51 protein-coding genes and 1 pseudogene (1 of these 52 only partly in view) are annotated in these 56,742 nt (G+C 61.1%); 32 read left to right on the forward strand and 20 right to left on the reverse strand.

From position 1 onward, the window contains the following. Window positions 1-123: 123 nt before the first annotated feature. The 3 genes and pseudogenes from FIV35_RS24360 to FIV35_RS24370 form a co-directional block, all read right to left on the reverse strand. Window positions 124-891 (reverse strand): annotated as a pseudogene (locus FIV35_RS24360) (TonB-dependent receptor plug domain-containing protein); the annotation flags it as partial. A gap of 105 nt (window positions 892-996) precedes the next feature. After that, window positions 997-1,947, reverse strand: a complete 951-nt coding sequence (locus FIV35_RS24365) for a FecR domain-containing protein (RefSeq protein WP_034137686.1) — start codon at window positions 1,945-1,947, stop codon at window positions 997-999. Continuing rightward, entirely contained in the window at window positions 1,934-2,449 is a 516-nt protein-coding gene (locus tag FIV35_RS24370) for a sigma-70 family RNA polymerase sigma factor (RefSeq protein ID WP_034137687.1), read from the reverse strand. Before FIV35_RS24370 ends, FIV35_RS24365 begins: the two co-directional genes overlap by 14 nt. Before the next feature lie 178 nt (window positions 2,450-2,627). Between FIV35_RS24370 and FIV35_RS24375 the strand changes: the two genes are divergently transcribed. Further along, a complete protein-coding gene (locus FIV35_RS24375) occupies window positions 2,628-3,257 on the forward strand; it encodes a LysE family translocator (RefSeq protein WP_034137688.1) in 630 nt (209 codons plus the stop codon). A gap of 8 nt (window positions 3,258-3,265) precedes the next feature. On the opposite strand, the gene inhA is transcribed toward FIV35_RS24375, so the two are convergent. Then, window positions 3,266-3,946: an isonitrile hydratase gene (gene inhA / locus FIV35_RS24380; RefSeq protein WP_034137689.1), complete on the reverse strand. Its 681-nt coding sequence runs from the start codon at window positions 3,944-3,946 to the stop codon at window positions 3,266-3,268. Window positions 3,947-4,036: 90 nt separating this feature from the next. Here inhA and FIV35_RS24385 point away from each other — a divergent pair, with 90 nt between their 5' ends. After that, window positions 4,037-5,005, forward strand: a complete 969-nt coding sequence (locus FIV35_RS24385) for a GlxA family transcriptional regulator (protein ID WP_034112839.1) — start codon at window positions 4,037-4,039, stop codon at window positions 5,003-5,005. Here the strand turns inward: FIV35_RS24385 and FIV35_RS24390 are convergent. From FIV35_RS24390 to FIV35_RS24400, 3 genes are read right to left on the reverse strand one after another with little or no spacing between them, the layout of a single operon-like run. Further along, window positions 5,002-5,901 (reverse strand): alpha/beta fold hydrolase, encoded by a 900-nt coding sequence (locus tag FIV35_RS24390; protein WP_034137690.1) that lies wholly within the window; start codon window positions 5,899-5,901, stop codon window positions 5,002-5,004. The genes FIV35_RS24385 and FIV35_RS24390 overlap by 4 nt on opposite strands. Before the next feature lie 28 nt (window positions 5,902-5,929). Next, window positions 5,930-7,756 carry a glycoside hydrolase family 15 protein gene (locus tag FIV35_RS24395; RefSeq protein ID WP_034137691.1) on the reverse strand — a complete coding sequence of 609 codons (1,827 nt, stop codon included), beginning with the start codon at window positions 7,754-7,756 and terminating at the stop codon, window positions 5,930-5,932. After that, complete coding sequence (locus FIV35_RS24400; protein WP_034137692.1) at window positions 7,749-8,549, reverse strand: glucose 1-dehydrogenase; 801 nt, start codon at window positions 8,547-8,549, stop codon at window positions 7,749-7,751. The genes FIV35_RS24395 and FIV35_RS24400 overlap by 8 nt, the downstream gene beginning before the upstream one ends. Window positions 8,550-9,249: 700 nt before the next feature. Here FIV35_RS24400 and FIV35_RS24405 point away from each other — a divergent pair. From FIV35_RS24405 to FIV35_RS24465, 13 genes are all read left to right on the forward strand, one after another. After that, window positions 9,250-10,326, forward strand: coding sequence for a transaldolase family protein (locus FIV35_RS24405; protein ID WP_231980924.1), 1,077 nt, complete (start codon window positions 9,250-9,252; stop codon window positions 10,324-10,326). Continuing rightward, window positions 10,323-11,051, forward strand: coding sequence for a sulfotransferase-like domain-containing protein (locus FIV35_RS24410; RefSeq protein WP_034137694.1), 729 nt, complete (start codon window positions 10,323-10,325; stop codon window positions 11,049-11,051). The genes FIV35_RS24405 and FIV35_RS24410 overlap by 4 nt, the downstream gene beginning before the upstream one ends. 10 nt (window positions 11,052-11,061) lie before the next feature. Then, entirely contained in the window at window positions 11,062-11,787 is a 726-nt protein-coding gene (locus tag FIV35_RS24415) for an SDR family NAD(P)-dependent oxidoreductase (RefSeq protein WP_034137695.1), read from the forward strand. Then, window positions 11,784-12,929, forward strand: a complete 1,146-nt coding sequence (locus FIV35_RS24420) for an SDR family oxidoreductase (RefSeq protein WP_034137696.1) — start codon at window positions 11,784-11,786, stop codon at window positions 12,927-12,929. The genes FIV35_RS24415 and FIV35_RS24420 overlap by 4 nt, the downstream gene beginning before the upstream one ends. Continuing rightward, entirely contained in the window at window positions 12,929-13,711 is a 783-nt protein-coding gene (locus tag FIV35_RS24425) for a class I SAM-dependent methyltransferase (RefSeq protein WP_034137697.1), read from the forward strand. Before FIV35_RS24420 ends, FIV35_RS24425 begins: the two co-directional genes overlap by 1 nt. Next, window positions 13,708-14,910, forward strand: a complete 1,203-nt coding sequence (locus FIV35_RS24430) for an MFS transporter (protein ID WP_034137698.1) — start codon at window positions 13,708-13,710, stop codon at window positions 14,908-14,910. Before FIV35_RS24425 ends, FIV35_RS24430 begins: the two co-directional genes overlap by 4 nt. Before the next feature lie 72 nt (window positions 14,911-14,982). Continuing rightward, window positions 14,983-15,624, forward strand: coding sequence for a CGNR zinc finger domain-containing protein (locus tag FIV35_RS24435; RefSeq protein WP_034137699.1), 642 nt, complete (start codon window positions 14,983-14,985; stop codon window positions 15,622-15,624). A gap of 89 nt (window positions 15,625-15,713) precedes the next feature. After that, window positions 15,714-16,214, forward strand: coding sequence for a sigma-70 family RNA polymerase sigma factor (locus tag FIV35_RS24440; RefSeq protein ID WP_034137700.1), 501 nt, complete (start codon window positions 15,714-15,716; stop codon window positions 16,212-16,214). A gap of 26 nt (window positions 16,215-16,240) precedes the next feature. Continuing rightward, a complete protein-coding gene (locus tag FIV35_RS24445) occupies window positions 16,241-17,191 on the forward strand; it encodes a FecR family protein (protein ID WP_034137701.1) in 951 nt (316 codons plus the stop codon). 97 nt (window positions 17,192-17,288) lie between these two features. Beyond that, the gene (locus tag FIV35_RS24450) at window positions 17,289-19,685 is read left to right on the forward strand and encodes a TonB-dependent siderophore receptor (RefSeq protein WP_034137702.1); all 2,397 of its coding nucleotides are present in this window, start codon (window positions 17,289-17,291) and stop codon (window positions 19,683-19,685) included. Window positions 19,686-19,886: 201 nt separating this feature from the next. Next, a complete protein-coding gene (locus FIV35_RS29685) occupies window positions 19,887-20,885 on the forward strand; it encodes a chromosomal replication initiator protein DnaA (protein ID WP_034137703.1) in 999 nt (332 codons plus the stop codon). A gap of 258 nt (window positions 20,886-21,143) precedes the next feature. Next, complete coding sequence (locus tag FIV35_RS24460) at window positions 21,144-21,344, forward strand: type III secretion effector protein (protein ID WP_231980922.1); 201 nt, start codon at window positions 21,144-21,146, stop codon at window positions 21,342-21,344. 190 nt (window positions 21,345-21,534) lie between these two features. Beyond that, window positions 21,535-22,443 carry a hypothetical protein gene (locus FIV35_RS24465; RefSeq protein ID WP_231980921.1) on the forward strand — a complete coding sequence of 303 codons (909 nt, stop codon included), beginning with the start codon at window positions 21,535-21,537 and terminating at the stop codon, window positions 22,441-22,443. A 52-nt stretch (window positions 22,444-22,495) separates the two neighbouring features. Here FIV35_RS24465 and FIV35_RS24470 read toward each other — a convergent pair whose 3' ends face one another. Next, window positions 22,496-23,647, reverse strand: coding sequence for an MFS transporter (locus tag FIV35_RS24470; protein WP_034137704.1), 1,152 nt, complete (start codon window positions 23,645-23,647; stop codon window positions 22,496-22,498). A gap of 347 nt (window positions 23,648-23,994) precedes the next feature. Between FIV35_RS24470 and FIV35_RS24475 the strand changes: the two genes are divergently transcribed. From FIV35_RS24475 to FIV35_RS24495, 5 genes are all read left to right on the forward strand, one after another. Further along, window positions 23,995-24,981: a DeoR family transcriptional regulator gene (locus FIV35_RS24475; protein WP_034137705.1), complete on the forward strand. Its 987-nt coding sequence runs from the start codon at window positions 23,995-23,997 to the stop codon at window positions 24,979-24,981. 315 nt (window positions 24,982-25,296) lie between these two features. Beyond that, entirely contained in the window at window positions 25,297-27,345 is a 2,049-nt protein-coding gene (locus FIV35_RS24480) for a type VI secretion system Vgr family protein (RefSeq protein WP_034137706.1), read from the forward strand. Then, window positions 27,345-28,181, forward strand: a complete 837-nt coding sequence (locus FIV35_RS24485) for a DUF4123 domain-containing protein (protein WP_034137707.1) — start codon at window positions 27,345-27,347, stop codon at window positions 28,179-28,181. The genes FIV35_RS24480 and FIV35_RS24485 overlap by 1 nt, the downstream gene beginning before the upstream one ends. After that, window positions 28,174-28,953 carry a hypothetical protein gene (locus FIV35_RS24490; RefSeq protein ID WP_034137708.1) on the forward strand — a complete coding sequence of 260 codons (780 nt, stop codon included), beginning with the start codon at window positions 28,174-28,176 and terminating at the stop codon, window positions 28,951-28,953. Before FIV35_RS24485 ends, FIV35_RS24490 begins: the two co-directional genes overlap by 8 nt. Window positions 28,954-28,967: 14 nt before the next feature. Further along, window positions 28,968-31,127 (forward strand): lipase family protein, encoded by a 2,160-nt coding sequence (locus FIV35_RS24495; RefSeq protein ID WP_083377887.1) that lies wholly within the window; start codon window positions 28,968-28,970, stop codon window positions 31,125-31,127. Window positions 31,128-31,136: 9 nt separating this feature from the next. Here FIV35_RS24495 and codA read toward each other — a convergent pair whose 3' ends face one another. From codA to FIV35_RS24525, 6 genes are all read right to left on the reverse strand, one after another. Continuing rightward, window positions 31,137-32,372 (reverse strand): cytosine deaminase, encoded by a 1,236-nt coding sequence (codA, locus tag FIV35_RS24500; RefSeq protein ID WP_034137710.1) that lies wholly within the window; start codon window positions 32,370-32,372, stop codon window positions 31,137-31,139. 27 nt (window positions 32,373-32,399) lie between these two features. Continuing rightward, window positions 32,400-33,605: a PucR family transcriptional regulator gene (locus tag FIV35_RS24505; protein WP_034137711.1), complete on the reverse strand. Its 1,206-nt coding sequence runs from the start codon at window positions 33,603-33,605 to the stop codon at window positions 32,400-32,402. Beyond that, complete coding sequence (gene codB / locus FIV35_RS24510; RefSeq protein ID WP_034137712.1) at window positions 33,602-34,870, reverse strand: cytosine permease; 1,269 nt, start codon at window positions 34,868-34,870, stop codon at window positions 33,602-33,604. The genes FIV35_RS24505 and codB overlap by 4 nt, the downstream gene beginning before the upstream one ends. 191 nt (window positions 34,871-35,061) lie before the next feature. Continuing rightward, window positions 35,062-35,685, reverse strand: a complete 624-nt coding sequence (locus FIV35_RS24515; protein ID WP_034137713.1) for an NUDIX hydrolase — start codon at window positions 35,683-35,685, stop codon at window positions 35,062-35,064. Between the two features lie 97 nt (window positions 35,686-35,782). After that, complete coding sequence (queD, locus tag FIV35_RS24520; RefSeq protein WP_003173033.1) at window positions 35,783-36,139, reverse strand: 6-carboxytetrahydropterin synthase QueD; 357 nt, start codon at window positions 36,137-36,139, stop codon at window positions 35,783-35,785. A gap of 75 nt (window positions 36,140-36,214) precedes the next feature. Next, window positions 36,215-37,294, reverse strand: coding sequence for a patatin-like phospholipase domain-containing protein (locus tag FIV35_RS24525; RefSeq protein WP_034137714.1), 1,080 nt, complete (start codon window positions 37,292-37,294; stop codon window positions 36,215-36,217). Window positions 37,295-37,487: 193 nt separating this feature from the next. Between FIV35_RS24525 and FIV35_RS24530 the strand changes: the two genes are divergently transcribed. The 4 genes from FIV35_RS24530 to FIV35_RS24545 are packed head-to-tail and all read left to right on the forward strand — an operon-like array spanning window position 37,488 to window position 40,085. After that, window positions 37,488-37,790, forward strand: coding sequence for a PepSY domain-containing protein (locus FIV35_RS24530; protein ID WP_034137715.1), 303 nt, complete (start codon window positions 37,488-37,490; stop codon window positions 37,788-37,790). Further along, window positions 37,790-38,101 carry a PepSY domain-containing protein gene (locus FIV35_RS24535; protein ID WP_034096846.1) on the forward strand — a complete coding sequence of 104 codons (312 nt, stop codon included), beginning with the start codon at window positions 37,790-37,792 and terminating at the stop codon, window positions 38,099-38,101. The genes FIV35_RS24530 and FIV35_RS24535 overlap by 1 nt, the downstream gene beginning before the upstream one ends. Then, window positions 38,101-38,769: a response regulator transcription factor gene (locus FIV35_RS24540; protein ID WP_034096847.1), complete on the forward strand. Its 669-nt coding sequence runs from the start codon at window positions 38,101-38,103 to the stop codon at window positions 38,767-38,769. Before FIV35_RS24535 ends, FIV35_RS24540 begins: the two co-directional genes overlap by 1 nt. Continuing rightward, window positions 38,766-40,085: a sensor histidine kinase gene (locus FIV35_RS24545; RefSeq protein WP_034096848.1), complete on the forward strand. Its 1,320-nt coding sequence runs from the start codon at window positions 38,766-38,768 to the stop codon at window positions 40,083-40,085. The genes FIV35_RS24540 and FIV35_RS24545 overlap by 4 nt, the downstream gene beginning before the upstream one ends. 51 nt (window positions 40,086-40,136) lie before the next feature. Here FIV35_RS24545 and FIV35_RS24550 read toward each other — a convergent pair whose 3' ends face one another. Continuing rightward, a complete protein-coding gene (locus FIV35_RS24550; RefSeq protein WP_034137716.1) occupies window positions 40,137-42,284 on the reverse strand; it encodes a methyl-accepting chemotaxis protein in 2,148 nt (715 codons plus the stop codon). 251 nt (window positions 42,285-42,535) lie between these two features. Here FIV35_RS24550 and FIV35_RS24555 point away from each other — a divergent pair, with 251 nt between their 5' ends. Together FIV35_RS24555 and FIV35_RS30465 are read left to right on the forward strand one after the other, a co-directional pair. Next, window positions 42,536-43,855, forward strand: coding sequence for a Na+/H+ antiporter family protein (locus FIV35_RS24555; protein WP_162276719.1), 1,320 nt, complete (start codon window positions 42,536-42,538; stop codon window positions 43,853-43,855). Between the two features lie 93 nt (window positions 43,856-43,948). Further along, entirely contained in the window at window positions 43,949-45,628 is a 1,680-nt protein-coding gene (locus FIV35_RS30465; protein ID WP_034137717.1) for a methyl-accepting chemotaxis protein, read from the forward strand. On the opposite strand, the gene trhP is transcribed toward FIV35_RS30465, so the two are convergent. Then, window positions 45,629-46,948, reverse strand: a complete 1,320-nt coding sequence (gene trhP, locus FIV35_RS24565; protein WP_034137739.1) for a prephenate-dependent tRNA uridine(34) hydroxylase TrhP — start codon at window positions 46,946-46,948, stop codon at window positions 45,629-45,631. A gap of 209 nt (window positions 46,949-47,157) precedes the next feature. Between trhP and FIV35_RS24570 the strand changes: the two genes are divergently transcribed. From FIV35_RS24570 to FIV35_RS24580, 3 genes are all read left to right on the forward strand, one after another. Beyond that, entirely contained in the window at window positions 47,158-47,421 is a 264-nt protein-coding gene (locus tag FIV35_RS24570; protein ID WP_034137718.1) for a DUF2790 domain-containing protein, read from the forward strand. Window positions 47,422-47,451: 30 nt separating this feature from the next. After that, on the forward strand, window positions 47,452-48,669 hold the full coding sequence (locus FIV35_RS24575) for a cytochrome c biogenesis protein DipZ (protein ID WP_034137719.1): 1,218 nt from the start codon (window positions 47,452-47,454) through the stop codon (window positions 48,667-48,669). A gap of 107 nt (window positions 48,670-48,776) precedes the next feature. Further along, complete coding sequence (locus tag FIV35_RS24580) at window positions 48,777-49,844, forward strand: AI-2E family transporter (protein ID WP_034137720.1); 1,068 nt, start codon at window positions 48,777-48,779, stop codon at window positions 49,842-49,844. 10 nt (window positions 49,845-49,854) lie between these two features. Here FIV35_RS24580 and FIV35_RS24585 read toward each other — a convergent pair whose 3' ends face one another. From FIV35_RS24585 to FIV35_RS24595, 3 genes are all read right to left on the reverse strand, one after another. After that, the gene (locus tag FIV35_RS24585) at window positions 49,855-50,034 is read right to left on the reverse strand and encodes a hypothetical protein (RefSeq protein WP_034096853.1); all 180 of its coding nucleotides are present in this window, start codon (window positions 50,032-50,034) and stop codon (window positions 49,855-49,857) included. 91 nt (window positions 50,035-50,125) lie between these two features. Next, window positions 50,126-50,320, reverse strand: a complete 195-nt coding sequence (locus FIV35_RS24590; RefSeq protein WP_034137721.1) for a hypothetical protein — start codon at window positions 50,318-50,320, stop codon at window positions 50,126-50,128. 226 nt (window positions 50,321-50,546) lie between these two features. After that, window positions 50,547-50,900, reverse strand: a complete 354-nt coding sequence (locus FIV35_RS24595; protein WP_034096854.1) for a hypothetical protein — start codon at window positions 50,898-50,900, stop codon at window positions 50,547-50,549. Window positions 50,901-51,056: 156 nt separating this feature from the next. On the opposite strand from FIV35_RS24595, the gene FIV35_RS24600 reads away from it, so the two are divergent. Then, entirely contained in the window at window positions 51,057-51,875 is an 819-nt protein-coding gene (locus FIV35_RS24600; protein ID WP_034137722.1) for a shikimate 5-dehydrogenase, read from the forward strand. 742 nt (window positions 51,876-52,617) lie between these two features. On the opposite strand, the gene FIV35_RS24605 is transcribed toward FIV35_RS24600, so the two are convergent. Then, on the reverse strand, window positions 52,618-53,268 hold the full coding sequence (locus FIV35_RS24605) for a YceH family protein (RefSeq protein ID WP_034137723.1): 651 nt from the start codon (window positions 53,266-53,268) through the stop codon (window positions 52,618-52,620). A gap of 117 nt (window positions 53,269-53,385) precedes the next feature. Between FIV35_RS24605 and FIV35_RS24610 the strand changes: the two genes are divergently transcribed. Then, window positions 53,386-53,895, forward strand: coding sequence for a DUF1993 domain-containing protein (locus tag FIV35_RS24610; RefSeq protein ID WP_034137724.1), 510 nt, complete (start codon window positions 53,386-53,388; stop codon window positions 53,893-53,895). Between the two features lie 198 nt (window positions 53,896-54,093). Beyond that, window positions 54,094-56,742, forward strand: partial view of a hypothetical protein gene (locus FIV35_RS24615; RefSeq protein ID WP_052198942.1) — the 5' portion only. The gene runs 138 nt beyond the window's last position; only the first 2,649 of its 2,787 coding nucleotides appear in the window; its start codon is at window positions 54,094-54,096; the stop codon falls past the right edge of the window.

Below are 56,742 nucleotides of genomic sequence, written 5' to 3' on the forward strand. Positions count from 1 at the left end.
CTTGCGGGTTTGCTTGCGCTTGCCAGCGTACTCGGCGTCGGCGAAGGTCATCTGCTTCATCGGGAAACTCGGTGGGTGGGGTCGCGGTATTTTGCCAAATCAGAAAGTCTTTTTCAGAGTTTCCTTAAGCATTCCGCTGGCGCCCTTGAGCACTTCGACCCGATCGTAGATCGCCATATTGGCGCTGAAGCTGTCGGCTTGTACGTAGTCCTTGCCCATGTCCAGCGGCACGCCGTCGTACTGGTATTGGCCGAGCATCTTGAAGCCTCGGGAGTAGAAATACTTGCCGCCCATAGGGGACTCATAGGTGGTGATCCCCGGTGTGCGTTCCATCACATCGTCGATGGTGGTGAGGTTCTGGTCGTCCATCAGCTGGCGCGTGAGCACGCTCACCGATTGCGGTGTTTCCCGCAGGCTATGTTCCCCTTTGCCGATGGTGACCGCACCGGTGGAGTAGGAACCGGTGCCGTCGGTAGCGGCGCCTAGGCGATGACCGGTGACCATCGTGGCGCCGAGGTTTAGCGCGCCGGTGTCGGCCGCCTGCGGCAACAGCAACCAGGTGCTGTCACCTTGGGGCTCGGCATGCAACCCTTGGCCGAGCAGTAGCTGGCCGAGCGCTTGCTGACGGTCGAAGTTGCCGCTCAGGCCCGGACTGGATTTGCCAGCCACGCTGTTGGCGTCGTACGACAGGCTGATGCCGGCCTGGCGGGCGAATTGGTCCAGCGCGCGGTCGAGGGGGCCGGCGGCGATGTTCCATTCACGGGCTTGCGTGCCGCCAGCGGCAGGGGCGGCCAGTGCGATGGACGGCAGCGCACCGCCGAGGCAGACACCGAGCAGAGCGGCCTGGACCGCGAGTTTGAGGGGGGAACGTTGAAGTGGGGACGCTTGCATGACCGCGAAGTGCTCCTGAAGGAAGTGAACAGAGACGGCCTGTTGATCGGCCTTTCCTTACAGGTCGAGCGGCAATGCGAATTCACCTCATTTATTTTTGAAGTTTCAAACCCGGGGTGAGAGGGTCACCCAGTACCGACTGCGGTAAGTGACATCGACCTTGAGCGATTGCGCCACCAGGTTCAGCACCTGGTCGGTGTCGTCCAACTGATACGTACCCGATACACGCAGGTCCGCCACTGCTTCACTGCAACGCACCAGACCGTTTCTATAACGGGCCAACTCGGCGAGGAAGTCGTCCAGGCGCATGTTGCGGGCGCTGATCACACCGTCGCTCCAGGCCCAAGGGTCCAAGCCGTTGGGGGTCGCAGGGCGAATGCCGTGGCGGTTGAACACCACTTGTTCCCCGGGTTTGATCAACTGTCGCGCGCGAGGGGCATCGCGCTCGGCAAATACGGCCACTGTGCCCCGCTGCACGGCGAGCCAAGTGCCTTGGGGCGCTTCACGCACCAGCAAGCGGCTGTCGACGGTGCGCAGGTAGCCGTCGCGCGTCATCACCCAGAACGGCCTGCTGTCGGCGCCCGTCGTCACTTGGATTTCACCTTGGCGCAGTTGCACCTGACGTTGCTGGGAATTGAACGAAGTATCGATCGCGCTGGCGCTGTTGAGTTGGACTTGGCTGCCGTCGCTCAAGCCCACCCAGCGGCGTTCGCCGGTGGCGGTGCGGTAATCGGCGACCAGGGCCGGCAAAGGCATATAGTCGCGGCCCAGCCATGCCAGCCCCGCCGCGCCAGCAACCAGCCCCAGCAGTTTAAGGCTTTCGCGACGGCTTACACGTTGGCGCGCGCCACTCAGTGCATGACGGCCTAGCTGCGCCGGCACTTGGTTGAAATCGTCATTCATGGCCGACACCCGCTCCCATACCTGTCGGTGTTCGGCACTGGTGTGCAGCCATCGCTCGAACGCAGCGGTATGGGCATCGTCGGCGACATTGAAGCGCAGGGTGATCATCCACTGGATAGCCTGGTCGACCAGGCGTGGGTCACAGTTCGGCATAGCGCAACCGATAGCAGGCGTGGAGCGCCTTGGACAGATCGCGCTCCACGGTGGCTTTGGACACGTCCAGGCGCAGGGCGATCTGCGCGCACGTCAAACCGTCCAGTTGCGCCAACAGGAAGGCTTCGCGCATGCGTGGCTTGAGCTGATCGAGCAGACGGTCGATTCGCTCCAGGCTGTCGAGAATCAGCAGCCGGGTTTCTTCCGACGGTGCCTCCAACTGAGGAAAATGCGCGAGGCTTTCGAGGTAGGCGCGTTCCAGTTCACGGCGTCGATAGTGGTCGATCATCAGGCTGCGCGCGATGCTGCTCAAGTACGCCCGTGGCTGCAGCAGGGGCTTTTGCTGGCGCGCCTTAAGCAGGCGGACGAAGGTTTCCTGAGCCAGGTCGGCGGCATGTTCGTGGCAGCCGGTGCGCCGGCTCAACCAGCCGCGCAGCCAGGCGTGATGGGCGTGGTACAGCTGGCCGATGATTGCAGAGTCCAGTGGGTGATCGCTCGACATGGGCATCCTGGCGTCGATGTCTTAATTGATAATGTTTCGCATTCTAGTCCTTGTGCATGGCGATGGGCAATCGACGTTCTTAGCGCCGACCGGCCTTTCAAAGCGTATCCAGATCAATTTTTTGTGTGGGTCGGGCGCGCTGACTAATCTACGGGCTTTCACCCAGGACGACTCGGGCATGATCGATTTTGCAACCTTGGCGGTTTTTTCCGGCGCAGTGCTGTTGTTGCTCCTGTCACCGGGGCCGAACATGGCGTTCGTAATCAGTCATGGCATCTCCCATGGCTGGCGCGGTGGCCTGGCCGCGAGCCTGGGGATCGGTGTGGCCGACATGGTGTTGACGGTGCTGACCGCCACCGGTGTCACCGCAGTGGTCGCCGGTTGGCCGCCGTCGTTCGACCTGATTCGCTATGCCGGCGTGGGCTACCTGCTGTGGCTGGCGTTCAAAACCGTGCAAAAACGCTCCGGCAAAGCGGTCGCTGCCGTCGAGCCCGTGGCGCTCAAGCGTGTATTCCTGCACGCCATGCTCAACAGTCTGCTCAATCCCAAGGCGTTGCTGTTTTTTGTCGTGTTCCTGCCGCAGTTCGTACGACCCGAGGCGGGGGCGATTGCCGGGCAACTGTCGCTGCTTGGGGGAATTCTGACGCTGATCGCTGCGATATTTCATGGCGTGCTGGGGATCAGCGGCGGCGCCATCCGCCGTTGTTTCAGTGGCCGCCCGGGCAGCGCCATGCTGCAAAGATGGGGGCTGGCCACTGTGTTGACGGCGTTGGCAGTGCGCCTGGCGCTGATGTCCCGGCCCGCTTGATGCCGCCTTTAGCCCAGGCGTGCGGCCGCGCGCGCGGTGATCTCGCCACGGGTCTTGCGCGATTCGACGGTGCGCTTGTTGGCTTCATCCAGCACCGCCTGCGGAGCGGTGTCCGGGCGGCCGGCGTTGAAGGGCGGGGCCGGCGCGTATTCAAGCTGCAACTGCACCAATTGCGCGGCCTCCGGGCTGTACAGCTCGGCGGCCAGGGTCAGGGCGAAATCGATCCCGGCCGTAATGCCCCCACCGGTCAATAGGTTAGCGTCGCGCACCACGCGGTCTTGCACCGGGATGGCGCCGAGCGGGGCGAGCATATCGTGGTAGGCCCAATGCGTGGTGGCCTTGCGACCGCGCAGCAGGCCTGCCGCGCCGAGCACCAGCGAACCGGTGCACACCGAGGTCACGTAACGCGCGGTATCGGCCTGGGCCTTGAGGAAGTCCAGGGTCACCGGGTCTTCCATCAGCGCGCCGACGCCCGAACCGCCGGGCACGCAGATCACGTCCAGGGCGGGGCAATCGGCGTAGGTCATGGTCGGGGTGAACACCAGGCCGGTACTGGAGGTGACCGGCGCCAGGTCCTTCCACACCAAGTGCAGCTTGACGTCCGGCAGCGAGCCCAGCACGTCATAGGGGCCGGTAAGGTCCAGTTGCTGGATGCCGGGAAACAAAACAAAACCGATATGCAGGGTCATCAAGAACGCTCCGAGATAGGGGTGGACGGCCTCACTGTAGAGGCCTAGGCTTTGGCGAATACGCCATTGAGCCCACAAATCACGCCAATCATGACCCGAACCGTCCACGTCCTCGCGTTCCCCAATGCCCAAGTGCTCGACGTCACCGGGCCGTTGCAAGTGTTCGCCTCCAGCAATGACCTGGCGCGCCAGCGCGGTCTGCCGCTGCCTTATGCCGTGTCAGTGATTGCCGCCCAGACGGAACCGGTGATGACCTCTGCCGGCCTGGCGCTGGTGGCCGAGCCGCTGCCCGCCGTCGATGCGCCGTGCGACACCTTGGTGATCGCCGGCGGCTGGGGGGTGTACAACGCCGCCGATGACCCGTCGCTGGTGGCGTGGGTGCGCGATAAGGCCCGGCATACCCGGCGCATGACCTCGGTGTGCACCGGCGCGTTCCTGCTGGCTGCCAGCGGTCTGCTCGACGGTTGCCGCGTGGCGACCCACTGGACGCGTTGCGAGGAGCTGGCCAAGCGCTTCCCGTCGCTGACGGTGGAGGCCAATCCGATTTTCATCCAGCAGGGTTCGGTGTGGACTTCCGCCGGCGTCACCGCTGGCATCGACTTGTGCCTGGCCTTGGTGGAGGAGGACCTGGGGCGCGCCGTGGCGTTGGAAGTCGCGCGCCATCTGGTGGTATTTCTCAAGCGCCCGGGTGGGCAATCGCAATTCAGCGCGACCCTGGCCCTGCAAGAGGGCGGCAGCCGTTTCGCCGAACTGCATGCGTGGATCGCAGAACACCTCACCCTCGATTTGAACATCGCCACTCTGGCCAGCCAGGCTGGCATGAGCGAGCGCAGCTTTGTGCGCCACTACCGCGCCGAAACCGGCCAGACTCCTGCACGCGCCGTGGAGCTGATCCGTGTCGAAACCGCGCGCCGGCAATTGGCCGACAGCAGTGCCTCGATCAAGCGTATCGCCGTGCAGTGCGGTTTTGGCAGCGAGGAAACCCTGCGCCGCAGCTTCCTGCGCGCCCTCGACGTGACGCCCCAGGCCTATCGCGAACGCTTCAGCGCGCCGGCCTAGGCGAGCAACTCCAGCAGCGCATCCAGGGTCGCCTGCGGTGCCTCCTGAGGGATGTTATGGCCCACGCCGGGCAGCACGCGGCGCTGATAAACGCCGCTGAAGTGCACCGCGTCTTCATCTTCCTCAGAGGGCGGCCCCACGCCGTCGTCGGCGCCGCATAGGGAAATGCTGGGCACCGTGATCGCCGGTTGTTGCGCGAGGGCCTGTTCGATCGATTCCAGTGCGGGATCGCCGGGCGCATACATGAAACGGTGGCGATACGAGTGAATCACCACCTCGACAAAATCCGGGTTATCGAACGAAGGCGCCGTCTGCTCGTACAGGCTCGGGCCTGCGGACCAGGTCGGCGACCACAGTGACCACAACAGTTCACACAATTCACGGCGGTTGGCGGTCAAGCCGTCGACGCCGCGCTGTGTGTGGAAGTAGTACTGGTACCACAAGCGATGCTCGGTTTCGGGCTGGCGTGGCGCGGTGGACTGGGCAATGTCCTGAATGTTGTAGCCATCCCCGCTGACCAGCGCGCGCACCCGTTGCGGCCACAGTGCGGCGACGATGCACGCGGCGCGCCCACCCCAGTCGTAGCCTGCCAGGGTGGCGCGGGGGATCGCCAGCGCATCCATGAAATCCAGCAAGTCCTTGGCCAGCGCTGCCTGTTGCCCGGAGCGCAGCACCTGATCGTGGATAAACCGCGTCGGGCCGTAACCGCGCAGGTACGGGACCAGCACACGGTAGCCACGCTCGGCCAGCGGCGGCGCGATAGCGTCATAGGCGCGCGGGTCGTAGGGAAAGCCATGCAGCAGAATCACCGGCTCGCCGTCCAGGGGGCCATGAGTTTCATAGGCGATGTCGAGCATGGACGTGCGCACGTACAGCAGTGGAGCGAGGAGGGCCATGGGAAGGTTCCTATGGGTGGATCGGGTTCTACGGTTGCCACACAGTCTTGGCGCCACTGAGCTTACGGTCCAGAAACGTGGCCGCGCTGATCAAGGCCAAGTGGCTCAACGCTTGGGGTGTGTTGCCCAGGTGACGCGCCTGGTTGTCGAACTCTTCGGCGTACAGGCCTAGTGGGTTGGCGTAGCGCAACAGTTGCTCGAACTCCAGGTGGGCTTTTTCCACCTGGCCGGCGCGGGCCAGGCATTCGACGTACCAGAACGAGCACGCGGCGAACGCACCTTCGGTGCCTTGCAGGCCGTCGATCTGGCTGTCGTCGTTGCGATAGCGGTAGACCATGCCGTCGCGCACCAGGCTTTTCTGGATCGCCTCCAGGGTGCTCAGCCAGCGCGGGTCCGTGGCCGCGACGAAGCGCACCAGCGGCATCAACAGCATCGAACCGTCCAGCGCGGTGCTGCCGATGTACTGCACAAAATGCCCGCGTTCTTCGCTCCAGAAGTTGCTCCAGATATCGGCGTAGATCGCCTGGCGAGTCTGGTCCCAGCGCGCGAACGGCGCCGGCAGCGAGCGCTTGGAGGCCAGACGGATCGCACGATCCAACGCCACCCAGCACATCAGTCGCGAGTGCAGAAAATGGTGTTGCTCACCGCGCATTTCCCAGATGCCGACATCCTTGTGGTTCCAGATTTCGCAGACCTGATCGGCAACCTCCACGGTATGTTTCCAACCTTCGTGGGAGATGGCTTCGCCGTACTTGTTGACCAGGTAAACCGCGTCCATCAGTTCGCCGTAGATATCCAACTGAATCTGATCGAACGCTTCGTTGCCGATGCGCACCGGCGTGGCGCCGCCGTGGCCGCCGAGGTGGTCCAGCTCGGTCTCCGGCAGTTTCTGGCGACCGTCGATGCCATAGAGGATGTTGATTTTGGTCGGCTGGCCGCAGCAATCGCTGACCCGCCCCCTGAGCCAGCGCATGTAAGCGTTGGCTTCCTCGACAAAGCCCAGGCGCATAAAGGCGTAGACGGTGAACGAGGCGTCGCGGATCCAGGTGTAGCGATAGTCCCAGTTGCGCTCGCCGCCCGGGGTTTCCGGCAGGCCGAAAGTGGCGGCGGCGATGATCGCGCCGTGCCGGCGCGAGGTCAGCAGTTTGAGCGCCAGGGCCGAGCGGTTGACCATCTCGCGCCAGCGCCCGCGGTAGGTGGATTGGGCGATCCAGCCGCGCCAGAACTTGAGGGTGTGGGCCAGGGCCAGGTCGGTGCAGCCACCGTCTACCCGTGGGTCGTCCTGGCCACCGAATACGAATTCGGCCGTTTCTTCCTGATTCAGGGTGAAGGTGGCCACGGCTGCGTTGTCGTCGAGCTGCAACGTCTGGCTGCCGGACAACCGCAGGCCGGGTTGGCCCTGGGCGGTGAAGCACACGGTGCCGTTGTCGAGGCCGGCGTGGGTCGGCGTTCGCCCATAGTCGTGACGCACCGCGCAACGCAGGTGCAGAGTGGCACTGCCGCTGACCACTCGCACGCGGCGGATCAGCAGCGGCAGGTCGTCGATCTCTTCGCTGATAGTCAGCAGGTCGGTGATTTCCACCACGGCAGTGTCGCTGAGCCAGCGGGTTTGCAGAACGTTGGTGTCGGGCAGGTAGATCTGCTCGCGGCGCGCGTTGGGCAGGTCTGGGGTGAGTTGGAAGGTGCCGGCCTCGGGCGAGTCCAGCAGTGCGCAAAAGATCGACGGGCTGTCGAATTCCGGCCAGCAGAAAAAGTCGATGCTGCCTTTGTCGTTGACCAGGGCGGCGCTGCGCATATCGCCGATGATGCCATGGGCATCGATGGCGCTTTGGGGTTCGTTTTTAAGATCAACCATTGTCGCGAAACTCCGGATACAGGCTCATGCCGCCATCGATAAACAGGGTGCTGCCGACCACATAGTCGGAGGCGTCGCTGGCCAGCCACACCACGGCGTTGGCCACGTCCTCCACGTCACCCACGCGACCATAGGGAATCAGTTTGAGCAACTCTTTTTGCGCCGCACCTTCGGTGGCGGCGCGGTTGATGGCGGTGCGAATCGCCCCCGGCGCGATGCCGTTGATACGAATGCGCTGCTCGCTGACTTCCTGGGCGAGGGTGCGCATCAGCATCTCCACGCCGCCTTTGGATGCCGCGTAGTTCGCATGCCCGGCCCAGGGGATCACTTGGTGCACCGAGCTCATATGGATAATTTTGCCCGCCGCTCGCGACACGCCTTCGCGTACGCCTTGGCGCTTGAAGATGCGCACCGCCGCACGGGCGCAGAGGAATTGCCCGGTCAGGTTCACGCCGATGACCGCGTTCCAGTCGTCGAGGCTCATGTCGACGAAGGCGGCGTCCTTCTGCATGCCGGAGTTGGCCACCAGGATGTCCAGGTGCCCGAAGGCGTCGAGGGTCTGGGCGAACAGCCGTTCCACATCGTCTTCCTTGGAGACATCCGCGCCGATGGCAATCGCCCGGCCACCTTCGGCATTGATCTGCGCCGCCAATGCTTCGGCGGGGGCGGCCTGGGCGTTGTAATTGAGCACCACCGCGGCGCCGGCTTGCGCCAGGGCTTTGGCCGCACCGGCGCCGATTCCGGAACTGGCGCCGGTTACCAGCGCTACTTGTTGCTCCAACGAGATATGCATGCACACCCAGCCTTTGATTCGTGAGTTCAGTTAGCTGACTGATGGCACACAAGGGAAGTTCAGATGCCTGAAAACCGCTGCCTACGGGTTAAAAATTATCTGATATAAAAATTAAAATATAAATAACTAGATGGTATTAGCAAGCCGGCTAAAAGCGTTTGACAGGATTTTGCGCCCCGTGTTTTATAGGGACACCTCAATCCGCTCCGCTGGTAGTTCAGAAGTCATCGCGGAGTCACCTATAAGAGATGCCCATGTTTCCATTGGCCGTTATAGGGGAACTACCAGATCAGGGGCCGGCGCCTGTCCGTATTGGCTTGCCTATGTCAGTGATCTTCAATGGCAATGACGTCGTCGTGCACATTGGAGTTGTCACCCTGTCTGCAGTACGCTCCCTGATTATTAGTTACGTACTCACGCGTAAGTTGTTTGCTTGTTTTGCAGCCTTGAACACCCAACGGTTATACGTGGGGGCATGCTTAGTTCATCGCTGTTGATAAGTACCCGCTGTCGTCCCTGTCATTAAATAACCCTTATCCGAGGAGGATGTGTCGTGGGCACTCCGGGTTACTTAGAACAATTAATAAGTCATGACCCTCGTTCAGAATTGTGGTGGGATTCATCCCCCGTGTTGTATGCCCCCCATAAACACCGCTTGCTGGATAAGTACCCAACGGTAGCTGCATATATCGAGCGGTTGATGCCGGATGATTGGTGCCAGTCGCGAAGTTTCAGCAGCGTGACCACTAACCCGCGTCTGGTGACTGCGGTGATTCTGGACAGACGGGAATACGAGGCTTCACGCGTTGATCAGAGCAATCTGTCGCCTGAGGCGTTGCACAAAAAGTTGTACGACGAAGTAATTATCGACGGTGCGTCGGCGCTCAAAACCCTGTGGGAGCAATCGTTACACGCTGAGGGCTGGATGTGCGCTCAGGTGGAGCCGAGCGACGTGCGCTGCGCCCAGCGCATGACCGCCCGTGGCATGGAGCTGCATCATCTGGCACCGAACGTGATGGTCAAGGTGCCGGGCAGCCAGGAAGGTTTGGCGAGCGTCGAGCACCTGGTGGCGCGAGGGGTGTCGATCAACATCACCTTTTGTTTTACGGTCTCGCAGTTCCAGGCGGGTTTGCAGGCCATTGAGCGTGGCCGACTCAGTGCGCGCAGCCATGGCATCGATACGCGCCATTGCAAATACGTGATTACCTACATGATCGGGCGCTTTGGCTGTCAGCCCGAGTTCGCCCAGCAAGCCGCCGCCCGCAGTATGGCGCTGGCACCGCAGGAATTGCGCTGGGCCGAACTGCTGATTTACGAGCAGATCCAGGCCCTGGTGGCCGCGTCGCGCGTGCCGGTCCACACCTTGCTGTCGAGCCTCAAAATCGACGTCGATGCGCGTGGCAACCAGCATTGCTGGCACCTGGAACGCACCGGCCTGAGCGCCACCTACTACACACTCACGCCGGAGATGGTGGCGTTTCTGGTGGAGCGCGAAAGCCGTGGCCAACCCGTGCTGCCCGCCCACGCGCCGCTGCAGGTACCGCCTGCGACGTTCGCCAAGTTGATGCGGATTCCGTACTTCTACCAAGCCTATTTGCTCGACAGCATCGCGCCGCAGGACTTCGCCCTCCATGCAGCCTTTGTCACCGCCTGCAACGAAGCCAACGCCGCGCACCGGCGTCTGACCGATCACTGTGTTCGCCTGTGCGCCGCGGCCCAGCCCTCCAGACGCTCGATCAACGAAATTCTGGCGACCGAATATGGGAGCGTGGCATGAACCAAATGGTTGCCTTATGGGCACACCCGCGCTCGCGTTCCACGGTGCTGGAACGCGTATTTATCGAGCGCGGGGACTTCGAAGTCTTCCATGAGCCTTTTGCTCATGGGGTATTTTCCGCCGATTCCAGCATTCCTTCGGACGACTGGGATCATGCTTTTCCCACGACTTATACGGCGATCAAGCAACGGCTGATCGAAGCGGCAAGCCGTTCCCCGGTGTTTCATAAAGATATGTGTTACCACTGCCTGGAGGAGTTGAAGGTCGACGTCGACTTTCTCGCCTGCCAAGACAATGTATTTATTATTCGTGAGCCGGTCAGCAGTATTGTTTCCCATCACCGTATATACCCGGATATGCCTTTACAGGCGATTGGGTATAAAGCGCAGTACGAGATCTTTTGTGTGCTGAAAAAACTCACCGGTAAAGTACCGTATGTGATTAATGCCGATGATCTGGCCGCCGATCCGCAACGCGTTATACGTAAACTTTGTGATTATTTGAATATTGAGTTTCTGCCTCGCGCTTTGTCCTGGAAGCGCGAGTGCCCGCCCCAATGGAAGACGTGGAGAAGTTGGCATGTGGCCGCCGAAAACAGTGAGCGGATTATCGCACCTGATAAACAAGGTATGGATATAACGCTATTCGAACAGTGCGCAAAATTAAAAAACTTATATGACTATCACCGGCCGTTTTACGAGCATATGAACGCGTTTTGTCAATAAGGAGCCTGACATGCAAAAGTTAATAGTGACCGGCGCCGCCAATGGGATTGGTCGAGCGACGGTGGAGAAAGCCATTGAAGCCGGCTACTTCGTGATCGGCACCGACAAGGATGCCGCAGGCTTGAAGGCACTGACCCATCGCTATGGCGACGATGTACTGGACACCCAGGTCGCGGATTTCACCGACGACGCTGTGATCAAGCGCTTTATTCCCGAGATATATGCACGCCATCAGTCTATTTACGCCTTGATCAACAATGCGGGGATCTATCACGGCAAAAGCATCTACGCCTATTCCGACGACGAAGTGGACGACATCCTCAACGTCAACCTCAAAGCCTTGGTCTATCTGTCCAAGGACTTCGCCGAGCGGGAAATGCGCCATGAAGCCTCGCGCTGCATCGTCAATATCGCTTCGGTGGCCGGCGAGGTGGGCAGTTGCGATGCGCTGTATGGCGCCACCAAAGCGGCAGTGATCGGCCTTACCAAGGCTAACGCTTGGAATTTTGCACCCTTTGTGCGGGTGAACGCCGTGTCGCCGGCTCTGATCCACGACACTGCTATCTACGACCGGATTCCGACCTACCGGCGCGACGAATACGCGCGTCAGGAGATTCTCAAGCAACCCATCCTGCCCGGCGGCGTAGCGGACATCATTCTGTTGGTGATCAGCGATGCCATGCGGCATATCACCGGCCGGGTCATCCCCGTCGACAATGGAGCCTACCCACGGTGAGCCCATCCACGCGCAAAAAAAAGCTGTTGCTGGTAGGCGCCGGCAACCTCTGCCTGCAGATCCTCAAACTGCTCGCGCCGAAGAATGCCTTCGAATTTGTGGTGCTGGGGCGCAATGAGGACGCCACCGTGCGTCTGTGCAACCTGGTGGCGCTGTCGTGTGCGCAGTTGGAGCAGTTCGTCGCGATCAGGCCGGTGGTCGCGGATTTGACCGACATCGACCGCGTCGCCCAGGTGCTGCGGGACGAGGCACCGGACATACTCGTCAACTGCGCGTCGCTGCAGTCGTGGCGCGTCATCACGGCGTTGCCCAAGCGCTCGTTCGAACAACTCGACCAGGCGCAGTTCGGTCCCTGGTTGCCCATGCACCTGACGCTAATGCACAACCTGATGCGTGCGGTAAAAGCCTCAGGCATCGTCACTCGCACCGTAAATGCGGCTTTTCCCGATGCGGTCAACCCGATTCTGGCCAGGGTCGGCCTGGCGCCGGATATCGGCGTGGGCAACGTGGCCAACCTGATTCCGGCGGTGCGTTTTTCCATCGCGCGGTTGCTGGAGTGTTGCCCCGCCGATGTGCAGGTTCGCTTGTATGCCCAGCACTATTTCAGCCATTACGTCCCGCGCGCAGGGTTGCCGCCACGGGCTAATTACCGTCTGTTGTATGAGGTCCGCGACCAGCCGAATGTGGCGCGGTTGCCTGCCGAAGCGATTTTCTCGGCGGTCCGCTCCGAGTTCCGGCGTCGGGGTGGCGTGGACGGGCAGTTCCTCACCGCGTGTTCAGCGGTCACGGTAATCGAGGGGCTGTTTTCCAGTACGCCGGTGCTGGTGCATGCCCCTGGCCCGCTGGGGTTGCCGGGCGGTTACCCGGTGTGGTTGCACGAGGGGCGCATCGAGGTGCAGTTCTCCAACGCCTGCCCCCAGGACGACGCGGTGCGCATCAACACGATCTGTCAGAGCCAGGACGGCATCGACGAGATCCATTGCGACGGTTCGGTCACCTTCAACCCGCAGTGCATGGCCGTGATGCAGGCGATGCTGGGCTACTCGAAGAAAAACATGTCCATCGAACAATCCGCCGAGTTCGCCCGCGAGTTGGCGAGCAAGTACGCGGCGTTCAAAGCACTCAACCTGGCAGGTGCGTGATGAACCAGATGCCCAAGCAGCCGAATGGCCCCATCGCCCGTTATTCCACGCAGTACTCGGCGGATTTTGTCGAGCGCTGGGACGAGTTGGTCGATTGGGAAAAACGCAAGGCGGGGGAGAGCGGGTTCTTTGAAAACCTGTTGCGCAACCACGGCGTGCAGACGGTTATCGACGTCTCGACCGGCAGCGGCTTCCACGCGGTACAGCTTAAGCAGGCCGGGTTCGACGTGGTCGCCACCGATGGCAGCCCCACCATGCTGACCAAGGCGCGCGCGAACTTCCGCCGATATGGCTTGGCGATCCCCTCCCATCATCGCGACTGGCGTGCCCTCGACCCGCAGGAACTGGGGCAGTTCGACGCCGTGGTGTGCTTGGGCAGTTCGTTGTGCCATGTGTTCGAAGCCAGCGAACGCCTGGACGTCCTGCAAACCTTCCGGGCGTTGCTCAAGCCGGGCGGCCTGCTGGTGGTGGATCAACGCAATTTCTTCGCCATTCGCGCCGGCCATTTCAAATCCAGCGGCCACTACTATTACTGCGGCACCCACGTGTCAGTGAGCCTGGGCGAGGTCAACGCGCACCTGTGCGAGTTCATCTACCGCTTTGACAACGCCGAGCAATACCGGCTGCAGGTCTACCCGTTGCTGCCCGGCGAGTTGACCCAGGAGGTGCTGGCCTGCGGGTTTTCGGAGCATGCCAGCTACGGCGATTTCCTGGCCGATTACGACATGATGCAGTGTGACTTTGTCATCCACACCGCGCTCGCCGCGCGAGGGGCGCTATGAATACGCTTGTGCAAGGCAACGCCCGGGCCCTCGATAGCGGGGTGCTGGCGGTGGTGCTCACGGGGTTCGTGGCCAGCACTTATGGGTTCGGCGTTTATCTGTTCGCCAACCTGGTGGTGGACATGCGTCGCGACCTCGGCTTCGACTACACCACGGTGGGCTTGATCACCGGTGGCGCGCAGATCGGCTTTCTGCTGTTTTCATCGGTCACCAGCGTAATCAGCCGCTATGTCGCAGGCTGGAAGATCAGCCTGGCGTCCACCGTGATGACGTCCTTGGCGCTGGTGGGGCTGAGTATCAGCAACACGATCTGGCTCTCCGGCGCGCTATTGATTCTGCTCGGCGGCTGTTCGGCGTCGGTGTACATCCCGCTGGCGGAGATCGTCACCAAAGGCTTCAGCGCCGGCCTGCGCTCACGGGTCATGGGCTTGATTTCCAGCGGCACCAGCTACGGCGTATTTATCAACGGGTTATTGGTGTCGTTTCTGACGATGCACGGCGGCTGGCGCGGGATTTGGCTGACTGCCGGGCTGATCTCGCTGACGCTTTGCGTGGTGGCCTGGTACCTGTTGCGCAACCTGGCGACGAGCGAGGAGGGCGACGCAGCCGGGGAGCCCGGGCAGACGTCTGACCGCCACGCGCCCTGGCTGAGCCGTTCTTTGTACCTGACGTGGGGCATCGCCTTTCTCAATGGCATGGCGTTGCTGCCGTTCCAGACCTACCTGGCGCCCTACCTGCGCGACGAGTTGGGCGTGTCGGTGCAAGACACCGGTTTTATCTGGACCACCCTCGGCGCCGTGGGCATGGCTTCGGGCTTTCTGCTGGGGTGGCTGGCCGACAAAGCGGGCGTGCGCACCTCCCTGGCTCTGTGTTTCCTTAGCGCCGGGGTGGCTGCAACGCTGGTATTTACGTTCAACAACCTGCCGTCGTTTTACCTGGCAGCGTTTTTATTTGCGCTGGCGTTTTATCCGATCTTCGGGCTGGTGCCCAGTTACATCGGGCAAATCGTGCCGGTCAGCCGGCTGACCCAGGCGTTCGGCATCGCCAATGTGCTGATCGGCTTGGGTGGGGTGTGCGGCAATTTCCTGGGGGGCTGGTCGAGGGACCTCAGCGGCTCGTTTTCCCACGTCTACTGGGTGGTGGCGCTGCTGCTGTTCGGGCAATGCGCAATGGTGTTGCTCTTGGGTAAGCGGGAGTAGCGGTGCCTGCGACCTGGAAAAACGCGGTACTCTGCGTGCTTGCAGCGAGGCCGTATTTTCCCAGGAGCAGGCATGTCGCATTTTACTGGCTCTGCGAACTCGATCCGCCTGATTGGTGGCGCCCTGGTATTGGACTTTATCAATACCACCAACGGACGACGCCCTGGCACGACGCTCAAGGTGATGGAGGAACGGCTCACCAGCTTTCCATTCTTCTTTGAATGGGCGCTGCATGCGTCGCTGGTCTCGCCCCATGAGTTTGAACATTACAAACCCATGGTGTTTGAGTGGCCTATTGCCTATCAGCCGAACCTGGAGGCAGTGATTGCCTTCAGAGAATGCCTATACGCGGTGTTTTACCCGCTGGCGCTGCATCAGCCCATCCCCGATGAGGCGTTGGCGCAGATCAATCAGACCTTCCAGCAAGGTGTGGCCTGGCGCGAGCTTCGGGCGGTCGACGGTCAACCTGCCTGGCTCTGGAAGCCCTGTACGTCGGCCCAGGAACTGACCACGATGCTGCTCGGGCGCCTGGCGATCGACGCCACGCAATGGTTGGTACCCGGTGCGCTGCAGGGTTTGAAGTGCTGCGGCGCCCATGACTGCGATTGGATATTTCTGGATATTTCCAAGAACAAGCAGCGCAGATGGTGCCAGATGAGCGTGTGCGGCAGCCGGGAAAAATCCAGTCGACTCAAGCACGGCAGGCCGCCTTAGTCGTCGCGCGGTCAATCACGACGGGTAGCAATTGCTCCACTTAATAGGAAGCATTACTATTCACGCCCCGCCTACCCAGTGCCTTTGCGATGATCCCTCAGCCGCCCCGCAGAACAGGCTTTTTCGAGCACTATGAAGAGTTGATCGGAACCTGGACGCGTCGCTTGAGAAACCGTCAGCAAGCCGAAGATCTGGCCCACGACACCTTCGTACGGGTGCTGGAGTCCAGGTCCGCCGATGTGCAGCAACCGCGCGCTTATCTGCATCAAACTGCGCGCAACATTGCGGTGGACGCTTATCGTCGCGACGACCGCCGCGACGCCGCATCAGTCGATGCCTTCGTTCAATGCTCACCCCACGCCGGCGATCCGGAGCATGTCATGCACGCGATCCAGTTGGCGGACTCCATAGAGCGGGCACTGGCCGAATTGCCGCTCAACTGTCGGCGGATCTTCATTTGGCAGAAAATCGAGGGGCTCACCCAGCAGGAAATCGCCGAACGCCTGGGGTTGTCTAAAAACATGGTGGAAAAGTATATGATCCGCACGCTGCGGCATCTGCGCGACCGCCTGGACGCGCCGACACCATGACTCGTATCGAAACAGGATCTTCCGCGATGGACAACCGTGCCCGTGAAGAGGCCGCGCAGTGGTTCGCGCGCCTGCAGGACGGCGAACTGAGCCCCGAGCAAGCCCGGCGGTTCGAGGCGTGGTGCGCAGAACATCCAACCCATCAATACGAATTCGACGTGCTGCAAGGCCTGTGGCGGGCCGCCGACCTGCTGCCCGAGGCGCGCTGGCAGGCGTTGTGCGAAGCGCCGGCCGAACGGCCTCGCAAGCCTGCGCCGTGGCGTTATGCGGTGGCGGCCAGTGTCGTCGCGGTCGCCGTGGGCCTGGGCTTGTTCAGTGGGCTCGATCATTCCAAGGTCTACCGCGCCGAATTCAGCACGCGTCTTGGGGAGCATCGCCAAGTGGCCTTGCCGGACGGTTCGCTGATCGACCTCAACAGCCGCAGCGTGGTTGCGGTGACATACGAAAACGCCCGGCGCGGCATTGAACTCAAACAGGGCGAGGCGATGTTCAGCGTCGAACACGACAGCAGCCGCCCCTTTGTGGTGGCCGCCGGGGCGGGGCAGGTCACGGTCACCGGCACCCGCTTCGATGTGCGCCGCGATGACGACCAGACTCGCGTTGCGGTCGAGGCGGGTACGGTGCAGGTCCAGGGGCGTCTGGCGGAGCAGCGGGTCACCCTGACCGCCGGCCGTGGCACCCATGTGGACCGTCAGGGCGAGGTGGCGACGGCCTACGCGGTAAACGCCGAGGAACTGACGGCCTGGCGTACCGGCAAATTGGTGTTCAACAACGCCACACTGAGCGACGTGGCCCGGGAAGTGTCGCGCTACCGCGAGCAACCGTTGCGGGTCAGCGCGCCCGCCGTGGCCAACCTGCGCCTGACCAGCGTATTCAAGGCCAACGACACCGACGCTTTGCTCAAGGCCTTGCCGCGCATCCTGCCGGTGGCCCTGCGTACGTTGCCGGACGGTAGCCAGGAAATTATTTCGCGCTGACATTCAGGTTTTTTTCCCGTTCATCGTCTTCTCCTGCAACTGCAACTGGTTTGCATTAACGGCCGCATACTTTTGCGATCACAGGACAAGGTTCGACGTGAAAAAAATCGCCCTCCACAACAATAAAATCCGCCGCTGGGTGCCCTTGGCCCTGGCGCTCGCTGTCAGCGCCTCGGCCAATGCCGACGACGCAATTCACATCCAGGCCCAACCCTTGGGCGCGGCCCTGAGCCAACTCGGCCAGCAGACGTCCCTGCAAGTATTCTTCAGCCCCGAGCTGGTTGCCGGTAAACGCGCGCCTGCGGTGGACGGCAACCTCAGTGCCGAGCAAGCCCTGCGCCAGTTGCTGCAAGGCAGCGGTCTGGACTACCAGATCGACGCCGGTTCGGTGACCCTGCGCCCGCAAACCAGCGGCAGCGGTGAAGCCGGCTCACCGATCGAGTTGGGCGCCACCGATATCCGGGTCGTCGGCGACTGGCTCGGCGACGCCAATGCCGAAGTGGTGCAGAACCATCCTGGCGCGCGTACGGTGGTCCGCCGCGAAGCCATGGTGGAGCAGGGCGCGATGAATGTCGGCGATGTGCTGCGACGCGTGCCCGGCGTGCAGGTGCAGGAGGCCAACGGCACCGGTGGCAGCGATATTTCCCTCAACGTCGGCGTGCGTGGGCTGACGTCCCGTTTGTCACCACGCTCCACCGTTCTGATCGACGGTGTTCCAGCCGCGTTCGCGCCTTATGGCCAGCCGCAGTTGTCGATGGCGCCGATTTCCGCCGGCAACCTGGACAGCATCGACGTGGTGCGTGGCGCCGGTTCCGTGCGCTACGGTCCGCAGAACGTCGGTGGCGTGATCAACTTCGTAACCCGGGCGATCCCCGAGACGTTCTCCGGCGAAGTCGGCACCACCCTGCACACCTCCGCCCATGGCGGCTGGAAGCATATCGAGAACGCCTTTATCGGCGGCACGGCCGACAACGGTATCGGCGCGGCCCTGTTGTATTCCGGGGTCAACGGCAACGGTTATCGCAACAGCAACAATGGCAATGATATCGATGACGTGATCCTCAAAACCCATTGGGCGCCGACCGATCAAGACGACTTCTCGTTGAACTTCCATTATTACGATGCCAGCGCCGACATGCCCGGCGGCCTGACCCAACAGCAGTTCGACGCCAACCCGTACCAGTCGGTGCGCGATTGGGACAACTTCAGTGGCCGCCGCAAGGATGTGTCCTTCAAGTACATCCGTCAGATCGACGACCGCACTCAGGCCGAAGTGCTGACCTATTACGCCGACAGTTTCCGAGGCAGCAACATCGCCAACCGCGACCTGAAAACCATCAGTTCCTACCCGCGTACCTACTACACCTTCGGTATCGAGCCGCGTGTGTCCCATGTTTTCGACCTAGGGCCCAGCACCCAGGAAGTCAGCGTGGGTTATCGCTACCTCAAAGAAGGCATGCACGAGCAAGCCACCAGCCTCAACCTGGTCAACAACGTGCCGACACCTGGCGGGCAGAGCGACGGTCATGTGTACCAGGACCGCACCGGTGGCACCGAGGCCAATGCGTTCTATATCGATAACAAAGTCGATATCGGCAAGTGGACGATTACCCCGGGCATTCGCTTCGAAAATATTCGCACCGAATGGCATGACCGCCCGGTGATCGCCCTGAACGGAACGCGCACTCCGGAGAAGCGTCGCGAAGTGCATAACAACGAACCCCTACCGGCCCTGAGCGTGATGTACCACGTCTCTGATGCCTGGAAACTGTTCGCCAACTACGAAACGTCGTTCGGCAGCCTGCAGTACTTCCAACTGGGGCAGGGTGGCACCGGCAACCAGACGGCCAACGGCCTGAACCCGGAAAAAGCCAAGACCTACGAAATCGGCACGCGCTACAACGACAGCGTGTGGGGTGGCGAAGTGACGCTGTTCTACATCGACTTCGCCGATGAGCTGCAATACGTCAGCAACGATGTGGGCTGGACCAATCTCGGCGCCACCAAGCACACCGGTGTCGAAGCGTCGGCGCATTACGACCTGGCCAATCTGGACCCGCGCCTGGAAGGCCTGACCGCCAATGCCGGGTTCACCTACACCAAGGCCACCTCCGAGGGCGATGTGCCCTTCAAGGGGCGCGATCTGCCGTTGTACTCCCGCGAAGTGGCGACCCTGGGGCTGCGTTACGACATCAATCGCTGGACCCATAACCTGGACGTCTATGCCCAGTCTGGCCAACGTGCCCCCGGCACCACCAGCACTTACGTGACTCAAGGCACGGCCGATGGCCAGTTCGGCGATATTCCGGGCTACGTTTCGGTCAACCTGCGCAGCGGCTATGACTTCGGCCCATCCTTGTCGAACCTGAAGTTGGGCGCGGGGGTGAAAAACGTGTTTGACCAGCAGCACTACACGCGCTCCAGCGACAACAACGCGGGACTGTACCTGGGTGAACCGCGTACGTTCTTTGTACAGGCCAGCGTCGGGTTCTGACCCTCGAACGCTTGGGGAATATCGCAGCTCTGCACGGGGCTGCGATTTTTTTTGCCCGTTTCCTACAGGTGCTGCGTGCATCTGATTGTCCGATCAGGAACCGATTCCGACATCCCCGCCACAGATGGGCTAGCTGCCGCGCTTCGACGCGCCGTCGCACTGGCAGGCTGAATATCACGCCCCCTTGTGTTGGAGAACAATATGTCGGTATCGACACTTGATAAATCCTTGTCTGCTTCGCCTTCCCATGACCGTTTACAGGGCAGTCCCAAAACCGACGTCAAGGCCCGTCGCCCGGCGCCTGAGGCCCTGTCCTTTTCGGACCGCAACATGGCCAACGTCAGTTTCTCTTCGCGGGAAAACAAGGCCGGTCCCGTTTTCGGCGACCCGCAGCCGCCGACGGAGCGCCATTATCCTGCGTCTCCCGGTATGCACCACAGCATGACGGCCATGCGTCCAGGCTTCATGGACCCGTTCCGACACTGGATGCACACTTGCTTCGGTTGGCCTCGGCCGCCACACCGTCCGTGCTGGGGCAATCCTCCGCCACGGCCGCAGCCTGGTTGCGGTAACCCGCCGCCACGCCCAGACCCCACCATCGGTAAACCCTACCCCACGTGGCCGGGCCGGCCTGATCCGGAGTACTCGCTCAGGAGCAATGAACAATTGGCAACGCAGCTGCGCCGTAACTTCGAAGCTTTCATGGACCCTAAAAATCCCGGCTATGTCAGCATCGACAGCATTCAGGCGATGGCCAAAAAAGGTTGGTCCCTGCTTCCCCGCGTCAACGATAACATTCGCCTGGCCAAGGAAATGCTGCGCCGTCCGGAACTGCTGAGCGCCCTCGACCGGCACAGCTCCACCGGCGCACTGGACGGTCTAATCGATCGGCAAAACGTGGACCTGGTCGTCGGCGGCAAAAATTACTTCAAATATAAGTCCGACAAAGAGTTGGTCGGCGAGCTTCTCAAGCACTTCGACGAATTGAAAGACGGGCCGTCGTCTTGGGACATCGATATCCAGGATTTGAGAAACCTGGCGCGAGAGCCTTTGACCGGCGATTCTCCTAGAGACTATCTGGTGCAGTTGGCGCAGGAACTGCTCAGGCGTAACGATCTGGTCACAAGGCTGGATGACCTGGCCAGCCGAGAGTCTGACGAGCGAATCCACCTGTTTGCGCTTTTCCTGCTGCGCTCCTGACTGAGCGGCACCGCAACCCGGTTGCGGTGCCCGCCACCGTTTTGTAAGGAACTGATTACGTTGATATGCCACACAGGAAGTACCTGCCGGCGTTGATCAAACCGGCTGCTTTTCGGGCTCCGAGCCAGGGCAAACACAATGACTTCGACCTCGTCCTCGTTTCAATCACCTCATCACGGTTGTCACGAACCGTTTCGCAGCCTCCACGATGGCGATCCTGCTCGGTCAGCAGGCGCCTTGGCTTCGCCGGACTTGCAGATGTCACCGGCCCTGTATGCCGCCGAAGCACGACGCATGAAAGCCTTCGCCGGCCAGCGAAAGTTTCAGGCGCCGGTTGCCGATGATTTCTCCCGCGGCATGCTCGCGGCCGGGCAGGCTTCGAATGATGGCACCAAGTCAATCAAACTCCCGGGGCTGTTCGAGGGCCTGGCCGCTTGGTGGCGCCGCAGGCTCGGCTGAGCTAACAGGATGGCGATATTCTTCTGGTTCGGCGGTTACAAACACTCAAATTTTACTGCATTCGACTGGTCTGCCTCGCTGGAACCAGGAGTTTCCGAGTACCACTCACTCTTCGCCTGTTGAGTCAGGTGCGTAGCGATCGACCCAATAAGTCTCGGTCCACGGAATCTAATTATGCTGGAGATAAAAAATGGCTGATTGGCTGAATAATTTGAGGCAGGTATCGCCCCATCTGAACCTGAACACAGGCAATGGTCACGCACGTTTCGGAATCGCTGAGCGAGCGACGGGCAAGTCACTCCCCCCTCAAGGGAATCAGCTTTTCGATACGCGATTCCCGAACAATGGACAGGTGCATTTTGACGCCCAAGGCTTCTATTCAGGCGGTTCGCAGGTAGGCAACCCATATACCAGCTCGGACGACCATCTGCTGGCAACCCAACTGAATAACGTTTTTCCAATGCTCGGTGATTTCAAGAAGGATGGTCGCCTGACCCTGGGCTCCTTGGAGGCAATTGCGAAAGAGGATCCGAAGGAAAGCAAGGTGCTTGAGCGCACGATCATGCTGGCGCGGGAGATACTAAACCGTCCGCGGCTGGCCGACGCGATTGTTGCCAAGGGTGGCGAGATAACCTCGGCCAGTCTTGAAGAGGTCGCCAGTCATTCCATTGGCAATACCAATCCCAATACTCAGAGTGCCGACCCATTCCATTCGAAGACCGACGCACAGGTCGTCCAGGCGTTTAGGGGGATGTTTGATGACTTGCGGGATCAGTCGGAAGACTACAGTTTCTTTTTTGAAAAACACCGCTACGTCAAGAAAGAAACGCTTATCGAGATGAGCAAGGACCCCGACGAAACAGACAAACAGGGCCAGGTAGTGCGCGACTCGGCTACCGGTTTTCCCAAGAAGAAATACAGCGAGCTGCAGGTCTACATGGCCAAGAACCTGGTGGAGCGGCCAGGGCTTCTGGCATCGCTGGACGGCCCCAAGGCCAATGGCACCAACATCTTCGGTAGCCACAACGACGATGGCTGGTTGAAGAACTACAGCATTGACCGTTGGTTGGAAAACGACAAGGAAGAAAAGGGACGATAAGGCTTCCTTGCGACCTATGAGCTTCTCGGTCCAATGCGGAAGCTCATGTCGTTCACACCCGCAGTATTTTTCCGCTGACTGCCACTGCCACCAGCAATATTCCTATCACCAGAAAGGCCGTGGCCAGGCTGCTGCCATGGGCGATGAAGCCGATTGCAGCAGGCCCGGTCAGAATGCCGGCATACCCCAACGTGGTAATGGCCGGCACGGCAATGTGTTCGGGCATGACCTTCTGTTGCCCAACGGCGGTGTAGAGCACTGGCACAATATTCGAGCATCCCGCCCCCACCAATGCGTAGCCGAGCAATGCGACCTCCCAGGCAGACGACAACGTGGCCAGGAAGATACCGCTGGCGGCCAGCACGCCACCCACAATAATCACCTTCTTCGCGCCCAAGCGCCGCACGATGGCGTCGCCGGTCAGGCGCCCGGCCGTCATGGTCAGGGCGAAGGCTGCGTAGCCCAGGCCGGCGTAGGCCTCGTCCAGGCCACGTTCGGCGCTCAGGAACACCGCGCTCCAGTCCAACACCGCACCTTCGGCCAAAAACACGATAAAGCACAGACAGCCGATAAACAGCACTACACCATGGGGCACCGCAAACGCCGGTCCTGAACTTTCGCTGCCATAAGGCAATAAATGCGGCCCAGCCTTGAGCAGCGCCGCGAGCGTGATCACGATCACCACCAGCGTCGCCTGCAGCGGTGTCAGCCCCATCCCCAGCAAACCGGCAACGCCTGCCGCGCCGACAATCCCGCCCAGGCTGAACAAACCGTGAAACCCCGACATCATGGTTTTGCCGCTGGCCCGTTCGACGATCACCGCCTGCAGGTTCACCGTGGAATCCACGGTGCCAAGCCCGGCGCCAAACAAAAACAACCCGACGATCAATAACGGGATCGAGCTGACCGTGGCCAGCAGCGGCAAGGCCAGGCAGATCATGATTGTGCCGGCGGTGAGTACACGTCGACAGCCAAACCGCGACGCCAGCGCACCCGCCGCCGGCATCGCGATGATCGAACCCACCCCCAGGCACAACAGCAGCAGACCCAGGGTGCCCTCACTCAGTCCCGCGCGAGCCTTGGCGTATGGCACCAGCGGTGCCCAGGCGGCAATGCCGAAACCGGCGATAAAAAAGGCGATGCGGGTCGACATTTGCTCCAGTCGCCCGGGAACCACGGGCGCTGAGGTGGGGATGGCTGTCATGAAAAGTCCTTGTTTTTGCGTTCAACGAACGATGTCCGGCGCGACATCCTTGCATATCAGGCCCTCGCGAGCGAGCTGGGTTCCCCAAGCAGCATTGAGCGTGAATTTTCTTTTTACAAACCTGGAACGCAATTGGCGATGAACGCCACATAGGTGTTATCGCTTCCGTAGGAGGCGTTCTGGAAGGTGTGTAATCCCCGCACTAAGTGATGATCCCCGGGCTTTGTGTGGTGGATTACCACCTTCCAGGCCGCTTCGCACAAATGCGTCGTTCTGTAATACGCTGCTGCTCCCTATGTAGGAAACCGGATGGACTAACCGATGACAATGCGCAGACGGGCGACAGCATGACTCAGTTCTACGATGCCCGAGGCAATGTGTATGGCGTGGTCAGCCCGGCAGCGCTCCGGCGTCAGGGCGTTCAGCTACCCGACGACCCCGTCCAGGCCGCGCGCACGCGCAAAACCTGGGTCGCTTTGGCCATCGCGTCCGAATGCGGTTGGGGCTCGCTGCCGCGTCCAGCGAATGCCAAGGCCCATCGATGCGATGGCTTGCTGGTCGGCCCGTTTCAGAACGAGCCGCCATTTGACCTGTTGATCGTTAACACCGACGGTTCCCTGGCTGAGCGAAGCGGCAATGGGTTGACGATTTTTGCCCAGGCACTCACGGATCAGGGCTTGATGACCGACACATGTGAGTTGCGCGTGCACCATGACCAGCCCGACGGGCACTCGCCTGTGGCCACGCACATCGCCCCCGCCGTGCATGACCACACTGCAGGGTTCTGGCTGACCCTGGGTGTACCCGAGTTCGGGCCATCGGCGGTTGGCGCGCAAGGGGTAGAACCGGTGCTGCTCGGTGACGCTGAACTGAGCCAGGTGGACGCGCTCGCGGCCATCAATCCGAATTGGACCCACAGTCAGTTCGTGCGCGTGGGCAACCCCCATTGCGTGACCTTGGTCGATCGCGTTGCCGACCTGCCGGACAACGGGCCAATGCAGCAACCTTCCTTGTTCGCTCCCCTACAGGCCATTGCCTTCGCCCCGCCGATGGGCGGCGGTCAGCCGTGCATGGCTGGAGTTAACTTGCAGTGGGCCGCCAGGCTCCCCGGCAATCGTATGGCGGCGCGAGTGTTTGAACGTGGTGAAGGCCCCACGGCGTCCTCTGGAACCAGCGCCAGTGCGGTGGCCTGTGCGGCATGGCGAGCGGGCTGGGTAGAGGCCGGCGACGTCGCAGTGGTCATGCCGGGTGGTACTGCGCCAGTACGCTTGCAAACCCACGACCATCGGCTGCTGAGCGTCAGTCTGTTCGGGGCTGCACGGCGCCAGGTCTGAGGGTTTCATTGAGCTGACGTCTATAAGTGGACGTCAGTTTCTTCTTAATTAATTAACTTGTTTTCGCAAGTTGGTGTAGGCCCTTTCGTGCACTTCGGAAGTAGTACTTTGTCGCGATTTATTATTTTGTAAAAGACACTTCCATTACCTCCGTACGAAACTTCTTTTTTATTTTCCAACAGTCGATTTTTGCCTGAAATCGCTAAGCTTCAGGGCTCTGGCTCAAACTCTTTCGCCAGGTTCTCGACGTTCAGTGGCGGGGTTTCAGTCCACTGATAAATTCAGTTGGGTCATAACCAAAGCGGGTAACAACGGATGGTTAACGCGTTTGTTTCTTCAAGTTTTAAATTGATTCTCCCAGGCGTAAATACCGACTTTCAGGTGCTGGCGTTCAACGGTCAGGAGGTACTGGATCAACCGTTTTTCATTCAAGTGCAAGTGACCAGCGAAAACCCGTCGCTGGAGCTTGAGGCATTGCTGCACCAGCCCGCCTACCTGGATTTCGGCGACGCTGATCAAGGCCTGCACGGTCAGGTATACGCCGTCGGTCGCGATGACCCTGGCCGCCGATTGACCCGCTATCACCTCACCTTGGCGCCGCGTCTGGCCTGTCTGGCCCATCGCTGCGATCAACGGATTTTCCAGCAACGCAGCGTGCCCCAGATCATCGCCGCGGTGCTTGAGCATCACGGCATCCTGGCCGATGCCTACCGGTTCGAATTGGGCCCGGTGATCTATCCGCCGCGTACGTTCTGTGTGCAGTACGCGGAGACCGACCTGCATTTCATCCAGCGGCTGTGCGAGGAGGAGGGGATTCATTACCACTTCCGCCACAGCGAGCATGCCCATGTGCTGGTATTCGGTGATGACCAGACGGTGTTTCGACGTCTGCCCACGCAACATTATTCGGCCAGCGGCGGGCCCGAGGCGCCGACGCGGGTTATCCAGCGGTTCGATGTGCGCCTGTCCACCCGCAGTCGGCAAACAGTGCGGCGCGACTACGACTTTGAACATCCTTCTCTGCGCCTGCAGGACAGCGCAAGTATCGAGCCCGCGCACCGGCTTGAGGACTACCGTTATCCGGCAGGATTTACCGGCCATGTTCGCGGCGCACAACTGGCCCGTCGCGGCCTGGAGCGCCATCGCAGCGACCGGCATCGTGTCTTGGGCAGGAGTGATCAGCCGGTCCTGCGCAGTGGGCACTTTCTAGAGTTGCAGGATCATCCGGACCCGTCCTGCAACGATCTGTGGCTGATCACCTCGGTCCGTCATGAAGGCTATCAACCCCAGGTGCTGGAAGAAGCCGGCGTTGATGCCGAGCGGTTTCAGGGTTACCGCAATCGTTTCACCGCGATCCCCTGGCGTTCGACGTATCGACCTCCGCTCAAGCATCCCAAACCCACCATCAACGGCAGCCAGACCGCTACCGTGACCGGGCCGGCGGGGGAGGACGTGCATTGCGACGCCTATGGCCGGATCAAAGTGCGCTTTCACTGGGACCGTCTGGATAAGAGCGATGATAAAAGCAGCGGTTGGGTGCGGGTGGCATCGGGTTGGGCGGGCGATGGGTTCGGCGCCACGATGGTCCCACGGGTGGGCATGGAGGTGGTGGTGACCTTTCTGGAGGGCGACCCGGACCAGCCATTGATCACCGGCTGTGTGCCCAATGCGCTGCACATGCCGACCTACCCCTTGCCGCAGCACAAGACCCGCAGCGTCCTGCGCAGCCGCAGTTCCCCGGGCGGCGGCGGCTTCAATGAAGTGTTCGTGGAGGATCGGCGCGGCGATGAACTCATTTACCTGCGGGCCCAGCGGGATCTTGAGCAACGGGTCGGCCATGACAGCCGCCTGGAGGTGGCGGGCGAGCGGCATGAAACCATTCGCGGCTTGAGTTCGACTCGCCTGGAACATGAAGCGCACCAGCACATCGCCGGCGACCGTAAGGTTGTGTTGCAGGCCAATGACCACCTGCGTGTGCACGGCAGCCGCCACGTCCACGTTGGCCGAAACCTGGTCATTGAAGCGGGGCAAGAACTCCATCTCAAGGCGGGGGCCAGCCTGGTCATCGATGCGGGGGCTCAGTTGAGTCTCAAGGCTGGAGGGGAACACTTGGTGATCCAGGCCGGCGGCATTTTCAGCAGTCGTCCCATTGTGCTGGGCGGCAGCCCTGCTATCACGCGATCGGCCGCGCCATTGGCACCGGGCGAGGATATTGCAGCAGCGCCCGCCCAGGTTGACGGTGCGAAGATGTCCCCCATTCAGGGCATGATCATGAGCCTGGCCAAACAGTTGGGCGCGGACTTTTGCCCGGTGTGCACAGGCTGTGGCGAAGGTGTGTGCGGTCTCAACGGGAGGGCGGCGTGATGGATAACCTGGCTCACCATTGGATGGCTCGCCAACAGCAGGCAGGGCGGCGATTGTGCCTGATGCTGGAGGGTGCAAGCCAAGCGTGCCAGTCGCTGTTGGCGGTGCGCAGCGTGTCGCAGTACCGCAGCCTCTACGCCCAGACCTCCCTGGCGGAATTGGCCGCGACAGGGCCTGTGGTCCTGCTGCTGGATCGCGTCGGCGAGCCCGCGCTGCTCAGCCTTCTGCAAACGCCACAGATGAACTGGGGCTGGCTCGGCAGTATGGCAAGCGCGGACCTGACTGACCTGACACAGCACTGGCGCGATCGGTTGCTCATCGGGCCGCAGGGGGATCAGGCGCTGTACCGCTTTTATGACAACCGCACCCTTGCACGGGCCCTCGACCATTTGGCGCCGGAGCAGTGGCCGCCATACCTCGGTCCACTGATCAGCGTGTGCTATTGGCATGAGCAGCGCTGGCATAGCGCTGACAACCCAGCGCCCGGCGAGTACCCAGTACCCGATCCTGCGCCGTGGCTGAGCACGCCCAACCCGCAAGCCGACGCCATCCTGCACGCCAATATCCTGCGTTACCTGCTCGCCGAACACAGCGAGGACCTGGCGGCACTGTTCCAATTCCAAGACCCGCGAGTCTGGCTTTCACAGGTGCTGGAACAAGCGCGCGCTTGGCAATGGAACCGGCCGCAACAGCTGGAGTTCCTGGTGGTACGGCGCTTGGAAGAAGCCACTCGCGCCAGCAAGGTGCACTGGCCGCCCATGACCGGAGAATTACCTGAAGACCACTTTCAACGGGTGGTGAAGCAATGGCGTTCAGTGGGGAAAGCCGATGAGTAAACGAAGATGGTGCGCACTGTTGGCGCTGAGTATGAGCGGGCTCGTGGGCTGCACGATGAAACCGCTGAACAGCTTCACGCTGGAAGTGGATTTGCCGGCGGACTTTGAACTTAAAACCGCCGCCAACTACGGACCCGCGACGGGCGAAACCTGCACTCTACCCAGGCGTCGAGGTAAACGGCCCGAGCGGAAGGTTTTTTTTACCGACTACAAGCCGGTGGCCAGCCGGGTGAGCTATGAGCTGCCGTTGGGTGAAAAGGTGGAAGGGTGTCCGTTGGTGTTGCGTAGTGTGGAGTTGGGTTTTACCGCAAAGTGGGGAACGAGGAGTACGGATATCGGAATGGACAGTGGCGTCATTGGTGTACGAGATTGGTTGGAGGGAAACGTCCCGGGTATGCCTGGCTCGGGTATTCAGGAACTGCGAGGGGAATGTCACTGGTTATTTCGGACGGCAGGTTCACAGCACGCAATTATAAAAATTCTTAAATGCAACGAGTTGGATGCGAATCATCAACTGCTGCAGACGCGACCTGGAGGCATGGTTCAACGAGATCATTTAGCGGGAAGAACACTGAGGCTGGGAATGACGCTTACTGATAAGGAGCTGCCAGCGATTGGCGACAACTGGGTCGCTGTACCTGGCGGTTGGAAGCGGTGCAGAGGGGTTAACTTCGAAGATCGTTATGCTTTCTGCAATGGTGATTCCACTCACTTCAAACCTATCAAGATGCCGGATGGCCGCACGTGTGATGTGTATCCATCTTGCAATTAACCAAGGAGCTGGTCATGAGTCTGGATGCACGGAAGCAACCATTTTTTAATAACAGCAGACCTGCCTGCCCGTTGCGAGGTGACTGGGTGAGCTTTCGTTTGGTCGATGAGCTCGGAGTAGGACGCGGCTATGGCGGATTGCCCTACACATTGCACGACAGCGCAGGGCAAAGATACGAAGGCAGACTCGATGTCGACGGATTCGCCAAACTGGAAGATATGTATTGCGGCCCCGTGGTACTTCTTTTCGACACTCTCTATACCGGCGTTGATCAGCTGTATCGGCGGTTAACAGCGCGAAGCAGTTATCCGTTGCCTATTACCGAACTTCAGTTTCGGGCGGAACATACTCGATTCGCCACGCCTGATGGCAGCTGTACTGAAAATAACCCTGCTCGACAGCTGGCGACTAAGTTTTATCAAGTTGAGGTACGCGATTTAGTCCGCCACGTTGCTCATTTACCCCCGATAGCCCCTCGTACTCATCAACCGCAACGCCATGCTCTGAAAATGCTGGCTGAGCTGGGATTCGGCGCACCTGAGCCGACATTGGCGGGAGTCGTGCTGTTTCCCAACAATCACACGGTGCTGGAAGTGCGACCGCTGCGCGCTTTACGCCCAGCTCTCTCAAGTGAAGACAGCTTTAGTGCATTGAATCTGTATCAGCTGTCGTTGATCGCGGCTTTGAGTTATTGCGATTTTGGTCAGGAACCTCCTGTAAAACCCACGGATCAAGTCCATTTTCCACTGAGTCCAAGTGTCGGCAATCTATTTGCCGAACAGCTTTCCTGCTGCGTGGAAGCCTGGAAAATTGATCCAGAACAGGTACAGCGTTTTTACCCGCTTTATGAAGAGGTGCCTTATTCGCGACGGTTTGAAATCCTTCCTTTCGATCCGCAGTTGTATCCACAAAATCGTCCCGAACTCGGTAAAGAACAGGAGCACCCCGCGAGTTTGCACTTTTTTGATGACGAAAAATTCGGTACCGATACTCAAGCGTTCATTACTCATCACGACGAGGTGATCTTGATTTCCGTGCGAGGGACGTTCAGCAGCGCCGATGCAGTGAGGGACGCAAACGCCCACCAAGTGCCTTTCGCGGATGGTATCGGCAAGGCACATGAAGGTTTTTATCAGGCTTACCGTGCGATGCGCGATTTTGTGCTGAGCTATCTCAGTCAGTTTCATATAGGGCAGCGAGTGGTCATTTGCGGCCACAGCCTGGGCGGTGCTATTGCATTGCTGTTGGCAGAGGGTTTACGCCGTATTCCTGATCGCGACTACAACATCCTCCTCTACACCTACGGCGCTCCCCGCGCCGCCGATTCCGAATTCGTCGCCGGTGCATCCGCTCTGGTCCATCACCGTATCGTCAACCATAACGATCCGGTCCCCAGCGTTCCGGCGCCGTGGATGAACACTACCGCCAAACTGTGGGTTCCCGGTGCGGTCACCTTGTTCAGCGCGCCCACGCCGGGCGGGCTGTTGTTCGCGGCCGGTCTGGTACGCTTCGGTGGCAATCCTTACCAGCACCATGGCGAACAACAGCATTTCATGCCGATCACACTGCCCGACGGCACCCCGTCCTCGGTGCTGTGGAAGCCCGGTTGTGAGTCCATTCAGGAGGCCGGGGTCAACCGTGCATTGAAACTGCATGGCGACACGCCCCTGCGTGAGAATTTCTTGAGGCAACTGTTCCAAGCGAGTCAGCACTTCATGACCGCCAGCTATATCCCGGCCGCCTGGGCCACATTACGGCGTTGGCAACAGGCCTTGGACATTCAGGGTTCGCTGGTGACACAGCGCGAGTACGAGCTGGTGGATCGGGCGCTGGAAACCATGCGTCAGCAATTGCGCGACAAGCGGCGTGAGCTGGACCGCAGGCCTGTGCCGAATGGGCGCAGCCATGTCCCCGAGCACTATCATCAGGCCCTCAACGCCGAGATCGACCGCTTGCATACTAGCCGTCGACGCCTGGAGAGCCTGCGCTGGCGTCGCCTGGAGGCACGCGATGTGTACGGCAGCCATGCGCAGTCCGTGCACCTGCAAGGCTGCCTAAACCGTTGGTTCAGCCATCGTGAAAACCGCGAGTCGCCGCCAGTGGCCAGCATCCCTGCGGCGGCGCCCAGCGAGCGGGGCAGGGCACAGCCACTGGATATCGACTCGATTGTCTGAAGCGCCGGCTTACATGAACGCGACCTGGGCCGGCTGGCGCTTCATCAATACCTTGCCGTTGCGGATCGAGTAGAGCGGCAGGCCCTGGCTGCGGATTACCTCGTAGTCGCTGTCTGCCGAAAGGATCAACAAGTTGGCGGGGCGCCCGGGTTCCAAGCCGTAGCGCTCGCCCAGGGCCATCGCTTTGGCGCTGTTGTCAGTGACCAGGTCCAGAGCACTTTGCAGGTTGCGGTAGCCGAGCATGTGGCAGATATGCAGACCGGCTTCCAGCACGCGCAGGATGTTGCCGTTGCCCAGGGGGTACCAGGGGTCGACGATGGAGTCCTGGCCAAAGCACACGTTCATGCCGGCCTCCAGTAACTCGTTCACTCGGGTCACTCCCCGGCGTTTCGGAAAGCTATCGAAGCGCCCTTGTAGATGGATGCTCTCGGTGGGGCAGGAAACGAAGCTGATGCCCGAATGCCCCAGCAGGCGAAAGAGTTTGGCGCAGTAGGCATTGTCGTAGGAGCCCATGGCGGTGGTGTGGCTGGCGGTGACGCGGGCGCCCATGTCGCGGCTGCGGGCTTCTTCGGCAAGCACTTCGAGAAAACGTGAGTGCGGGTCATCGGTTTCGTCGCAGTGCACGTCCACCAGGCAGCCGGTGCGTTCGGCCAGATCCATCAGGAACTTCACCGAACTCACGCCCTGGTCGCGGGTGTATTCAAAGTGCGGAATGCCGCCGACCACATCGGCACCCAGACGGATGGCTTCCTCCATCAATTCGCGGCCGTTGGCGTAGGACTCGATGCCCTCCTGGGGAAACGCAACGATCTGCAGATCGATCAGGTGTGCGCTTTCCTCGCGCACCTGCAACATGGCCTTGAGCGCCGTGAGCTGCGGGTCGGTGACATCAACGTGGGTGCGTACATGCTGGATGCCGTGGGCGGCCAGGGCTTGGATGGTTTGGTTGGCGCGGGTGCGGGTGTCTTCCTGGGTGATCGTGGCTTTGCGTTCGCCCCAGCATTCGATGCCTTCGAACAGGGTGCCGCTCATGTTCCAGCGTGGCTCGCCGGCGGTGAGGGTGGCATCGAGGTGGATGTGCGGCTCGACAAAGGGCGGGATCACCAGGTTGCCGGCAGCGTCCAGATCATCGGCCCCCAGGGATGGCACGTTGGTTTGTGCGGTGATGCTGGCGATCCGGCCGTTTTCCAGGTGCAGATCATGCAGGCCTTCACGGTGGCGCAGGCGGGCGTTGATGATGTGCATGGGCAAGTTCCTCTTGGCTAAAAACAATCAGGCAGACAGCCGCCAGATCATCAGGGCGATACCGATGTCCAGGCGGTCATAGGCGTTGTCCAGCGTCAACCCGCACAGGGCTTCGATGCGCTGGATTCGGTGTGTCAGGGTGTTGCGATGTACGGCCAGGCGCTGGGCGGCGGCCATCAGATTACCATTCTCGTGAAACCAAGCTTCCAAGGTCGGCATCAAGCTGGGGCCGTGCTGCAAGTCGTGACGCAGCAAAGGGCCCAGGCGCTCCTTGAGAAATTGGTCGAGCAGCGCGCGATCACGCACCCCGCTGAGCAACTTGAGCACTCCCAGTTCGTCGTACACGCACAGCCCGGCGCGCTCCCGGAAGCGTCGCGCGGCGGCCAGGGCCTGACGCGCTTCATCCTGGGCCTGGGCCAGGCGGGCCGCCGGGTGCGCGGCGGCGCTCAGGCCGATAAACAATTTGAGCGGGGCCAGGCGCAGGTTCAATGGGCTCAACCACTGCGCCAGTTGATTGCGGTTGGCCAAGGCGGCCACAGCGTCCGGCGCCGGCAGCAGCAGGGTCCATTGCCCGGCGCGGCCCAGGATCGGTACGGTCGGCGACCACTGGCGCAAACGCCGACCGATCGCGTCGTGTCGCCCCGTTAGGTGCGCCTCCACCTGCGCTGCATCACCCTGGGCAAACAGCGCTTCACTGCCCTCCAACTGCAACTGCACGACCTGCCAGTGCCCCGTCAGCGGCATGCCCAATTGCGCGGCGCGGTGCAGCAAGATGTCCAGGGACTGATAATCACCGGCCAGCAAGCGCTCCAGCACATCGTGCCGCGAGCGTCCCAATTGCTCGGACTGGATCAGCGCCGAGCCAATGGCTTGGGTCACCAGCACCATCTTCAGCGAATAGGGCTGCTCGATCAGCGGCATACCGGCAGCCGCGGCGGCTTCCAGCACGCGCGGGGGGATGGCCTGGATATACGTCGGCCCGGTGAGCACCACCAGCCCGGCGACCTGGCGTTGACAGGCCTCCTCCAGCAGTTGCAGCAGGTTGGCCTCATCGCGGGGATGGTTGATACCAGTGACAAACACCAGCTCACCGCCCAGCACCCATTCGGCGATCCCGCTGTTTTCCGCCACATAGGGCCAGCGCACGGGGTTATCCAGGCCCGTCTGGCCGGCACGCAGGGTCAGGGATTCCAAGCCCGGCAGTGCCAGCACATCGGCGACGGTCAGGCTCATGCCTGGACGTCAGCCAATGGCGCACGTACCCGCAGGAGGGCGCTCAATATGATGTAGGTCAGCGACGCCGCGACAATCCCTACCAGCGGCGCTACCCACGGCGAGTTGAAGGCCAGCACAGTGCCCACCGCGTAGGCCAGGAGCCCCGGCCAGTTGAACGCGGGCAAGCGTGTTTGCGCCAGGCGTGGGTATTGACCACGGTAGCGGTAGAAGAAGTCCGCCATGATCACCCCTCCGATCGGCGGGATCACCGTGCCTAGCAGGATCAGGTACGGCACCAGCATGTCGTACATGCCCAGCAGCGCCAGCAACGTGCCGATCACCGCGCCGGCGAGGGTCACGGTCTTGCGGCGTTTGGTGCGCAGCAAATTGCAGCCGGCCACCGCGAAGTTATAGATGGTGTTGTCCTGGGTGCTCCAGATATTGAGCAGCAGCATCGCCATCGCGGCCATGGCAAAACCTTGCAACAGCAACACTTCCACCACATCCGGCTGCTGATAGACGATGGCGCCATAAGCCCCGATCAGCACCATCAGCCCATTGCCGACAAAGAAACCAATCAGGCTGGCCAGCACCGCCACCTTGGCCGAGCGGGAAAACCGCGTCCAATTGGTAGCCTGGGTCGCGCCGCTGACAAAGGTGCCGAACACCAGAGTAATGGCCGTGGACAGGTCCAGTTGACCGGTTGGCACCACCGCCAGCAACCCTTGCAGTCCGCCGACTTTCACCGTAGCCACCCACATCGACAACACCAGCAGGATGCCCATGGCCGGCACCGCGATGTACGACAGAATCTCCAGCCCGCGATAGCCCACGTAGGCGGTGGCGCAGAACACCAGGCCGAACAGCACCATCATCACCAGCACGCTGCCCTGGCTCAGTTCGAAATACTTGCCGAGCACCACGGCGGCGGTGGCGGTGCCCCAGGCGTACCAGCCGATCTGGGTAAAACCGAGGATCAGGTCGCTGAGCTTGCTACCCACCTCGCCAAAGCAGAAACGCCCCATCAACACCGAGTTCAAACCGCTCTTGAAGGCGATATAGCCCAGGCCTGCGGCGTAAATACCCAATAGCAGGTTACCGAGGGCCACGACACCGAGCATCTCGGTGAAACTGAACGCCACCCCCAATTTGCCGCCGGCAAACATGGTCGCGGTAAAAAAAGTGAAGCCCAGCAGCACCATGGCGGTGGACGCCAGGCCTTTACGTGCATGCATCGGGACTTCGCTCAAGGGGTAGTCATTGCCGGATTCTTGCTGCGTCATGTGCCTTGCTCCCTGAATGAGTGACGCAGGCCCATTGCACCACGCGTGCCAAACCGACAGCAGTGGTGGACGCACGGCGCCGGTTGTGCAGCGTGCACAATTTTGCGCGCCAAACAGGAGGGCTACGCTCAAAGCACTGTTCGCAATGCCCAGTAGGGCACGAAAGCGGTGCAGGGGTGATACAAAATGGATCAGTCGAACAAGGTCTGTGTGGTCTCGCCGCGATGAAACGCAAACGCCGCCTGCAGATCGCTTTCGATGGTGCGCCCACGGGACAACGGCGGCAGGTCGTCCAGGCTGAAAAAGCCCACCTCAGTGGTTTCGACACCGGCCACTGGCGCTGACTGATCGATGGGCTCACACAGGAAATACAATTTGTAGAAGTCCCGCACATCCGGCCGATACAAGCCTTTGGCTTTGTGCGTCACGCTGTACAGCGCCCGCGCCGTTACCGTCAGCCCGGCCTCTTCATAAATCTCCTTGATGATGTTTTCCGACGCCGACAGGCCAATATCGGCATAACCCCCCGGTAGCGCCCAGCAACCGTCGGTGGCTTCGCGCACCAGTAAAATCCGATCCACCTCGATGACGGCGCCGCGCACATCAATCATCGGTGTCGAATAGCGCTGGGCGAAATCCGGCACCAGCCCGGTGATGCGCTCCAAGGGCACATCGCCCAGCTGCGCAAGCATGCTGTGGGCGATCCGGGCGATTTCCTCCAGGCGTTCGCGCTCGAAATCATCGGTGCAAAAATGCAGCCCCGTGGACGCCAACGCTTGCAGGCGCTTGGCCTGGGCAAGCCACGTGTTCTCCATTGCATTCTCCTTGATTGCAGGCAAAAGGGCTGGCTGAAAGGGTGCAACGCCAGGCACAAAAAAACCACCGCAAGGGTGGTTTTTTTACCGCGCCGGTTTATTCGCCGCGATAGATGCAGCCGCTGGTGCAGGTTTCGTGGATACGAATCGCGCTCAGCTCAGGCAGCAACGGTTTGAGTTCATTCCAGATCCACTTGGCCAGCACTTCGCTGGTGGGGTTTTCCAGGCCGGGAATGTCGTTGAGGTAGTTGTGGTCCAGACGTTCGTAGAGCGGCTTGAAAATCGCCTTGATCTCCGAAAAGTCGCGAATCCAACCTGTATGGGGATCCAGGTCGCCACTCAGGTGGATCGCCACCTTGAACGAATGCCCATGCAGGCGCCCGCATTTATGGCCGTCCGGCACATGCGGCAGGCGGTGGGCGGACTCGAAGGTAAATTCTTTGAAGATTTCCACAGTGTTTTAAGCTCGGTCAGTATCTGGCAGGCGGCGAGTTTAACAGCTTGCTCCCTCGCCGCGCATACCGCTGGGTCACAGCGCCTGCAAGCGTTCGCCCAGGCCGGCGTTGTCGGCCAGTTGCAGAAACTCATCCCCCAGCCGCCGGCTCTCGCTCATCGCAGTTTGCCAGTACTTATGGCGGCTCGGGTCGTCGCCCATAAAGCGTTTGAAGTCGCTGCGGTCCGGCAGTTTGCCGTGGGGCAGGCGCGCCAGGTAGTCCCTTGAGGGCGCGAGCAGTAACACATCCTGTAAGCCCTGAGGGTTGCTGCGCCGCCACGGCAGGCCCTTGTCGAACCAGCCGGGGATGACCCGGTCGGTGAAGTGCGGGTACAGCACGATGTCGTCGCCGTGGTAGGGCAGGTCGAGGTGGTAGTCCAGCAGGCCGCCGTCGCGGTAGGTGCCTTGGCCCGCGCCGGGCAGGTCGCGTACGCCTTGCATCACCATGGGGATCGAGCCCGACGCCAGCAGCGCCTGGCGCAGGTTGCCCACTTCCAGTTCGAGGAAGCGCGATGGGAAGTCCTTGAGCGGATGCACCGGCGGCGGCTGGCGCGGGTCGTGGACGATCAGGCGTTCGAAGTGCCGCGACAGACGTGCGCGACCGCGCAGGTTGTCGGCAATCACCGACGACAGGCCCAGGCCCAGGCGTCCGCGATGGTCATCGGCGAGCAGGCCGTGGCTTTTGACCACCATGATGTTGAGTCGATAGTCGGGGTTGTCCAGCACCCGCGCATCGCGGCCGGCCAGCAGGTCGTCGAGCATGCGCACGCAGCTTTGGCTGACTTGGGCCATGGTCACGCCTTTGGCGAAACGTTGCGCGTTGTACAGGCGACCGAGGTCCAGCAGGCCCTGCACCGGGTCGGGCAGGCACGCGCTGGCAAAGCGCCAGGAGCCGATGGACGCGCCGATCAGCGCGCGCTGCCGTGGCGCACGCGGCAGCCAGTCGCCGAACAGCGCCAGGTCCAGGCCCTGGATGCCCAGGGCCTTAGGCCCACCGGCCGCGCCGGGAAGGATGCCGACATCCGCCGGCTTTAGGCCCTGCTCACGAATACGTGCCAACGCGCGCGTGCCGGCCTTGAGGGTCAGCGCGGGGAATTTGATGTGGATGGCTGTCATACCGATCTCTGTTGAAGCGGGGTGTAGGAGCACACATGCTCGCGAAAAACGTTAACCATACCGCGTGAATCCGGAATAAACACCGTCGTTTGTCGCGTCGGCTTGGAATTGCCATGGTGGCAATTCAGTTTCAGTTAAGTTGCAGTCGTTACCGTGTCCGGCGTAGGAAAACATTGTGTAACGGAGACTTATCATGAAGCGCCTCACAGCTCTGGTCGCCGCCGGTATCATCGCTTCCACGGCGACCCAGGCCGGAGCCGTGGACCCCGACAAACCACTGACCGTGCCTGCCACTGTTACAATTGTCGCCTTCGATCAATTGGAAGCCACCGCCCTGGCCCTGCACCCCGGTTCGACCTTACTCGACACCGACCTGGACGAGGCCTATGGCAAGTACATCTATGAAGTCGAACTGCGAGACCTCGACGGCATTGAATGGGATGTTGAATTGGACGCGCTCACCGGGCAGGTTCTCAAGAATCATCAGGATACGTAATGAAGGTAAATTTACGCGCCAGCAGCCGATGGCCGCTGGTGCTCATGGTGTTCTGCTCCAGCCTGGCGGCGCGCGACCTCAATCAAGATGAAGCCCTGGCGCTGCGGCAGCAGGGCGTGATCCTGCCGCTGGAACAGCTGTTGCAACAGGCCATGGCGCGCCATCCCGGCTCGCGCCTGCTGGAAGCCGAGCTTGAAAAAAAACACGGGCAATATGCCTATGAAGTGGAACTGGTGACCACCGACGGCGTGGTGCGCGAAATCAAGCTGGACGCCACCAGCGGCGTGCTGATCAAAGACGAGGAAGACTGATGCGCCTGCTTCTGGTGGAAGACAACGTACCCCTGGCCGATGAACTGCTGGCCGGCCTGCAGCGCCAAGGCTATGCCGTCGACTGGCTGGCCGATGGGCGCGACGCCGCATACCAGGGCCGCACCGAACCCTACGACCTGATCATCCTCGACCTCGGCCTGCCCGGTCTGCCGGGGCTTGAGGTGCTGGCGCAATGGCGCGCGGCGGCGCTGGCCACCCCGGTGCTGGTCCTTACTGCCCGCGATTCCTGGGCCGAGCGTATCGAAGGGCTCAAGGCCGGTGCCGATGACTACCTGAGTAAACCCTTTCATCCCGAAGAACTGCACCTGCGCATCCAGGCGTTGCTGCGTCGTTCCCACGGCCAGGCTAACCAACCCACCCTGCAAGCCGCCGGCCTGCACCTCGACGAGGGGCGCCAGTGCGTGCTGCGCGATGGCGAAGAGGTCCAACTGACCGCCGCCGAGTTTCGTCTGCTGCGCTATTTCATGCTGCACCCTGAGCAAATCCTGTCCAAAAGCCATCTGGCCGAGCATCTGTATGACGGCGAAACCGAGCGCGATTCCAATGTGCTGGAAGTGCACGTCAACCACCTGCGCCGCAAATTGGGCCGCAGCGTGATCGAAACCCGGCGCGGCCAGGGTTACCGGTTTGGCGCCAACCCCGCATGAGGTCGATTCAACGGCGCCTGAGCCTGGGGCTGATCAGCGTGATGGTGATCGTCGGCGTGGTGCTGGCGCAGACCAGTCTGTGGTTGTTCGAAGCCGGTCTGCAGCGATATCTGGAGGCAGGGCTGCGCAACGACACGGAAAACCTGCTGGTGGCACTGGTGCGCGGGCCCAACGGCGTACAGCTGGACGAGCATCGTCTGTCACCGGCTTACCAGCGGCCGTTTTCGGGACATTACTTTCGTATCGATTTTGCCGACACCCACTGGCGCTCTCGCTCGCTATGGGATCAGGAACTGCCGCGCCTGCCCGAGGCCGGTCTGAAGGGTAACCTGCAGCTGGGGCCTGAAGGCCAGCAACTGTTGGTGCTACGTTCGGACTACAAGCGCTTTGGTCAGTCGATTTCCATCAGCGTGGCCCAGGATTACACGCCAGTGCGCGAAAGCTTTCGCCTGATGCGTCAGATCGGTCTGGTGCTGGGCTTGGCGGCGTTGCTGCTGGTGCTGGTGCTACAACGGGTGACTGTGCGCCGCGCCTTGCGCCCGCTGGAAACCGCGCGCAACCAGATCGCCCAATTGCAGCAAGGCCAACGCTCGCAGCTCGACACTCAGGTGCCGTTGGAGCTGGAACCGCTGGTGGCGCAGATCAACCACCTGCTGGCCCACACCGAAGACAGCCTCAAGCGTTCCCGCAATGCCCTGGGCAACCTTGGCCATGCGCTGAAAACCCCATTGGCGGTATTGCTGAGCGCGGCATCCAGCGAGGCGCTCAAAGACCATCCCAAGCTGAGCGCCTTGTTGCGCGAGCAATTGGAGCAAGTGCAGCAACGCCTCAATCGTGAACTGAACCGCGCCCGTCTGGCCGGCGAAACCCTGCCCGGCGCCTTGTTCGACTGTGAACAGGAACTGCCTGGCCTGCTCGCCACCTTGAACATGATCCATGGCGAACACCTGGACCTCAGCTACCATGCCGCCCCCGGCCTGCACTTGCCTTGGGATCGCGAAGACCTGCTGGAGTTGCTGGGCAATCTGCTGGACAACGCCTGCAAATGGGCGGATGCCGAGGTGCGCCTGAGCATTGATGAAACCCCCCACAGCTATTGGCTTGCGGTGGAAGACGACGGCCCCGGCATCCCCGAAGCCCAGCGTGACCAGGTGCTCAGCCGTGGCGCGCGCCTGGATGAGCAGATCGACGGTCACGGCTTGGGCCTGGGGATCGTGCGCGATATCGCCGAGGTGTGGGGCGGGGTGTTGCGGTTGCAGGATAGCCCCTTGGGCGGTTTAAAAGTGCTGGTCGAATTACCCAAGCGCCATGCCTGACACGCGGCAAACGGGAGCAAGCTCCCGCCCACCGTGGGTGGCCTTCAAGCGTCAGACCCGGAACTGATCCATCAACCCCTGTTGTTGATTGGCCAGGCTGTTCAGCGCCTGGCTCACCCGCGCCGATTCATTGGCCTGTTCCGACAGCGATTCGGTCACATCGCGGATGGTCGCCACGTTGTGGTTGATCTCTTCGGCGACGGCGCTTTGCTCCTCCGCGGCACTGGCGATTTGCAGGTTCATATCGCTGATCACGGTGACCGCGTCGCCGATCTGGCGCAGTGCGGTGACGGCCTGGCCGACCTGTTCGACGCTGCCCTGAGCCTGGCGATAACTGCTGCCCATGGCACCAACCACGTCGGTGGTGCCGCTCTGCAAGTGCTCGATCACCAGGCGCGTTTCCTCCACCGATGCCTGGGTGCGTTGCGCCAGGTTGCGCACTTCGTCGGCCACTACTGCGAAGCCACGTCCGGCCTCACCGGCACGGGCGGCTTCAATCGCGGCATTGAGCGCCAGCAGATTGGTCTGCTCGGCGATGCCCCGGATCACTTCCAGCACCGAACCGATCTTCTCGCTGTTGGCCGAAAGGCCTTCGACCTGGGTCATGGCGGTGCTCATGTCCGCCGCCAGTTGACCAATATTGGCGGTGGTGCGGTCAATCACGTTGAGGCCATCGCGCGTCGCCTGGTCGGCCTCGCGCGCTGCCTGGGCCGCCTGTGCCGCGCTGCGGGCCACGTCCTGGGCGGTGGCGCTCATTTCATGGGAAGCAGTGGCCACCTGGTCGACCTGGCGGTACTGCTGCTCCATGCCGGCGCTGGTCTGGGTGGCGATCGCGGCCGACTGGTCGGCGGTGCCACGGGCGTCTTGTACCGAGCGTTTGACCTCGGCAATGATCGGCTGCAGTTTGTCGAGGAAACGGTTGAACCAGCCGGCCAGTTGCCCCAGTTCATCGCGTTTGTCATAGGCCAGGCGCCGCGTCAGGTCGCCTTCGCCGCTGGCGATGTCTTCGAGCATGTGCGCCACCCCCAGGATCGGCCGGGTCACGCTGCGCGCCATCAGCCATACCAGAATCAGGCCGATCACCGCTGCCAGCAGGCCCAGGCTCAGTTCGAGCAGGGTGCCGCGCGTGTTGTCCGCATCCATTTGCGCCTTGAGGGCCTCGGCGGGACCTACCAGGACTTTTTCCGGCACGTCCAGCAATACGCCCCAGGGCTTGCCGTCGGGAATCGGTGCGAACGGCGCCAGCACTTTGAGTTGATGCTCGGTGCGCAGGCTGCTGATGCCGGTGCTGCCGGCCAGGGCGCCGATCAGTTGAGCGCCGCTGCGGCGGTCGACCTGGTCCAAACGCTGGCTGAGTTTGCTGGCGTCCGCGCTGTAGCCGGCGAGCAGGCCGGTGGGGCTGAGGATGCTGACCTGTGTCTGGCCGTCGTACAGCTTGGCGCTGGCCTGTTGGCTCACGGCCTGCAAACTGTTGAGGTTGATGTCCACCGACAGCGACGCGATGACTTTGCCGTTGGCCATCAACGGAAACACGATGCTGGTCATCAGCACGTTCTGGCCGTTGATCACATAAAAGTAGGGTTCGATCACGCAAGGCTTGAGGGTGCTGCGCGGGCAGGTGAACCAGGCGTTGGCCTTTTCGCCACTGGGGCCGACGGTGGTGTCGGTCATGTCGCTTTCCGGCAATGCCATGGAGGTCAACTGGCCGGGTGTCGGCTGCGACCAATACAGGGCGAAGCGGCCCTTGTCGTTGCTGCCCAGCTCGGTTTGGCCGGCGAACAACTCATCCTTGCCGTCCAGCGCATTGGCTTCGAACACCAGGGACAGGCCCAACAGGTCCGGGTTGGCCTGCAACGCGGCTCTGACCTGGCGGGTCAGGTCTTCGCGGGTGTCGAAGGCGTCCAGAAAGCGCTTCTCCGCCTGCTCGCGCAAGAACAGCACCTGGCGGGCAAAGCCATGGCCATATTGATAAGCGTCCATGAATTGCCGACGGATACCCAGCGCCTGCACCTCGCCCTGGGCCTCGATACGTGCCTGGGCGGCTTCATTGAGCATCTGCATGCTGGAGGCTTTGACCTGCTCGGAACTCTGCGCCATGCGGTACAGCGACAAACCCACCAGCAGGCTCACGATTCCCAGCAGGCAGAGGCCGGCGAGCAGGGTGATTTTCCATTGAATGGAGAGTTGTCTGAGCGACATCGGACATCCTTACCTGAAAACACAAAGAGCCCGTTTATCGGCCGCAGAAAGATTTTCTTTATTCAAACGATCAATTTAAACCTGCCGGAGCGGCGCGTCCCTCGGCAGCGGCTTTTGACATAGGGCCGCGCCTGCTGCAAAGTGCCCGCCCTCTAATAAGACCTCCTTGAAGCCTGCACACTGGCCGCCCTCCGATGGGCCGCTGGGGCGCGGGCATGCCTGTTTTTCTGTTTCTGCTTGAGGTAACCATGATTAACGCAGTCATCGCCGCGGTCGGCACCATGCTGGTGCTTAGCCTGTCCCGCGTGCATGTGGTCATCGCCATCATTGTCGGCGCCCTGGTGGGCGGTCTCACCGGCGGCCTGGGGATCGAAGCCACCCTCAGCGCCTTCAACGGCGGCCTCGGTGGGGGCGCGACGGTGGCGTTGTCCTACGCCTTGCTCGGTGCATTCGCGGTGGCCATCGCCAAGTCCGGCCTGGCCCATGCCCTGGCCGACAAGGCCCTGCTGTTAGTGGACCGTCAGGACGCCACTGGCGGCAGTCATGTCAAATGGCTGCTGATCGGTCTGTTGTGGGTAGTGGCGATTGCATCGCAAAACATCCTGCCGATTCACATTGCGTTTATCCCGCTGCTGGTGCCGCCGCTGCTGTATGTGCTGACCAAGCTGCAATTGGATCGGCGCTTGATCGCCTGTGTGATGACCTTCGGCCTGATCACGCCGTACATGTTCCTGCCGGTGGGCTTCGGCAATATCTTCCTCAACCAGATCCTGTTGGCCAACGTGGCCAAGAGCGGCGTGGACGTCAGCCAGGTCAACGTGACTCACGCCATGGGCCTGCCGGCGCTGGGCATGGTGGTTGGCCTGCTGGTGGCGGTGTTTATCAGCTACCGCAAAAAGCGCGTGTACGACCTGGCGAAAATCGAGCGGGTCGAGCAGGTGGCGGTGCAGTACAACCCGCTGACCCTGCTGGTGGCCGGCGTGGCGATTGCCTCGGCGTTCATCATTCAGCTGTGGCTGGATTCGATGATCATCGGTGCGCTGGCCGGGTTCCTGATCTTCTCGGCCTCGGGCATCGTGCGCTGGCGCGAGACCGACGACCTGTTCACCGAAGGCATGAAGATGATGGCGATGATCGGCTTCATCATGATCGCCGCCTCGGGGTTCGCCGAAGTGCTCAAGGCCACTGGGGACGTGCGTTCGCTGGTGGAAACTTCGGCTGCGTTCATCGGCCATAGCCGTGGGGTCGGCGCGCTGCTGATGTTGCTGGTGGGCCTACTGGTGACCATGGGCATTGGTTCGTCGTTTTCCACGGTGCCGATCCTGGCCGCGATCTTCGTGCCGTTGTGCGTGCAGTTGGGCTTCAGTCCGCTGGCCATTGTGTGCATCGTTGGCACGGCGGGGGCCCTGGGCGATGCTGGCTCGCCTGCGTCGGACTCCACCCTCGGTCCGACTTCCGGCCTGAATATCGACGGTCAGCACCACCACATCTGGGACACCGTGGTGCCGACATTCTTGCATTACAACCTGCCGTTGCTGGCCTTTGGCTGGTTGGCGGCCATGACCCTTTGACCCCTGTTTCTGTAGGAAAGATTGGGTTCGCTCCTACAGAACACCTACCATCGGCCGATACCCTCTCAAGTCGCTTAATAAGAGAGAAAAGCCATGCGTCTGAGTCTGAAGGCCAAAGTCCTGTCCCTCGCCGTCGTGCCGGTGTTGCTGTTCGCGCTGGTCATCAGCCTCACCACGGTGTGGATTCTTCAGGGCCAGGCGCGCAGCGAGGTGGATGAAACCCGCCAGCGCCTGCTCAATAACGCCAAGGCCACGCTGCAAGGTTATGTGGAAGTGGCCATGAGCACCATTAAGCCGCTCTACGACGCCGCCGCGCCCGGCGATACGGCGGCGCGTGCCGAGGTGGTCAAGCTGCTGTCCAACATCAGCTACGGCAAGGACGGTTACTTCTTCGGCTACGACTCCGAGACCATCCGCCTGTTCAAGGGCAATAGCCCCGACGGCGTGGGCAAGAGTTTCAAAGACAACCGCGACCCCAATGGCGTCTACGTCAACCGCGACCTGGTCAAGGTCGGCAAGGACGGTAGCCATTACCTGCAATACAGCTCGACCCAGCCGGGGCAGACCGAACTGGTGCCCAAGCTTGGCTACACCGATTACCTGCCCAAGTGGGATATGGTCATCGGTACCTCGGTCAACCTCGACGGCATCGAAGCCCAGGTGGCGGTGGTCGAGGCCAAGGTCAAAGCGCGCATGGAAGGTGTGTTGCTGAGTATCCTCGGCGTGGCCGTGGTGGTGTTGCTGGTGATCGCCGCTGCGGGCATGGTGCTGGCCAATACCATTTTGCGTCCGTTGCATTTGATGAAAGCCAACCTCGACGATATTGCCGCCGGCGAGGGTGACCTGACTCGGCGCCTGGCCATCACCAGCCAGGACGAGTTGGGCGAGCTGGCCGGCGCGTTCAACCGGTTTGTCGACAAGATCCACGGCCTGGTGCGCCAGATCACCGAAATGACCGCACAGCTCACCGGCCTGGTGGGCCAGGTGTCCGACCAGGCCCACCGCTCGGAACAGGCCATGGAACGGCAGCGCCACGAGACGGACCAGGTCGCCACCGCCATCAATCAAATGTCGTCCGCCGCCCAGGAAGTGGCGCGCAGTGCCCAGGGCGCCTCGGTGGCCGCGCAGCAGACCGACGCCGAAGGCCAGGCCGCCAAGCGCGTGGTGGACGGCAGCATCGCGCAGATCCACGCGTTGGTGAACGACATCCGCAGCAGCGGCGTGTCCCTCGACAGCCTGCAACAGGATGTGACGTCGATTGTCAGCGTGTTGAGTGTGATCCGCTCGATTGCCGAGCAGACCAACCTGTTGGCCCTTAACGCCGCCATCGAGGCCGCGCGGGCCGGGGAGGCCGGTCGTGGCTTTGCGGTGGTGGCCGACGAAGTGCGCGCCCTGGCCAGCCGCACCCAGACCAGCACCCAAGAAATCCAGGGCATGATCGACCGCCTGCAAACCGGCACCGAAGCCGCCGTGGAAGCCATGCGCCGTTCCAGCGAGGCCGGCGATGGCACCTCGGCCCAGGCCAACCAGGCCGGAGCGTCGCTGGACACCATGGCCCAGCTGATTGCCACCATCAATTCAATGAACGCCCAGATCGCCAGCGCCGCCGAAGAACAAACCGCCGTGGCCGAAGAGATCAACCGCAGCGTGCATCAGATTGCCTCGGCGGTGGACAGCGTGGCCGATGAAACCCAACTGGGGGCCCAGACGTCGCGCAGCCTGGCGGACCTGGGCCAGCGCCTGGGGCAACTGGTCGGTCAGTTCAGGATCTGATCAAACGTCGCGCATCAACAAGCCAAAGCGCAAATCCATCTCAACGGGCAGCGGGATATACACCGTGTGCCCGTCCCCCGGCGCTACGTCGATGGCTTCGTCCTTGGCGTTGCGCAGGCTGGCCAAGTCGAAGTGAAAATTGCCGGTGGGCGTCATCAATTCCAGGTGATTGCCCACGGCGAAGCGGTTCTTGACCTTGACCTCGGCCAGCTCGCCCCGGCGTTCGCCGGTCAGTTCGCCGACAAACTGCTGGCGCTCGGAGACGGAGCTGCCGTTCTGGTAGTTCTGGTACTCATCGTGGACGTGCCGGCGCAGGAAACCTTCGGTGTAGCCGCGCTGGGCCAAAGAGTCGAGGTCGGTCATCAGGTTGCGGTCGAACGCGCGACCGGCCACCGCATCGTCGATGGCGCGGCGATACACCTGGGTGGTGCGCGCGCAATAGAAGTGCGACTTGGTGCGGCCTTCGATCTTCAGCGAGTGCACGCCCATATGGGTCAGGCGCTCCACATGCTGTACGGCGCGTAGGTCCTTGGCGTTCATGATGTAGGTGCCGTGCTCGTCCTCGAACGCAGGCATCTGCTCGTTGGGGCGGTTGGCTTCCTGTAACAGAAACACCTGATCGGTGGGCGCACCGATACCCAGGGTCGGTTCCGGCGCGTATTGCTGCACGATCTCGCCGGTGGCGTTTTCCACCGCCGGAGTGGCCTGGTACTTCCAGCGGCAGGCATTGGTGCAGGTGCCCTGGTTGGCGTCGCGCTTATTCATATAGCCCGAGAGCAGGCAGCGCCCGGAATACGCCATGCACAGGGCGCCGTGTACAAACACTTCCAGCTCCATGGCCGGCACCTGCTCACGGATTTCGCCGATCTCCTCCAGCGACAATTCCCGCGACAGAATCACCCGGCAGATCCCTTGCTGCTGCCAGAACTCCACGCTCGCCCAGTTCACCGTATTGGCCTGCACCGACAAGTGAATCGGCATCTGCGGGAAGTGTCGGCGCACCAGCATGATCAGCCCTGGATCGGACATGATCAGCGCATCCGGACCCATGGCGATCACCGGTGCCAGGTCCTTGAGGAAGGTCTTGAGCTTGGCGTTGTGCGGCGCGATGTTCACCACCACATAGAAGCGCTTGCCCTGGGCATGCGCTTCCTGGATACCGAGGGCCAGGTTGGCGTGATCGAACTCGTTATTGCGCACCCGCAGGCTGTAACGCGGTTGGCCGGCGTACACCGCATCGGCGCCGTAGGCGAAGGCGTAGCGCATGTTTTTCAGGGTGCCGGCGGGAGCGAGCAGTTCGGGGGCGATAACAGTGGGCATGGCGTAGGGTCGCAAAAAGGCGCGAGGGTAGTGCAGGGCGGGCGCGGGGTTATTGATCCAGGTCATTTTTGTATCGCTGTGTATCCCCAGTTGCTGTGGATACACCCCGATTGATACGCAGCGATTTGCGACACAGGCGCGATACCTGCGGCCTTTCTAATCGGTTCCAACGAGGCACACCGCCTCGCCTCAACCGGGAGCCTATCGCCATGAACACCAAAGCCCTCTATGCCGGCTGCCTGTTCGCCGCGCTCAATATCTGCACCTTGTCAGCGCGCGCTGAAGCCAGTGCCAATCAGCAGACCTACACCTACGGCACGCACTTGGATATCCGCAAAGTACTGTCGATCACTGAAGACGCCGGGCCGACATGCGGCGTGGTGGGTGCGCGGATGACCTACCTCGATTCCAACGGCATCACACAGGTCCTGAACTACCAGAAAGTGTCCGACGCCTGCATCGGCGACAACTGAGTCCGCCATGCGCGACCCAAGGTGAACATCATGCTATTGATCGCATTCCTGGGCGGCATTCTGACCGTCCTCAGTCCTTGTATCCTGCCGGTGGTACCGTTTTTGTTCGCCGGTGTCGACCGCACGCGTCGCTCAATCCTGCTGACCCTCGGCGGCATGGCACTGACCTTCGCGCTGATCGCCAGCCTGGCGGTGGTCAGCAGCGAATGGGTGGTGCGCACCAACGCCACCGGCCGGCATGTGGCGTTGATCGTGATGGTGCTGTTTGCGCTGTCGTTGATCTCCGCGCGGATCGGTGGCTGGTTGGCGCGCCCCTTCGTACTGCTGGGCAATCGCATTGATCCCGACAGTCGGGCGCTGTCGGGACCGCTCAAGTCGCTGCTGATCGGGGTCGCCACGGGCTTGTTGTGGGCGCCGTGCGCCGGGCCGATCCTTGGGGTGATCCTGACCGGTGCAATGCTGCAGGGCGCCAATGCGCAGACCAGTTTGTTGCTGCTGGCTTATGGCTTGGGCAGCGCGCTGTCCCTGGGCACACTGATCTTCGCCGGACGTAGCCTGGTAAACCGGCTCAAAGCATCGATTCCGCTTACCGGTTGGCTGCGGCGGTGCGCTGGGGTGGCGGTATTGGCGGCTGCGGTGCTGATAACTACCGGGGCCGACCGAACCCTGCTGGCCCGCACGTCTTCCGAGGGCGTCAGTCGCCTGGAGAGCGGCGTGCTGGAAAACGTGCCCAAGGTGGTCGATTACCTGGTAAGCAAGGTCAAGGCCGCGCCGCTGGCCGATAGCGATCAAGGTGCGATGCCGTCGTTGTCCGGCGCCGTTGAATGGCTCAACTCGCCGGAACTGACCGCGCAGGCGCTCAAAGGCAAAGTGGTGCTGGTGGATTTCTGGACCTATGACTGCATCAACTGCCAGCACGCCCTGCCGTATGTCAAAGCGTGGGCTGAGAAATACGCCAAGGACGGCTTGGTGGTGATCGGTGTCCATACACCGGAATACGGGTACGAGCGCATCATCGACAACGTGAAGGCCCAAGTGCGCAAACTGGGAATCGCCTACCCGGTGGCCATCGACAATAACTACGCGATCTGGCGCAACTTCGACAATCAGTACTGGCCCGCCCATTACCTGATCGATGCCAAGGGCCGCATACGCTACAGCCACTTCGGCGAAGGACGCTACGAAGCTCAGGAACGGATGATTCGGGAATTGTTGGACGAGGCCAAGGCAGGCGTTTCGCCCCCATGAAGAGGGCGGTTTGCGGGGGTGCGATAAATAAGGGCACTCCCAGGTTTCGTCGCGGACTAAGCATCAGGGCCTACACAGGCCCATTGCTTTTCTGACATGGACCGGACATGAACCAAACCACCCTGCAATTCAAAACCCTGTTGTTACTGCTGGTCCTGGTGACCGTTGCCTTTATCTGGATATTGCTGCCGTTCTACGGCGCGGTGTTCTGGGCGGTGATCCTCGGCATTATCTTTGCGCCCATGCAGCGCCGCCTGCAGCTCAAGTTCGGCTGGAACCGTAACCTTACCTCCCTGACCACCCTGACTGCGTGTCTGGTCGTCGCGATTTTGCCGGTGATCATCACCAGTGCCTTGTTGGTACAAGAGGGGGCCACGCTGTACAAGAACATCGAAAGCGGCAAGTTGGATGTGGCGGGCTATATCGAGCAGTTCAAGAATTTCCTGCCGCCGTATTTCCAGCATCTGCTGGATCGCTTCGGCATGGGCAACCTGGAAGGGCTGCGCGAGAAGATCGTCAAGAGTGCGATGCAGGGCAGCCAATTCTTTGCCACCCAGGCGTTCAGCTTTGGCCAAGGCACGTTCGATTTTCTGGTGAGTTTTTTCATCATGCTGTATCTGCTGTTTTTCTTTCTGCGCGACGGCCCGGAGCTGGTACGCAAGGTGCGCACCGCAGTGCCGTTGGCTGAACCGCAAAAGCGTCGCCTGCAGCTCAAGTTCAACCGCGTGGTGCGGGCCACGGTCAAGGGCAATGTGCTGGTGGCCGTGACTCAGGGCGCGTTAGGCGGGTTGATTTTCTGGTTCCTGGACATTCCCAGCGCGCTGCTATGGGCGGTGCTGATGGCATTTCTTTCACTGCTGCCGGCGGTGGGCGCGGGCATTGTATGGGGGCCGGTGGCGGCATATTTCCTGATGAGCGGGGCGATCTGGCAGGGCGTGGTGCTGGCGTTGTTCGGCGTGTTTGTGATCGGCCTGGTGGACAACGTGCTGCGCCCGATCCTGGTGGGCAAGGACACCAAGATGCCGGATTACTTGATCCTGATCTCGACCCTGGGCGGCTTGTCAGTGTTTGGCCTTAACGGGTTTGTGATCGGCCCGCTGGTGGCGGCGCTGTTCATGTCCAGTTGGGCGCTGTTTGTCGAGAGCAAGCCGCGGGTCAAGTTGCCATTGCCGTGAACCGGTAGCATCAGGCTTCCAACTGGTAGGTGGTGGCTTTCAATTGGTGTTCGGCGGCTTTGAGCGATGTCAGCGGGCCGGTGATCGGCTCGCCTTCGCGTACCAAGTACCAGCAAGCCAACACCCCCGAGGCGCGCAGAGCGGCGGGGACGGCACTGCCGATGACGGACATGATATGAACAGTGGGCATAAGGACCTCCAATCGTGGTAGGGGTCACCTTACGGGCCATGGCGGCTGAGGAAAAATCAACTGTCTCGATAGTCGACATTGATGCCACGCGTCAGTCCACCACTTGATCCAGCATGCTCACCACTTCCTGCTCACTGAGCAGCCCCTTGCGCACCAGGTTCTCCGCGAGCAAGGCGAGGAACTTCGCGCTGCGGTGACCTTCCAGGTGCTTGAGTTCGGTCAGGGCACTGTACACCTTGCTGGAGGTGCAAAGGCCGGCGGTACGGTGTGGGTTTTGTGTGGGCATGGTTAATCGTCCTTAATTGTTATTGGGTGGACAGGCTCGATAGTGAAAGGGTTATGTGACGCAAACATGACAGCGCGAGCCCTGTTCGAGCAAGTAGACATTGGTGTCTATCATGTGCGATTGCGCACCAGACAATGTCTCCATTGCGACCTTGACGCGATAAAACCGGACTCGGCGCAAAAAAAAAGGCCTCGCACGATTGCGAGGCCAGTTTCAGATCGAACAGTTACCAGCCACGACGGTAGTAACCATGGGGCGGGCCATAGTAACCGCGCGGTGGGCCGTAATAGACCGGCGCCGGGCGGTAATACACTTGCTGTTGCACATACACAGGCGGCGGTGGCGCGTAGTAGACCGGCGGCGGAGCGGCGTAGACAGGCTGCGGCTGCACATACACCGGTTGCTGCACGTAGACTTCGCGGGGTTGGCTGGCCACCACCGAGCCCACCACGGCGGCGCCGACCAACGCACCCAAGGCAGCCGGCCCCGCCCATCCACCACCGTGGGCGGAGGCTTGGCCAGCCATAGCGAGTGCACCTACCAGCAAGGCGATCTTGGGGATTGTACGAATCATGGTCATTCCTCGGTTAGCCCCTGCGCTCGTGTCCTGCCATCAATGGACTCAAGTCATGTCGCGGGGATACTTTTAAGACAACGTATTTCTGAAAAACAGCACGGCCGCTAGGTAAAGGTTGTGTAAGGTCTGTACCGATTTGCTTACTCACAGGAGTTTTCCATGCAGATGCACCCCAACAAGGACACCCAGCTGTGCATGTCACTGTCGGCGCGCCCCGGTAATTTCGGCTTGCGGTTTCATAACCATCTGTACGAGCAGTTGGGTCTGAATTTTTACTATAAGGCCTTCAGCAGCCAGGATTTGCCCGGCGCGATCGGCGGTATCCGGGCCTTGGGGATCCGGGGTTGCGGGGTGTCCATGCCATTCAAGGAGGCGGCCATTGCCTTGGTGGACGAACTCGACGATTCGGTTCAAGCCATCGATTCGTTGAACACCATCGTCAACACCCACGGCCATCTCAAGGCCTATAACACAGACTACATCGCCGTCGAGCAACTGCTGAAAAAGCATGCGGTCCCCCAGGATTCCACCTTCGCCCTGCGTGGCAGTGGCGGCATGGCCAAGGCCGTGGCCAGTGCCCTGCGCGACGGTGGCTACGCCAACGGTGTGATCGTGGCGCGTAACGAGAGAGCGGGGCGGGCGCTGGCCCAGCACCTGGGGTACGCCTGGCAGGGGGATATGACCGGCCTGCGTCCGCAAATGCTGATAAACGTCACGCCCATCGGCATGACCGGCGGCGCGGAGGCGGAGGCATTGGCGTTTGACGCAGACATCATCGAGACTGCGCGGACTGTCTTCGATGTGGTGGCGATTCCCGCCGAAACACCGTTGATTGTGCATGCCCGAGCCAACGGCAAACAGGTGATTACCGGGTTGGAAGTGATCGCCATCCAGGCGTTGGAACAGTTCGTGCTCTATACCGGTGTGCGGCCGACCCAGGAACAATTCGAAAAAGCCGTGGCCTTCGCCCGTCTCTAAAAAAGCACCGGCAAGTTGGATATAGGTCGATCAGACATGAAGGTATTGATCGGCTCACTGCCATCGGGGGCAAGCCCCCTCCCACAGGTTTGACCGCGTTCACTCTAGCTCGTGGCCCAACGGTCGGTGCGCCAAGCTCAAGGCAAGCGCAGATCCAAGGTGGGAGGGGGCTTGCCCCCGATATAGGTCTATCAGGCGATGAAGGTATTGATCGTCTCACCGCCCTCGGGGGCAAGCCCCTTCCCACAGGTTTGACCGCGTTCACTCTAGCTCGTGGCCCAACGGTCGGTGCGCCAAGCTCAAGGCAAGGGCAGATCCAAGGTGGGAGGGGGCTTGCCCCCGATATAGATCTATCAGGCAATGAAGGTATTGATCGTCTCACCGCCCTCGGGGGCAAGCCCCCTCCCACAGGTTTGACCGCGTTCACTCGAGCTCGGTGGCCCAACGTTCGGCGCGCCAAGCTCAAGGCAAGTGCAGATCCAAGGTGGGAGGGGGCTTGCCCCCGATATAGGTCTATCAGGCAATCAAGGTATTGATCGTCTCACCACCATCGGGGGCAAGCCCCCTTCCACAGGTTTGACCGCGTTCACTCGAGCTCGGTGGCCCAACGGTCGGTGCGCCAAGCTCAAGGCAAGGGCAGATCCAAGGTGGGAGGGGGCTTGCCCCCGATATAGGTCTATCAGGCGATGAGGGTGTTGGCTGGCTCACTGCCATCGGGCCCCCGGCCCCGCCTATTACCGTGTCAGGCCTGTTCCAACTGTGCCAAGCGTTCCTCCAGCGCGGCGATTCGCGCTTCTAGCTCTTCGATACGTTCGGCGGACACCCCGCTGGCGCCACGCTCCACCGGGCTTGCCCGCGCCGCGATAATCGCCTCGATATCCGCCGGATCGCCCAGCGCATGGGTGTAACGGTCTTCCCGCTGCCCAGCCTGACGCGGCACTAGCACCGCCAGCCCGCGGGCGATCAGGCGTTCGAGCTGGTGCACGACCTGTTCGGTGTCCTCGAAATCATGCATGCGAGCGCTGCGAGTGAGCAGTTCGTTGACCGTCTGCGGGCCGCGCAGGAACAACAGCCCGATCAGGATCACCTGGGCCGGCACCAGTTCCAGCGCCTTGTCCACCCGATGTTCCCAGCGGTCGGCACGGCTGCCCATCACCAGGCGAGTGAAGCCTTGGCCTTCCAGCGCACGCAAGCTCTGGCCCACCTGGCCCTGGCTGAGGTTCATCACCGGCTCGCGGCTGGTTTTCTGGTTGCAGGCCAGTACCAGAGCGTTGAGGGTCAGGGGGTAGGTTTCCGGGTTGGTCGCCTGTTTTTCGATCAGGCAGCCCAGCAGGCGGATTTCCGTGCTGTTCAGGCGCGGCTCAGGGGTATCGGTGTCGTGCTCGGCGGTCATCGCGCGTTCCCTATGCAGTGAAGGTCCTTAGCCTATCCCTGAAAAAATAAAAGACAAGCAGCGGGCATGGCTATAATCGCCGCTGGTTGCAACCCCGCCATTACCGATGAGAGTGCCATGACTATTTCCCTGTACGCCGCCTCCGTTCCTGTGTTCAAACAAATGCTCAACGCCCTGAGCGATGTGCTGAACAAGGCCGAAGCCCACGCTACGGCCAAGAACATCGAGCCCAATGCCTTGCTGCAAGCGCGTCTGTTTCCTGACATGTTCCCGCTGGTGCGCCAGGTGCAGATCGCCGTCGACTTCGCCAAGGGCGTTTCTGCGCGCCTGGCCGAGATCGAAGTGCCTAAATATGACGACAACGAAGTGACCTTTGCCGACCTGCAAGCCCTGATCGCCAAGGTGCTGGCCTTTATCGACAGCCTCAAGCCCGAGCAAATCGACGGCAAGGAAGGCATCGAGATCGTCACCCGTCCAGGCACCCCGAAAGAAAAGCGCTTCAGCGGCCAAACCTACCTGCTGACTTACGGCCTGCCGCAGTTCTTCTTCCACGTCACCACCGCGTACGCGCTGCTGCGTCACAACGGTGTGGAAGTGGGCAAGCGCGACTACATGGGCGCTTTCTAAGCTCAAGCGTCAAAAAAGCCCGGCGTCGTTCCAGGTTGAACGGCACCGGGTTTTTTTATGGGTGGCGGTTATGAATTCCCTGACCTTGTCGGAAAAGGTTACAGAAGGGCGGTGAACCAAGTCTTTCTGCTGCGGCACTCACCAGGCGATGAGGCATGTGCCTCCACCCAATCCCCGTGAGTGTATGAGAGGCTTTAGATGATCACGACGCCCCACCTGTCAGCTGCTGTATCGCGTTTTTCTTCGTCGGACATGTCCTCGCCAGTGCTGGATAGTCAGGGCGCCTCTTCGGTTTTGCCCGGCCCGAACACCCGAGTCCGGCGAGAGGCGTCGGGCGAGGCAACGGCGGTGGGCCAAACCCGGCCCTCGGAAGCAAATGAAGGAAGCACTGAACAGGCGCAGAGCGCCGATAAACGCGATGCGGGCAATCGACGCGACCTTGAGAAGTTCGTGCATGCGTTGCTGAACGTGTACGTAAAGGGCGACAACTATCTGGATGAACAGGCGGCTTTGCATGCTTATCGATACCCGGGGGGCCGGCCTTATGACCGCGCCCAAGGGTTCACCAATTATTTGCGCAGTCAATGGATCCAACTCGACCCTGATTCCGGCTTTCAACTCAATAACGAGTCAAAGGCCGGGCAGCGCGTGAATCTTTTAGATTTCATTGATGGCCTTGGCTGGGAGCGACCGACCACGATGGCCGAGGTGCGGAATATGAGCGGGGCCGTGTTCCGCCTTTATCGGTCCTCGCCGTTGCCATCCGGCGATCTGGGCGGTGGGTTGTCCTGGCCGATTCCCCTTGATCAATCCACCCAAAAAGCGATTCACGAGGCTTCCAGCTCCGACGTGTATCGTTCGCTCCAGCACGGTGACCTGCCGGCGACGAATAACGGAGCGGTGCTGATGCTCCAACGCCATCAATGGTCAGATGCCGAGCTGAAGGATCCGCGCACCGCCCTGCTGAACATGATCAATGCACCGGCCGCACGAACGGTAGGTGAGCAGCTGCGGGCGCGGTTCAACGGGGCCGGCACTCCTCAGGATTGGCTGCTTTCAATGCTTCAGGTGGGGGCCAATGGCCATTCGGTGATGCATCCAAACGAAAAAAACAAGTTGGCCGGCTATGATCTGTCCCAGCGCGATAATTGGGGTAAACCCCTGTCGTCGGTGGTGAAAGGGCTGACTGACCATCTGGCGCAGACCTATGGTCGAAACGCGCCAGTCGTAGCGTATTTGTTGCTGTCACACCACGCGCCAGAGCTGCTGGTCAAAGACGTTCCAGCTTCTATCACCTATGGTTCGCCGGGATGGGTTGGCCTCAAAGCCATCGTCGCCAAGGCCAACTTCCACACGCCTGGCTCGGCAGCAGGGCAGACCTATGAGGCGTTGGTCAAGAACGACCTTGAGCCCGTTACCAGCGCCGAAAGAGACGTTGAAGCGTTGGCGGGGCGGGAGGCGTTGATCCACTGGGCCGTGGCGGACGGTGCAATTGCAAAGCGCGATGACAACAATTACACGGACGACGAAATTGAGAGGGCGCGCACCCTCTCCAGCGAACGCTTGGAGACCCTGAAAAAAGCCTCCGACGCGCAACGTGAGCCATTAGTGCCCCGTAAGGAAAAAGCGCTGCAGATCCTCAAGGAGCATTTCTCTGCGACATTTCCCAATGTCGATTTTGAAGCCAAGGTGCTGATGCCCACCGAGGCTCATCAGTATTTGCGCGGGCCTTATTCGATTCTGGATATTTTTCTCGAACCGCAATTGCATACCCGCTGGTACTCCACTGACCCGGCGGTGCCCTTTGCGGACATGTTCGAAACGTTCCGGCGCATTCCGCCCATCGACAACTATGAAAAGGAAGTCTCCGACTACTACGACGCGCTTCAGGGGGCCATGGGTGTCACGGTCAAACACTTGATGTCCCAACTGCCTGCGCAGGACAGAGAAGCCCTGGAGTATGGCGAGCTGAGCGTTTATGCCGAAGAAAAAACCATCTCTAGTCGTGAGAGTTGGGGAAAGTATCTGGGGCCTGAAAAAAGGGTGAGTGAGCAGCCCGCTGATAGCCGTTCGTTATTGTTCGTCACCAAGTATGGGGCAACCAAAACGGTCTATGAGGTCAACCCCCAGCAGGGTTATATCCGCAAGCGCACTGATTTGACGGGCGACCTGAAACCGGGTCTGAAGGGTGAATGGTCCGGTCCCTTGACTGAGCAAGCCAATCCTGGCGTCAGGCGAATCTACAGCCGCCCGTCGATTCGCGAAGTGGTGGCAGATGGAGAAGAGGCACAGCAGAAACGACGTGCGCGGGAAAAGGCCCCGGGGCCTGTGCAAACCTTCACGTCTGACCGGACTCAGTACATCACCGATACCGTGCTGAGCAATATCTTCAAACCCGGAGAGCGAGAAGTGCTAGCCCAGAAAGCCAGGGGCATCACCACATTCGATACCGAAGTGACGGTGTTTGAAGAGATACAGGCGGCGACCCGGACCTTGGTGCCTTTTGCGTCCGCTATCGACAGGTTTCAAAAGGGAAAGGTAGGCGAGGGGCTTGGTTTTCTGGCATTTGACCTGTTTGGGTTTGCGGTGGGAGGCATCTTCGCAGGGGCTAAAATCGCGAGGCTGGGCCCCGGGCTCTCAGGCCGGGCTGGCGGCATCCTGACACGGGGCGCGATCAGCGCGGCCAACCCGTTTGCCGGAGGAAAAGCCATCGTCTCCAGAGGCCTGCCTTGGTGGCAGTCGGCATGGGGCAAAGGGACCTCCACCTGGCGGATCATTGCGGCTAATCGCGGTGTGGACCGGGCTCATCAGGATAAAAAAGACGGCGTCACCGTCGGCACTTATACA

Source organism: Pseudomonas rhodesiae, assembly GCF_007858255.1.
In the GTDB taxonomy this organism is placed as follows: domain Bacteria; phylum Pseudomonadota; class Gammaproteobacteria; order Pseudomonadales; family Pseudomonadaceae; genus Aquipseudomonas; species Aquipseudomonas rhodesiae.

Coding starts and splice junctions, on each gene's coding strand:
- FIV35_RS24365 (WP_034137686.1), bottom strand. CDS start 1,947: ATGCCGAACTGTGACCCACGCCTGGTCGACCAGGCTATCCAGTGGATG.
- FIV35_RS24370 (WP_034137687.1), bottom strand. CDS start 2,449: ATGTCGAGCGATCACCCACTGGACTCTGCAATCATCGGCCAGCTGTAC.
- FIV35_RS24375 (WP_034137688.1), top strand. CDS start 2,628: ATGATCGATTTTGCAACCTTGGCGGTTTTTTCCGGCGCAGTGCTGTTG.
- inhA (WP_034137689.1), bottom strand. CDS start 3,946: ATGACCCTGCATATCGGTTTTGTTTTGTTTCCCGGCATCCAGCAACTG.
- FIV35_RS24385 (WP_034112839.1), top strand. CDS start 4,037: ATGACCCGAACCGTCCACGTCCTCGCGTTCCCCAATGCCCAAGTGCTC.
- FIV35_RS24390 (WP_034137690.1), bottom strand. CDS start 5,901: ATGGCCCTCCTCGCTCCACTGCTGTACGTGCGCACGTCCATGCTCGAC.
- FIV35_RS24395 (WP_034137691.1), bottom strand. CDS start 7,756: ATGGTTGATCTTAAAAACGAACCCCAAAGCGCCATCGATGCCCATGGC.
- FIV35_RS24400 (WP_034137692.1), bottom strand. CDS start 8,549: ATGCATATCTCGTTGGAGCAACAAGTAGCGCTGGTAACCGGCGCCAGT.
- FIV35_RS24405 (WP_231980924.1), top strand. CDS start 9,250: ATGCCGGATGATTGGTGCCAGTCGCGAAGTTTCAGCAGCGTGACCACT.
- FIV35_RS24410 (WP_034137694.1), top strand. CDS start 10,323: ATGAACCAAATGGTTGCCTTATGGGCACACCCGCGCTCGCGTTCCACG.
- FIV35_RS24415 (WP_034137695.1), top strand. CDS start 11,062: ATGCAAAAGTTAATAGTGACCGGCGCCGCCAATGGGATTGGTCGAGCG.
- FIV35_RS24425 (WP_034137697.1), top strand. CDS start 12,929: ATGAACCAGATGCCCAAGCAGCCGAATGGCCCCATCGCCCGTTATTCC.
- FIV35_RS24430 (WP_034137698.1), top strand. CDS start 13,708: ATGAATACGCTTGTGCAAGGCAACGCCCGGGCCCTCGATAGCGGGGTG.
- FIV35_RS24435 (WP_034137699.1), top strand. CDS start 14,983: ATGTCGCATTTTACTGGCTCTGCGAACTCGATCCGCCTGATTGGTGGC.
- FIV35_RS24440 (WP_034137700.1), top strand. CDS start 15,714: ATGATCCCTCAGCCGCCCCGCAGAACAGGCTTTTTCGAGCACTATGAA.
- FIV35_RS24445 (WP_034137701.1), top strand. CDS start 16,241: ATGGACAACCGTGCCCGTGAAGAGGCCGCGCAGTGGTTCGCGCGCCTG.
- FIV35_RS29685 (WP_034137703.1), top strand. CDS start 19,887: ATGTCGGTATCGACACTTGATAAATCCTTGTCTGCTTCGCCTTCCCAT.
- FIV35_RS24460 (WP_231980922.1), top strand. CDS start 21,144: ATGTCACCGGCCCTGTATGCCGCCGAAGCACGACGCATGAAAGCCTTC.
- FIV35_RS24465 (WP_231980921.1), top strand. CDS start 21,535: ATGGCTGATTGGCTGAATAATTTGAGGCAGGTATCGCCCCATCTGAAC.
- FIV35_RS24470 (WP_034137704.1), bottom strand. CDS start 23,647: ATGACAGCCATCCCCACCTCAGCGCCCGTGGTTCCCGGGCGACTGGAG.
- FIV35_RS24475 (WP_034137705.1), top strand. CDS start 23,995: ATGACTCAGTTCTACGATGCCCGAGGCAATGTGTATGGCGTGGTCAGC.
- FIV35_RS24480 (WP_034137706.1), top strand. CDS start 25,297: ATGGTTAACGCGTTTGTTTCTTCAAGTTTTAAATTGATTCTCCCAGGC.
- FIV35_RS24485 (WP_034137707.1), top strand. CDS start 27,345: ATGGATAACCTGGCTCACCATTGGATGGCTCGCCAACAGCAGGCAGGG.
- FIV35_RS24490 (WP_034137708.1), top strand. CDS start 28,174: ATGAGTAAACGAAGATGGTGCGCACTGTTGGCGCTGAGTATGAGCGGG.
- FIV35_RS24495 (WP_083377887.1), top strand. CDS start 28,968: ATGAGTCTGGATGCACGGAAGCAACCATTTTTTAATAACAGCAGACCT.
- codA (WP_034137710.1), bottom strand. CDS start 32,372: ATGCACATCATCAACGCCCGCCTGCGCCACCGTGAAGGCCTGCATGAT.
- FIV35_RS24505 (WP_034137711.1), bottom strand. CDS start 33,605: ATGAGCCTGACCGTCGCCGATGTGCTGGCACTGCCGGGCTTGGAATCC.
- codB (WP_034137712.1), bottom strand. CDS start 34,870: ATGACGCAGCAAGAATCCGGCAATGACTACCCCTTGAGCGAAGTCCCG.
- FIV35_RS24515 (WP_034137713.1), bottom strand. CDS start 35,685: ATGGAGAACACGTGGCTTGCCCAGGCCAAGCGCCTGCAAGCGTTGGCG.
- FIV35_RS24525 (WP_034137714.1), bottom strand. CDS start 37,294: ATGACAGCCATCCACATCAAATTCCCCGCGCTGACCCTCAAGGCCGGC.
- FIV35_RS24530 (WP_034137715.1), top strand. CDS start 37,488: ATGAAGCGCCTCACAGCTCTGGTCGCCGCCGGTATCATCGCTTCCACG.
- FIV35_RS24535 (WP_034096846.1), top strand. CDS start 37,790: ATGAAGGTAAATTTACGCGCCAGCAGCCGATGGCCGCTGGTGCTCATG.
- FIV35_RS24540 (WP_034096847.1), top strand. CDS start 38,101: ATGCGCCTGCTTCTGGTGGAAGACAACGTACCCCTGGCCGATGAACTG.
- FIV35_RS24545 (WP_034096848.1), top strand. CDS start 38,766: ATGAGGTCGATTCAACGGCGCCTGAGCCTGGGGCTGATCAGCGTGATG.
- FIV35_RS24550 (WP_034137716.1), bottom strand. CDS start 42,284: ATGTCGCTCAGACAACTCTCCATTCAATGGAAAATCACCCTGCTCGCC.
- FIV35_RS30465 (WP_034137717.1), top strand. CDS start 43,949: ATGCGTCTGAGTCTGAAGGCCAAAGTCCTGTCCCTCGCCGTCGTGCCG.
- trhP (WP_034137739.1), bottom strand. CDS start 46,948: ATGCCCACTGTTATCGCCCCCGAACTGCTCGCTCCCGCCGGCACCCTG.
- FIV35_RS24570 (WP_034137718.1), top strand. CDS start 47,158: ATGAACACCAAAGCCCTCTATGCCGGCTGCCTGTTCGCCGCGCTCAAT.
- FIV35_RS24575 (WP_034137719.1), top strand. CDS start 47,452: ATGCTATTGATCGCATTCCTGGGCGGCATTCTGACCGTCCTCAGTCCT.
- FIV35_RS24580 (WP_034137720.1), top strand. CDS start 48,777: ATGAACCAAACCACCCTGCAATTCAAAACCCTGTTGTTACTGCTGGTC.
- FIV35_RS24585 (WP_034096853.1), bottom strand. CDS start 50,034: ATGCCCACTGTTCATATCATGTCCGTCATCGGCAGTGCCGTCCCCGCC.
- FIV35_RS24590 (WP_034137721.1), bottom strand. CDS start 50,320: ATGCCCACACAAAACCCACACCGTACCGCCGGCCTTTGCACCTCCAGC.
- FIV35_RS24595 (WP_034096854.1), bottom strand. CDS start 50,900: ATGACCATGATTCGTACAATCCCCAAGATCGCCTTGCTGGTAGGTGCA.
- FIV35_RS24600 (WP_034137722.1), top strand. CDS start 51,057: ATGCAGATGCACCCCAACAAGGACACCCAGCTGTGCATGTCACTGTCG.
- FIV35_RS24605 (WP_034137723.1), bottom strand. CDS start 53,268: ATGACCGCCGAGCACGACACCGATACCCCTGAGCCGCGCCTGAACAGC.
- FIV35_RS24610 (WP_034137724.1), top strand. CDS start 53,386: ATGACTATTTCCCTGTACGCCGCCTCCGTTCCTGTGTTCAAACAAATG.